Source organism: Paenibacillus sp. HB172176 (assembly GCF_011947265.1).
In the GTDB taxonomy this organism is placed as follows: Bacteria; Bacillota; Bacilli; order Paenibacillales; family Paenibacillaceae; genus Pristimantibacillus.
Window position 1 is genome coordinate 57,672 of record NZ_JAATHD010000001.1, and the last position, 57,671, is coordinate 115,342.

Sequence of the window (57,671 nt, forward strand, 5' to 3'; positions counted from 1 at the left end):
TAGGTAGATAGTTGGGGGGGTGTAAATCGTCTTACTAAAAGCTAGAAAGTGAAGTTTGATCTATTGCTTTTGACATGAATAGAAAGGAGTTTTTAGATTGAAGTCTCAAGCGAACAAAGGCATCGCAAGCATGCAATTAATTTCACAGGATCAGATAACTCAACTGCTTAGGCATAATAGAATTCAATTTTTGTTAATAATCATTGCAGGTATCATTATTTGCTTGCTTCCTGGATTTTATCTTTCGGAACAATTTGCGATTGAAGGGTTTAATGATTTGAATCTAGATAACCAATTAGGTGAAGCATTAGGCGAGGGTGGTATGATTCTTTTACTTTGGGGCGTGTATTATCTATTTTTCATTATTTTAGGGCTCTCAATTACCATCTTGTTGTACAACATAATTACATTTTTAATGAAAATTAATTCGCCAAACCTTAAATTTCCTGGCTCCCTTACAGAAGAGCGGTTATATCAATATTTAAGTAATAACTTTTCTCATCCGGATATAAAGGTAACTAGAAAGAAAATACTTGGAACAGCGCATATTGCACTGATATTCAAGAAGACTACTGTCCACTCACTTCTTATTGATGAAAATAATCGTACGTACACGGTAACATCGAAACTACTTGGAGGTTTTGGAATATCGAAGCGTTATGGATTTGGTTCAGTATTGGATTACACTTACACGTGTGTTATGGAAATAAATATAAAGAATTTGATTCAACGAGCCGGAGAATTTTATCAGCCTGAGAGTAAAAGCACTGTTATACGTCAAAATCCATTAAAACATATATGATGGATGCTTCTTTGAATCAATTATTGACACTAGATAAGGGGCGATGAGAATGGATAATAAACCGATTGAAATTGCAGGGAAAACAGCAATAACAGGTGGGTCATCACTAATAGGAGGTGGAGTTGGAGCGGCTATAGGCACGTTACTGCTTCCGGGAATTGGGACAGCAGTTGGATATCTGTTAGGTGTTGGAACTGGCGCTGCTAGTGGATATCAAGCGTCAAAGAAATGGTTTGAATAAGGAGGAGACCATGAGCGAGAAATGGGAAGATATGAAAGACGCTGCAATAGATGCGATTAGTAAAACTCTCGAGAACAGCTTTGACGTTGTGAAAACAGCACAAGAATTAAACGAGAAATATAGTAATGACAATAAAACTGGTGACAAATAACCTCAAGTTAAATTCATGAGATTGTAAAGTCAACTCAAAGCTTTATAATCTCATGGATTCAGAATATGATTTGCTTTATGAAATAATAATTAAAACAACGAAAAAGGAAGGTGTACTAATTTTGAAGAATTTAATGATTGCTGCAATTATTTTCTTAACCATGCTTATCGGAAGTGGGACGGTACTTGCTGAAGGTGAAACAGAATTATCAGTTTTTAATTCCTTCCATAGCTATGGAATCAATGATATGTATGTGAGCCCAAACGGGAAAACAATTGTTACAGGCGGCCAAGATGCAACAGCGAATATTTGGAATGTTCAGACGGGTGCTAAGAAAGAACTTGAAGATATTTCGTATAAGTTTATTCATGCCCTAGCTTTCAGTCCTGATGGTCAGTATTTCGCTATTGCTGCTGGTGATAACTATGGTATGTATAACTCCTTGATTTCTATTTATGACAGTCAATCAGGTGAACTCTCTGAAACATTGAATATCGAAATAGGCTCTTGGGTTAGTGCACTTAGTTTTTCAAACGATGGAAAGAGCCTTATTATTGGCTACAGCAGTAGTGTTGTTGTTTTTGATATGAATTCCAAAAAAATTGGGGGCGAGTATTCTACAAACGGACATGCGGAAAACATAAAATATCGTCCTAATCGACACGAGTTTGCGGTTTCCGTTGCTTCAGATTTCAGTGGTAATGCTCAGAGAATACTGCAAATTCGAAGCAGCCAAACGGGAGAAATCCTGAAATCCATTGATAATGCTATTCCCAACCAAGCTAAAGATTCTAATGACATTCAATATTCACCTGATGGCAAGTATTTAATTGTTTCTTATAATCAATATGATAAATCTGGCTCGAAAGTGTATGATGCAGAAAATAATTATGATTTAATTACTGATTTAGATGCCTATGGCGACATATCCTTTAATCAAGATTCGTCATTGGTTGTCATAGGGCAATATGTTTATTCAGTTAGTGATAATTTCAAGACATCGTATAAAATTAAAACGAACGTCAACAATGGTACACTTTCACCTTTTTCTACGATTTTGTCCCTTGACGGAAAATACCTAATTTCACAGAACGGCGATGAGATATTTGTATTAGATGCTAAGAATCTATCTATTCAGTTAATAGATATACAGATTGATCCAGAGGAAGTGACTGTGGGCGTTAATGAAAAAACAGTCCTGAAACTTCAAGGAATTTATTCAGACGGCTCAAAAAAAGCTTTGCAAATGGAGTCTGTAAAATGGACAATAAAAGATTTTTATGTAGCAGAAATGAAAGATAATACTCTTTATGGTACGAATAAAGGGGAAACGACATTATCGGTAAGCTATAACGGACTTACAGACTCTATTGATGTGAATGTTACAGATACATCGGATGCTGCGGTTAAGGATTCTTCTTCACAGGAATCATTGGATGATGTTGACGTGGACTCTTCTTTATATAAACAAATTATTTTGCAAGTTAATAATACCAGCATGCTGGTAAACGGGCTTTCATTGCCGTTGGATGAGAATGACGAGATTAAGCCGGTTATTCGAGAAGGAAGAACATTATTACCAATAGCATCAATAATCAGGGAATTCGGTGGTACTGTTGATTGGGACGGTGCTGAAAGAAAAGTTTCAATTAATTTGGGAAACAACAAGGTCGCTCTTTGGATAGACCAGAAGAATGCAATAGTTAATGGAGAAGCAATGGAATTAGAGGTGGCCCCTGCGATATTGAAAGGGAAAACAATGGTGCCTCTTCGGTTTGTAAGTGAAAATACTGGAATTAAGTTAATGTGGCATGGTAGTAATCAAATCATTTCATTATATTATCATCCTGATAAAAATCAATCGACTTGGTTCGAAGGTGATCATGTAGAGCATATATCGGATACCCAAGGCGAGTATTTCGATGGCGGTGCGATGTACTCTATTCAATATCCGCTAGGTTGGGGTGATCCCTATGTGATAAATAATATTTACAGTGCTAATAATATTGAAGCTGTATACGATTACGAGACAGTATTCTACGATTCCAATGGCACTCAAATTACAGGTGACGCAGTTGCTCTAAATGTAGATGAATCGGGACAGTTTGAAACTGCAGAAGCGTTTATGATGAGAACAGGCAGGGAAGAAGACACAATTGCATACGAAAAATATTATCAAGTGAAAAGTATCGAACAGAGGGAGCATCCAGCATCGAATCAAACCTATTTTTTCTTTACAGCCGACGTACCTATAAGTGAAGAAGGATTAGTTCCATTCAAAGGTGAATTCCTATTTTTCAAGGGAGCTTATGTAGTTATTATAAAATTTAGTGCTTCAGTTGATTCAGAGATTCTTATAGAAGGTGATTCATCACTAGTTCCCCAATTAGATGAATTTAATGAAGCTATCGATTCATTAGAATTTTTAGATGGAGCTGGTGCTGCGGGGTAATGTATTATATGTTTGATTTGTAGATCTGATGGAAGAAGGATTATGTATCTTCATCCTTGGTTTTGAGTGGAAGACGTGTAAGTAATAAAGACTTTAAAACAAACTATACAAGTAATAATATTGGCAATTTGAAGGGGCGATTCGTATCGTTAAAGATGCGCTTCAGATTTCCTATAATAATTCTACGATTGAAGACATCCCTCTGTCATAGGAGTGATGTCTTTTTTGTTTTACTAGAGCTGAAAGCCCATGAAATAAAACTTAATGAATGCTTGTACGATATAATAGTAGTATAATGACTGATAAATTCAATTGTGAATTTATACTGGAACACTTCGGGAGGCATGATTTGTGCAGAGTGAACAAACAAAAATTGATTTTTTATGTGACAGGTTTAAAATCAAATGTGAAATTAATGATGACGGATCTCTAGATGTTAAAATGGGGAATATATTTTTTGATATTTGCAGACTGTTGCAATGGGATTCCGACAAGATAAAAATATTGGTTATAGACTATGTTAATAGGAAAATACTGAGAGATTCTAGTAGGCTTTCAGAAAGAGAAATTAAGCTAATTAATTTGTATGAAATTCGACCCATAATGGAAGATACAGATAATGTGTTGGACTTAAACTATTATTCTATAGACGTTAAAAAAATTGAAGATATTAATGAAGAAGACGTTAAAAAAATATGGGAGGTTATTAATTTTGATTTTAATAATTTAGAAAAATACTTTACGGAAAAAGGACCTGAGCACCTAAGAAATGTATCCATAAAACACTTAATCACATTTATTAAGAATAAAGGTTTTGAAGCAGATGGAATTGTATATGTGCAGAAGTTTGATTTTGTGCCTTTATTTTTCCTGTATCTTTGTAGGCAATTTAATATTCCTTTAAATAAGAGACCTAATGAGGCTAAAAAAGTATCAGTGGAAAGTGAGTTTACAAAAAAACCAGCTAACTATTTTGTTGAATATGCTAAAACAACTAAAGTTTTTTTTGAATTGATGGCCGAATCAGAAGATGATTATTTCGATAAATTAAATATATTAGATGAGAAATACAATTACATTTTTTTGTTTAACACATATTATAAATTATACATTAATAATAAAAACAGTTCTCCAAATGAAGAATTATTAGATTTCTTAACATCTCTGAGTTTTATTGAAGATGTTAGATTGAAACTATTTATTTCTTCATATTATATAAATAAGAGTTCGCAATTTTTTAATATTACAAATAACAAGAGAAAACTTGATGAAGCAATGGGTCTGATAGTTTTCTTTGTTAAAGCGTATATTCCGCTTTTAGAGCATTCGATAAGAAAAGCTACGCAAAATCATTTGGTGAAAAGTCATGAAACCCACTTTGAGGCTGATAAAAATATCAGTATAGCTACAGATGAATATACAGAGTTTGAAACACTTATATTAAAAATGAATTTAATCATTTTTTTAAGAAATGAAACTATAAAAATAAATGAAGCAATTACTTGGTTAGCAGTTGACAAAGTAGAACTTTATGATCCTAAGATACTTGATTCGTTGAATAATAGAATATTGAAAGCCAAACAAAAAGACTGGACGGAAAGGTTTTTCCAATTCAATAACTGGAAGGACTACATTTTTTATTTAGAAGAAAGAACAGAAGAAGATGGGACTGAACCATATTCATTTGATATTAATGGTATTTTAGCATCCGTCCTAATTGAATAAACTGACGGTTGCGAAAGTAAATATACTGTTTGATCTAGAAGGTTTAAATAAATTAGGCAAGTCGCTTTTCTACACTGAAAAGCGACTTGCCTTTTTTGGTGCATAATTTGCTGTGCATTTTTGAAATTTCATTCTGCACAGCAATAAGGGCAATGCTATGATTTCGTTGAATTCAAAACGAAAGGATGATTTAAATGCTATTTAAGGATTTTGAAACCCGTAGTGAGAATGAAAATTTGAATGAAGTGGAAAGTGTGAAAGAAGCAGAGGGTGAATTTCTAAGCAGTACTTCCGAAAAGTTAGCGAGTAAGATGGCAAAGCTTTTTGAACAAGGTAGGAAAGGAGACAGCGACGTTACTGCTGTTGTTTCAGATTCAAGGGATACACATTTGATACTTAATGGAGCGCATATCGATACGGAAAAAGACGTTCTCATAGCTATCTTGGCTGATGACATTAGGGTTTGTGGGGGGATTATTGGAAAAAAACCGATATTTATAAGTTCTAGTCCACAGATTAACGGCTTACAATTAATCATTGATGATCATAGAAACCGATTCGATCGTTATTTTCTAGCAGTTGCTGGGAAGATTGTTAAGGTAGCAGTTGGTGAAAAGCAATTTCTGTTCAAAAGAATCCGCATAGCATTATATGTCCGGTACTCTAATGGGGCCAGTTTTCGATTATTTGATTCGCTAATGAACCCATTTGAACAAAGTGAGTTTTGTAGTGGACCAAATTACGAGGACATGTCGGTGAGGACTTTGGCACTCTCATACCTAACAGAGCTATTTCCTGAATTAATTTCATCTTCAAAGAGCGCCAAATCCAATGAACTTCTTAAGAATGAGGACAATTTGGATGAATAAGAAGAGAAGGGATATTGGTATTTATAACAAAATATCACACCGTCAGCGACGAAAACAGCTTACCAAGCAAACCAAGGAATTTATATTAGATCATCCTGTATCAGATGAAAGTACTTTTTTAAATGATATTAAAACCTTTGAGATTTTACAAAACGTAAGGGATAAAAGAAAGGATAATAATAGGTCGTCAATTGAAAAAATACAAACTGGTCAGAAATCTCAAGTGGAAAATAGTCAAGACACAGGGGATGATGTTCAGCGTAATTTGGCTTATCGCGTGCTTAAATATTTTCAGGATCAACATCAAATTATTTGTGTTGAGGGCAGATTTTTTTTATACGTTGATAGATTAGGATGTTTCGAAGAGATGGATGAGCGTCAGTTAGCGATTCGCATCAGAGCAAGCATCCCTCAAAACATGGATCGTAGGCTGGATAAGATGAAGATGAAGGATCTAATGTACCGATTAGAAACTGATCCGGAAATTCAAATTGAGCACCAAGCACTCGATAATTTCAGCAATTTAATCAATTTGAAAAATGGTGTATTCGACATTCAAAATGGTGAATTAAAGAGGCATAGTCCAAAGTATCTGATGACTAGCTACATTGATGCAAACTACTACCCGGATAATCCGCTTTGGGATAAATTTGAAGGAAGTTGTTTTTCTAGATTTTTATATCAATGTACGGGTGGAAACATTAACAAGATAGCGTCTCTTCAAGAGCTCACAGGCTACTTGTTGAGCAATGAATATCGTGCTAAAAAGTTCTTTGTTCTTATTGGACCTCCTCATACTGGGAAGAGTGTATGGTTGACTCTATGGAAGAGCTTTATTGGGAGCAAGCATACTACAGGTATATCATTAGCTCAGCTTTGCAAGAATCGTTTTATGCTTGCAGAACTATCCAGATCTAAGCTGAATTTGAGCGCAGAAATGAACGAAAATGGCAACTTGAAGGGTATTGAACAGATTAAAATCATCACTGGGAACGATTTGTTGACTGGTGAGAGAAAAGGGCGCGATCCCTTTCAATTTTATGCTAGGACAAAATTAGTTGCTGCTGGGAATCATATGCCGTTACCTGAGGGGCTTGATTCATCTGATGCATTCATTGATCGTATATTATTTCTTGTTTTTGAAGATCAAGTTCCTGAGAAGCAAAGAAATAAGCATCTAATAGAAGAGCTCTTAAATGAAATGGACCTTATTCTATATTGGGCTCTGGAGGGATTGAGGCGATTACAGGACAATAAATTCATATTCACTGAAAGCGATGCTGCAATGGCTTTTAAGCAGACATATTACGAAGAAAAGAACACAGTTTCTTCATTTGTTCAGGATATGTGTGTAATAACTTCTGGTGAATGTGAAGATCGTGAACATCGAAAAGTTCTTATCAATGCTTACAGAGAATATTGTTTGCTCAATGGATTGCGTATTGTAAATGATACTAGTTTTGCAAACGAGTTAAAACATCGGGGTTTCAAACAGAAGAAATTCAGAAAGGGTGGAACGGATCCTTTACTGGGATTTTTGGGGGTTCGTTTAAAGACAAAGGATGAGTTGCTAGAAGAACATCCAGAATTAGTGAGTGTTTACAGGCCTCGTAATTAACGGCTACGACGGCTACATATTGGTTCAATCCTTTAATTGAGGCTATCTTTATTGCTAAATATCGTAGCCGTCGTTATTTTTTCACGAGACAGACATCTACGCGTGTATTAGTAGTTTTTGAATCTATATTATTAATAGGAGTGATTGGAATGAGAGAAGGTATGAAGCAGTGGTACACCATTACTGATTTATGCGAGATCTTTCCTATAGGTAGAAATGCAATTTATCGTCTTGTTAATGAGGAGGGATTCCCTAAAATTCGTGTTGGAAGAAGAATTATTATCCCAGTTGAAATGTATGAAGAATGGATTAAGAACAGAGTAGAAAAATAGTTTGGTCGGTCTAAGGCAATTCTTTTTAATAGTAGAAGGAGTTGCCTAGAACGATAGTGACTATATCGCAGAATTGAGAAGGTATTATGTGAAAATTAATGGCAACTCGAAGGAGGATTTTTATGAAGGCATTCGGTTTACAACTGAAAGCATTATATTTCAAGGATGATGCGCATCGACAAAACTATATGAAGCTTTTTAAGAGATTTCCTTATTGTAATGCGGAATATGCTTCGGCTTCCTATATTGCGGCAATTCCAGAGATATTCAAATGCTTTTCATTGAGGTTTCAAAAGGATGGACCGTTTGATTGGTATTTAGAGAGATTGAATCAGTTTGAGGATTGTTCTCAACCTATAGATGCAAAAGTAGAAGCTTTGACTGGACAAACTGAAGCCATGGTCCACCTAGCAATTAATCTTTGGAATAAGTCAGATGGGCTAAATCTAACTTATGGGCTTTCTATATGGGATGACAAACTATATCATGCAGCTCTTCAGGCGATACAGATTAGAAGAGAGTTTATGTCACTCAATAACTTATATACGGCTATTCAATACAATGAATGAGTTGGATTGTTATATTGACATCTGGATTTTTATTTAAGAAAGGTTGGAGGATATGGCTGGAAGTATCTGTAAGATCGGAAAAAAATTTCGAGTAACAAAAGAGCTCGGTAGGGATGCCAATGGGAAAAGAAAGAGAGAGTATGTAATTGCAAAAACAGAAGCCGAAGCGAAAAAAATTCTTGCAGAATTTGAATATAACAATCAAAGAAATATGCATGTTGAAGTAACGAAGATGACTGTCTCAGAATTCTTTAATCACTGGATGGACAACTATGTAAAATACAATTGTGAAGAGACAACGATATATGGATATAGGAATATAATAAAGAAAATTGATTCGTTTCTGGGTAGTATTGAAGTTCAGAAGTTGCAACCATCCCACATTCAGCAATACTATAAGCATCTGCAAGACGAAAAAAATCTGTCTTCTAATACCGTACGAAAGCATCATGCCAATATTCGAAAGGCATTAGATTATGCTTTGAAGCAGCAGATTGTTTACAGAAATGTCGCAGACGCAGTTGCTCTACCTCGTAAGAAAGAGTTCGAAGGAAAGGCCCTAACTAAGGATCAGCTTAATTTGCTGTTAACATTGGTAAAAGATACGAAGCTTGAACTTCCAGTATATCTATCCGCATATTTGGGACTTAGACGCTCCGAAATTGCAGGACTTCTTTGGGATAACGTGAATCTTAATGATCGTATTTTGCATATTAAGTGGGTCCGTACTAGTGCAGGGGAAAATGTCGTAGTTAAAAAGCCGAAGACAGTAAAGAGTCAAAGGTCGCTATATATCACTGATGAGTTGATGGTATTACTGGCGAATACACATGCTAAGCAAGAGGAGTATAAGAGGTTATTCGGTAAGGATTATACGGATGAAGGGTATGTTTTTACGAGAGAAGATGGAAAACCGTACAGGGTGAATACGGTGACTGAACAGTTCACCATGTTTCTTAAGAAACATGGTTTTCCAAAAATAAGATTGCATGATTTGAGACATACTTTTGCAAGCATTCTTCACGATGAAGGAGTTGATTTAAAATCAATTTCAGAGACGCTAGGACATTCCGACATTGGCACAACAAACAAAATTTACACACATATATTTGATAAAACTCATAAGAGCACTGTCAGTGCTATGAGTCGAGCTTTGAAAGGAAGCGACCGATCCGATTCTCATGATTAATTATCGTCAAAACACATTAATTTATATCGGACTTTGCTGTGACTCCTGTCCGAATGTTGTAGACAAGCAGTAGACAAACGCTCTGATACACAGCTAAGACAGCTAATACCAACAGGTACGTTATAACAAGAAAAAGCTGCCGAGGCCTTATAGGATAAGGCCTCGGAGGATTGGAAAAGATATCAAAGCACATGGAGGTAAGTGTGGGACAGGGGTTCAAATCCCCTCGCCTCCACCAATACTATCAGAGGAGACACCTTGTTAGGTGTCTTTTTTGCTTTCTAGGTATACATGGCGGTTAGAAATCGCGTGGCTACTGGGCTTGTGGCGTTCATGAGTATGAAACCTAAGAATTTCGGATAATGTACGTTGCAGTGGGGCAATGGATAGCGAGGAAATACCGTGGATGGTTGCTCGAAAACGTGCCGGAAAAAGCAAAACACCCAGCTCTGCCAACGAGGCTGAGATGGGTTTTTAAATGAGTATAGTCAGCTCTGCTGACGAAGCTGAGAAAGCTATACTCAAACGTAGTATTTCTGTATAATCACAGTAATATGTATATGGTCCAAGGTCAAGTAAGGATTAATGTTGCTATTATAAAGACTATGCATAATCAATGAAGAATTTAGTTCAGCTTCATCAAGACACTATTCCACCCGCTATGTAAAGCTTCAAATAGAAGAGCAAGTTGGCCATATTGAATGAGAAGGAGAGAGAAATATGTTCCATCCTGAACAAGTAAAAAGTTTTATCCTGCATTCGGAGGGTGTTGTAAGCAATACTGCGCTTCGATATTTTGCGGACAGCTTCTTGTACGAAAATGATACTACATTAATGCCGCTTTTGTTAGAAAGGCTGAAGCAAGCTAATCAGGCCAGAGCCATTCACTTGTTTCATGGATACAGGTTCCCGCAAACGGAAGAGACGATTCGTGAGTTGCTGGCCTTGTGTCAGTCACCGTCAATGGATCATAATACGAAATTTCACTTGGGGACTATGTTATGTAATAGCGATCCCCGGTTGTTGATTCCCTATGAGGCGTACATTGGACAAGAACCGCTTTGGAAAAAGCGGGTGCATCAAAAGCGCAATCTTGCGAATATGGATGATCGAGAACTAGTAAGTGCCTTCCAGTTATTTATTGAACAAAGCACCGGCAAATATGTGAATGAGTTTGATACGACGTACGGAGATGACGTCGTGAATGAGCTGTCTCGTCGGAAGTGTATCGATCCCGATGCTGTGCTTCAGAAGCTCGACAATTATAATCCCGACGACCTAAGCTATGAAACCCCCTACTTCGCTCAGTTGGCCGGTGTAATGAAGCTTGAATCCGCCATTCCTGTTCTGTGCGGCTTTTTGGGAGCGGAGGATGATTGGCTTCCAGAGAGGGCTAAAGAGGCGCTTGTTCATATCGGGACACCCCTGGTTGTAACGACTCTTGCCGACCAGTATTTTGCTGCTAAAGAGGAATATTATCGGTTGTACGCCTCCGATGTTTTCGGTAAAATCAAGCTTCCCGCCTCGGAAGATGCGCTACTTACGTTGCTGCCGGAAGAGCAGGATCTTACCTACGCGACCAATCTCGCGGACGGGTTATGCGAGCTAGGGTCAAGCAAAGGCTTACCGTTAGTTCAAGCGGTGGTGGAAGGAACGTATGACGAGGGGCTTATGAATCTTACGGAGTCGATTTATGCTTATTGCGTAATCTCAAACACGCCGCATCCTTCTCTATCTCAGTGGAAGGAGGAACTTGAAGAGGAAGAAGCGAGGCTGACCAGGCGTGAGAAGGAATTGAATCGGATGGCTGCTGGCTCCGTCTTTCATAGTGGCATAAACAAACCTCATACAAATACGAATAAAGTAGGCCGCAACGATCCTTGTCCTTGCGGAAGCGGGAAGAAATACAAGAAATGCTGCGGTGCATAGGCTCGGCAAACGTTTCTTTAAGACGTTCATGCTGCAGAATCACTGGGTCCTCACCGCCTTAGTTACGAGCGGATGCATTTCGTCAGCAACCGGAGTGGCTTGCTGGATACCTTCTATGGAGTCTGGCAGTTAGGCAACATTGTATATAACACAGAGCCTATGGATCGTCACGTTCCATCCGAATCAAGAACGACGTTAAAGGGCACAGGAACCTTTCCCCACCGCTGCTAGCGGTGGTTTTTTTGTGACGTATGGCGCGTCGTAAGCTATAATGGAGCGACAAGCATAATCGCGGGAGGAACGAACTTATTATGGCTATTTTAAAGAACGATTGGGCGCCGCAATTGGAACAGGAATTCGAGCAGCCGTATTACCGGGAGCTTCGAGCTTTCCTGATTGACGAGTACGGCAGCGGGACGATCTATCCGGATCAATATGATATCTTCAATGCGCTGCATTATACTTCGCTGGTCGACACGAAGGTGGTCATCCTGGGGCAGGATCCTTATCATGGGCCGGGACAAGCCCATGGCCTCAGCTTCTCGGTGATGGAGGGCGTGAGGACGCCGCCGTCGCTGCAGAACATGTACAAGGAGCTGCAGGACGATCTGGGCTGCTATATTCCGAACAACGGCCATTTGCTGAAGTGGGCGAGGCAGGGCGTGCTGCTGCTCAACACGGTGCTGACGGTTCGCGCGCATGAGGCGAACTCCCACAAGAGCCGGGGCTGGGAGCTATTTACGGACAAGGTCATCGAGACAGTCAATCGGAAGGAGGAGCCGGTCGTGTTCATGCTGTGGGGCAGCCACGCCCAGAGGAAGTCGGAGCTGATTACGAACCGTAATCACCTGCAGATTCGTTCGCCGCATCCGAGCCCTCTGTCCGCGCACAGAGGCTTTCTGGGGAGCCGTCCTTTCTCTCGGGCCAACGCTTTCTTGAAGGAGCACGGGCGCGGAGAGATTGATTGGCAGATCGAGAACAAGTAACTAACTCTGGAACAATTAATGAAGGAGCAGTCTCCTGCTCGCATCCAGGCTTTTGCTACCCCAGGAGCTTGTTTTGCTGAATATGATATTGCTCCAGCTTCCATAAGGTTGCATAGTAGGCGCCAGAGGCTAATAATTGCTGATGCGTTCCTCGCTCTACGATGAGGCCATTACGCATCACAATAATTTCATCCATCTCGGTTATATCGGCAAGCTGATGGGTGATCCACAGCATTGCGCGATGACCGGGCAGGCTTAGCAAATTGTTCAAAAACGCCTTTTGCGTCAATACATCGAGGCCAGTCGAGGGCTCATCAAGCAGCAGGGCCGCACTTGGCTTCAATAACGCTCGTGCCAGGGCGAGTCTTTGTCTCTGTCCGCCCGACAGTTTGGCGCCGAACTCCCCGATCATCGTATGATAGCCCTGGGGCAAGGCTTCGATGAAGGTATCGATTTCCGCCAGCTTGGCAGCGGTCTTAACCTCTTCGAAGGAGGCTTCCTTGTTACCAAGCCGTATATTGTCCAGCACGCTTGTATTGAATAGCTGCACTTGCTGCGTTACGACTGAAAATTGGCTGCGAATAGCTTCGGCGGTATAGGCAGAGGCCTCTGCCTCGTTAATTCGGTAGCTGCCAGCTTCGATCGGGCGCAATTGAAGAAGAGCCTGTAGTACGGTGCTTTTACCGCCGCCGCTCTCTCCGACAATAGCTACTCGTTTTCCTTGCTCCAGCTTTAAGGAGAAATCCTTCAACGCGTAGAGAGAAGCCTCTTCATATTTGAAGTAAACCCGGTTTAATTCACAGCTCCACGGTGTATCGGCATCTGTATTTCTCATGGCAGCAGAGAGCGGGGCTTGCTCCATTCGGCGGCGAGAAATCTTCGTTCTTGCAGCCCGCGAGCTTTCTTGTTGCTCATCCTCTCCTTGAGCTGCTCTTCTCTGTATTCCCTCTGCCGAACCTGACTCGCCAAGCTCCACCAAGCGCTCTGCTGAAGCCATAATGGCTGGTGCTATGCGGAACGCCTGCGGCAGCGGCGCCGCCGCCTCGAAGCAAGCAAGAGCGACGAGAATAATCGCCGGCAGCATATAAGCGGGGATGAGCTCTGCCGAGATGAAAGGAATCGCAAGGAGGAGCATGGTCCACATCGTTATTCCTGCAAGTCCTGTTGACAATCCGGCGAACAGGGCATTGGACCGATGCTCTTTCAACTGCAATCGATTTAATTTCTCCTGCTCGGCCGCAAAGCGTTGTTGATAATGCTGGAACAGACCGTATTGCTGCAGAGTCTGCAGTCCTTTCAGCGTATCATGCGTCAACTCGTATAAGCGACTTCTTGCCGAGATGACAGCGGCTCCTGTTTTGTTGCCGCTCCTCGCGCTTAGCAGCGGCAACAGGATACCGCAGCAGCCATAGAGCAGGACGAAGGCGATCATCAAACGGCGCTCCTGCATGGCGAAGAATAGCGATCCGCCGATCAGGGTAAGCAGGAATACGACAGGCGGAGAAACGAGCCGCAGGTAGAAATGCTGCAATTGCTCAATATCGCTGACGATGCGGCCGAGTATATCGCCGCTTCGTTTGCTTTGGAGAAGCGTAATGCCAACAGGTTCGATTTTCTCGTACAGCCATATCCGCATACGATGCAAGACTTTGAAGGTCATATTGTGCGAGGCCAGTCGCTCTGCATAGCGAAGCATCCCGCGAGCAATGCCGAAGAATCGCACCCCCACTATGGGCACGTAGATCATAAGCACATTCTCGGGCCGCAGGGCCGCCTTCGCAATCAGATACCCCGAGGTGCCCATTAACCCGATATTGGCGGCGACTGTTGCGAAGGAAAGCAAGATGGCAAAGCAGGCGTAGCCTTTGTACGGCGCTATGAACAGCAGAAGCTTCATAAAGAGCGCTTTCCATGTATGGGCCGACCGGAGCGGCAAATGTTGCTGTACATCGGTCTGCTTCAGCAGCTCCGTTGTGGAAGCGGGCTGGATCGGAATCACCGCTGCGGGACTCGCGTGAGCGCCCGGCTCTGCCGAATAGGAGCTTGCCAAAGCGGTATAGACTCCGTTCATGCGATGCAACTGCCGGGGCGTGCCTTGCTCGACAATTCGGCCTTGCTTGAATACGAGAACATAATCCGCCTGCTCGGCAACATGAAGCTGATGGGTGACGATTATGCTGCTCTTTCCTTCCAGGAAGGCGTCAAGCGCTGTGCCGACCTGCTCCTGATGCAGCCAGTCAAGTCCCCTGGTCGCCTCGTCCAGCAAGACGAGCGAGGCTTGCTTTCTCAGAAGCATTCTGGCAATCGCCAAGCGCTGAATCTGCCCTCCCGATAAAGCAATCGCATCGCCAATCGGCGTTTCGAGGCCTGACGGACAACTCGCCACGAACTCGCTGGCGCCGGCTTGCCGAACGATTTCCTCTATCTGTTCATCGGTCGTCTGCTCTAAGCCTGCTTCTATATTCTCTCTAATCGTGCCATTGAACAGATGGGCGGACTGGGACAATACCGCAAATTGCCGGCGCAAGTAAGCGATCGACCATTGCTGAAGCGCAATGCCGTCGACGTAGATCGTTCCCCCGCTTGGTTGCAGGAAGCCCTGCAGCAGGTCCAGCAGGGTGCTCTTGCCCGAGCCGGTTGCGCCAACCAGAGCGAGTCTGCTTCCCGGCGCAAGCGTAAAGCTTACATGAGACAGTGCGGCATGCTCTGCTCCATCATAACGCAGCGTTACGTCTTCAAATGCAATTTCATAGCCGCGCGGATCTCGTGGAGGCTGAGCGACGCCCTCCCTCTGTTCCATTAGCGCTGAGGATTCGGTATCCAATATTCGGAAGAGGCGGGTGGCCGCCGACGCCCCGTTCATCCCGGCGTGGAATTGTGTGCCTAATGCGCGAATAGGCGCATAGAATTCGGGAGCCAGCAGCAGCACCAGAAAGGCGTCGTAGAATGGAATGTCGCCGGAGATCAGCCGCAGCCCCAGGAATACGGCAACAATGGCAGTGCTTAAGGTGGCGAACAGCTCCATGACAAAAGCGGACAGGAAGGCAAGCTTTAAGGCGGCCATCGTGCTTTTTCGATGCTGTTCGCTGATGGCGGCAAGAATAGGCTTCTGACCTTCGGAGCGATTAAATATTTTCAGCGTCTCGATGCCCTGCAGCACCTCCTGGAAATGACCGCCAAGCCTGCCGAGCAGCTTATATTGCCGATCGGTGCGCAGCTTCGTATATTTGCCGATCAGAATCATGAACAAGACAAGCAAAGGCAAGGTAACGGCAAAGACGAGGGCGGAAAACCAATCTAATCCGGCTACAATGACAAATACGGCAAAAGGCACGAACATGGACAATGCGATCTGTGGCACGTACTTGGCCAAATAGCTTTCCAACTGCTCGACGCCCTCGTATACCGTGGACATTAATTCTCCGCTTTGCTCCTTTTTCAAATATTGCGGGCCAAGCTGATCAAGCTTTTGAAACAAGGCTGTTCGCAGCGTTGCTTTTATCTTCTGGGCGACCTTGCTTGCGGTATATTCACTAATGATTTGCAGGAGCGCGCGTCCGACAATAACGGCAAGCAAGATGAGCAGCCAAACTCGCACATCGTACAGCACGGCCTCCTCCATGAATACAAGATTGACAATATTCGCAAGGATATACGCCTCTGCAATAAGAATCAGTCCGCCCAGGCAGCCGAACCCCGCGCTTATTCCGAGCAGCTTGCGACTGTCCTTGATTTGGGAAAGCAACCGTTTCATCATGTGTATCAACCTCTTTTATCATTCTCAATCATTGGAAGGAGCGAGCTTAATAATCCAAATGATCGCTTGCCGTCACGCGCTTGCGGAATATCCAATAATTCCATATCTGATAGCCAATCACGATTGGGACCATCGTCAGCGCAACAATGGTCATGACCTTCAAGGTGTAGGCATTGGATGCCGTATTGTAGATGGTCAGGTTCCACTCGGGATTAAGCGATGAGATCATCACATTCGGGAATAGACAGATGAAGACGGTAATGGTCGACAGGACAATGGTCGCCCCGGTCATGATGAATGCCCAGCCGTTCCATCCGGCCTTCAGGAAGAAGTGGACGGATAGCAGCGCAAAGCCAGCCAGAATGGGCACGGAGCCCGGATTAATGCCCTGACCGGTGAACATGTCTGTCTCGAAATAGCTAAGAACGACAAACAGCAACAATACGCCGCTGGTCCATTTGCCAATGCGAAGTCCGAATTGCTCGGCGCGCGCTTTAATGTCTCCAGTTGTTTTCAGACTGAGGAACAAAGCTCCGTGCAAGAGGAACAGAAGCACGATCGCTGCGCCTGCCGCCAAGGAATAGAGGGAGATGAGATCCCAGAACGATCCCACATAGTTTTGGTTCGCGTCAATGGGAACGCCCCGCATCAAATTGGCTAGCGCCACTCCCCAGAGCAGCGGCGGAAGCAAGCTGCCTGCGAAGATGATCCAGTCCCACGTGTTCCGCCATGCCGCGCTTTGCAGCTTGCTTCTGAATTCAAAGGCGACGCCGCGTCCGATCAAGGCGAGCAGCATGAGAAACAAGGCCATGTAGAAGCCGCTGAACAAGGAGGCATACCAGTTCGGGAATGCCGCGAACATGGCGCCGCCGGCCGTAATCAGCCAAACCTCATTGCCGTCCCAGAACGGTCCGATCGTATTAATCATGACACGTCGTTCCACATCGTTTTTACCAATAAGTCGCGCCAGCATGCCAACTCCGAAATCAAATCCTTCCAGGAAGAAAAAACCAACGAACAGCGTTGCAATCAAGCCAAACCATAATGGCTCAAGCATACGAGAAACCCCCTCACAAAAACGATTTTTTGCAGCCTTCTGCGATATTCGCCTGCCTGTCTAAATAGCCGGAATAGAATCAGCCTCTTCATAAGGCTTGTTGTGACTATCATGACCATCCTCTTCTTGAACTCCTTTTTTCGTGAAATGCACGACAAGGTATACGAATGCAACGGCCAGGATGCCATATACGACGGTGAACCCGATCAAGCTTGTCGCGACCATGCCGGAGCTAACGAGCGGCGAAACGCCGTCTTCCGTTTTTTGCAAGCCGAACACAATCCATGGCTGTCTTCCAACCTCCGTCATAATCCAGCCGGCAGAATTCGCGATATACGGCAAGAACATGGCTGGAATCATGCACTTCAGCAACAGGGGCACCTTCTCCAGCTTGTGCTTCAGCATAAACCAGGTGCCGAGCAGCCCGAGCAAAATCATCAGCATGCCGGCTCCCACCATAATGCGGAAGCTCCAGTAGGTCGTCTTGACGGGCGGAATATAATTTCCTTCCCCGTACTCGGCGACATACTTCTCTTGCAGCTCCAGAATACCGGGAACGCTGCCCTTCAAGCTGTTATAGGAGAGAACGCTAAGCAGATGTGGAATTTCAAGATTAAAGCTATTCTCCTTATTGTCGGTATCGATCTTGGCAACGACAGACCATGGCGCGCTTTCTCCCGTCGATTCCCACAGCGCTTCCGCCGCGGCCATCTTCATCGGCTGGGAGCTCATCAAGTGCTGCGATTGAGTATGACCGGCAGTAGCGGTCAGAATACTGGAGATGAGCGCGATGACGATGCCGATGGCAAAGGAGGTTTTGAACAGCTCCACCTGCTGCTTGTGCAGCAGCTTGTAGCCGGAAATGCCGGCAATGAAAAAGGCCCCTGTTGCAAGCGCGCCATAAATGACATGAGGGAAAGCTACCCATAGCTGAGGATTGCCGAGCAAGGCGAAGAAGTCGCTCATCTCTGCGCGTCCGTTGACCAGCTCAAAGCCTGCGGGCTCCTGCATGAAGGCATTCGCGCTCAAAATCCATAGCGCCGACAAGGTGGCTGCAAAGGCCACTAACCAGATGCATAATAAATGCAGCTTTTTCGGCAGTCGGTCCCAACCGAAAATCCAGATGCCGAGGAATGTCGATTCAAGAAAGAAGGATACGAGCGCCTCGACTGCCAGAGGTCCGCCGAAGACTGCGCCAACAAATCGGGAATAATCGGCCCAGTTCATTCCGAACTGAAATTCCTGCATAATGCCGGTTACAACGCCGACTGCAAAATTAAGCAAAAACATTTTGCCCCAAAACTTGGTTAAGCGTTTATACTTGACATCCTTCTTGATTACGTACAGCGTCTGCATAAAGGCCATCACATAAGCCAGACCTACAGACAATGGAACGAATAAAAAATGGTAAACGGTCGTGACGGCAAATTGCCATCTTGACAAATCTAATGCTTCCACATGAATCTCCCCCTTCATCGAATCCAAGTATAAGGGGGAATGAAAATTTTTTATGTGATATTATTCACACTTGCAAAAATTTTCGATAAGGAATAAATTCTCCTTCAAGCATGAACGCAGCAACCGAAGAAAGGAGGCTTATGCTATAATTTTCCTAATGAAGTCTGCTGCAGGTTGCGGGCGAGGGAGGGTAGAGGGATGAGGAAGCTTCTAAACGGTTTTTCCCTTATTCAAGTCATGATTGGGCTGATGCTTGCCGCAATCGGTTGCACGGGTCTATCGACCCCGCTGGCGTCTCCAAGCGAGCAAGATCCCGATGAAGGATCGCGGATGAAGTTGTCCATTATGCATCTCGTATATAAGGAAAGCCCGGTCGAAGGGTCTGTATGGGATTATATAGAAAACCAATTTCATATTGCGTACACACCGATTGTGTATCCTTCCAACAGCTATAGCAAGAAAATGCGCGTGGCCGTGACCTCAGGGAAAGCTCCCGACGCGGTGTTATGGACGGGCTCGCAATCGGAGCTATATAATTTGGCGCGAGCGGGAATGTTCTATGATCTTACAGAATATATCAATCACTCCGAGCATCTTGGCCAAATTCCGAAGACTATATGGGATAACGCTGCGGTGGATGGACGCTTGTATGGCATTCCTCGTCCGAGAGCGTCCGTTTCCTATGCGGTTATGCTGCGAAAGGATTGGCTGAAGGCGTTGAAGCTGCCATTGCCTGAAACAATCGACGATTATTACAAGGTTGCCGTCGCGTTCGGACAGCAGGATCCCGATCAGAACGGGAAGCAAGATACATACGGATTTGCGGCGGGGGAAGGCTTAACCTTTCTGCAGGAGCTGTTCTTGGCATTCGGAGCAGGGAACACCTGGAAGATCACGGAGGATCATTCGCTGCTGCCGAGCAAGATTGTGCCGGAGAGAGAGACGGCATTGCGCTGGATGCGCGATCTCTATCAGGAGAGAGGGATAGACAGCCGGTTTGCGATTCTCCAGTCCAGTCAGGTGTGGGATCGGTTTGTCGCAGGGAACACCGGCATCATTATTGCCCCGATAAGCGACTTCTATCAGTATGGACAGCTGCTGCGGGCGAACAACCCGGAGGCGGAGCTGATTATGCTGGGCCCTCCGATTGGTCCGACAGGCATCTCGGGATTCTCTGCGGGACCCGGTTATTATGGGCAAGTGGTCATACCCAGCTCTGTGCCGGAGGATAAGGTGGAGAAGATCATCGCCCTAATGGATTGGGAAAGCAGTGAAGAAGGATACGCCGTTCGCAATCAAGGCTTAGAGGGCGTTCACCATAAAATCCGCTCTGACGGCACAATGGAGATTGATTATGAAGCATTATCCGCCGAAGCGCTTGGTTCCTTATTCGTCATGAACCCGTATGATCCGTATTTATATGTTGTGAAATTTGCTCCCGAGGATATCCAGAAGCAGCAACGGGAGATGCTTGATTTTGTTCGAGATAGAGGAATTCCCAATCCCGCACAAACTTATGTATCTGAGGTCGGGACAACAATCGGCACGATCTATGTGAATGAAATTAATAACTTCGAGAGGGAATATGTACAGGGGAAGCGTCCTGTGGATGATTTCGCAGTTTTCCGTAATGAATGGTTGGAACGCGGCGGAGCGCAGTATATTGAAGAAGTGAATGAATGGTATCGCAATCGGAGCAATAATCCTCAATAATGATTATTCACCCCCCTTTTATCGCATGGTATCATGAGCCCAGCTTGTAGGAGCTTCTATAAGATAAGCTCGGATGAATGAAAGGGGAATGGATGATTTGCGAGGATTTAGACGGTTTCGATTCCTAATCGTTTTTTTACTTTTAACGTTGGTGGCGCAAACAGGATTTCCGGGATTTTTGATTTGGAATCAACAAACAGCTGAAGCGAGCGAGGCATGGGATGCTACGCCTTATTTTGTTGCCCTGCCGAACAATCAGGTTCGGGTGAGTTGGTCTGAGCCGGAATATGGCATGTCGGGCAAGCAGTATGATTATGAGGTAGCCTTCTATGCGCTGCCGGGAAGAGAAAGGTTGACTGCTTCCGGATCGTATTTGCCTGATTCATCGACGGAGTGGGTGCAGACAGGACTCGACCCTTCTATTACATACGAAGTTTGGGTTACCGCAACCGAGAGTGGGGCAACGCAGCCCTTTGACACCTTGATTAGCGAGGTGCGATTGCTTGATTATGACAGGTATCATATGGACCCGCGTGTTGCTTTCTCGAATGACAATACGAGCATGACGATGGAATGGAATGGCAGCAAACGGGAAGGCATGTTCAATGCCAGCATCTATTCCTACGATGTAGCGGTATGGCAGGTCGGGCCTGATGATGAGCTGATCCCGGAATCGATGATGACGAGCGAACGCTATTATCGTACGCAGGGTTCGACCTATAGCAGTACATTGGACGGGTTCGAGCCGGGACAACGCTACTTGATTGCGCTTCAATTATATAATTTGCTCGACTTCTTTGACTCTTCTATCGAGCAATTCGTGATCGTTCCCGGACCGGATGTGGATCCCGAAGACCCCGAGGATCCCGAAGACCCAGAGGTTGCTCCTGAATGGCCTGCGAATGCCGATTTGCTTGTCAGTGGATTGTCGGCATGGGAGGGCTTCAGGCTGGAATGGCCTCAGGCTGAGGGAGAAATTGATCATTATGAGCTGAGCTGGAGCCGTAATAACGGTCAGGCTGCAACAGCACAATTTCCCGCAGGGCAGTTAAACGCTCTTCTGAACGGAGCGCCGGATCTCTATGAACCGGGTGATGTGATTTCCTATTCTGTGCGAGCAGTTGGCAAGTTGTCGGGAAATCAGCAAACGGCTCTGAAGAGCGAGCCCCTCGCCGGCTCACAGCTGATTCCACGCTTGGAGCTGGCTTATGAGACAGTCGGGGCTTACAGCTATCGCGCATTAAAGGCGGGGCTGCCAATCGGTATTGCTTTGGAGGCAAATCCAGGCTATACGGCGACGGCTGTTGTGCTGTTCGAAAGCTGGAACAATGAAGCGGGGGAACCCCAAGCCGCTCCCGTGCAGCGAGAGCTGGAGATTTCGCTGACGGAGCAGCAAGGAGAGACGGGAAGCTACATAGGAGAATGGACGGCAGACGAATCGGACCGCATTACGCTCGTTTCATCCTTGTATGTGAGGCTGAGCAAAAGCGGTATGGCGGTATCCGCTGCAGACACCATTACTGACGCCGAAGGCGATTTCTGGAATTTGCCTTTTACGGGCAAGCTTCTTGTTGATGTAGCTGGAGAGGTGGAAGGAGCCTCGTTATTTATTGCATCCGATTATGGGACGATGCCGCCGATTGGCCAAATTCTCGACGGGCCAGGTCAGCATGTGTTTCCTTACTGGTATCCAGGCAAAGTGACCGCCGAGGTGAAGTGGAATAACGAGACCTTCCTTGTTCCGCCGACGGATGCAACGGTGAAGAGCTTTGAGACGACAACGCTTGTACTGCAAGCAGGTCTGCAAGAGCCCGAATTGCCGCCAGAGCTTGCGGTCAAGGTGCGTGGCGATTCAGATCAAGGAATGGAAGGCGTTACGGTTCAAGCTTTCGTGAACGGAGGATGGCGTACAGGCAGAACAGATGCCGCTGGCGAAATTATCTTCCGCAACAAGCTTGTACCTGGAACGAGCATCCCCGTCCGAGTGATGGATGTGCCGCTTGCGTACCTGCTGCCTAATCCCATAACGCATGTTATGCTGGCAGGACATAATGAGCTTGAAGTCGATTTGGAAGAGAGGCCTATGATCGAGGTAAGCGGTCAGGTTAAGCTGGATTTCGCGCCGGCAGTTGGAAGACCAATTGAATTTTTGCAAACTCCGCTGCCTGGAAGCGGGTTTAACACTTCTTATAAGACACAGGTTGCAACGGATAGCGAAGGGCACTATGAAGCGCAGCTCTATAAGGGCTTGAACGCAGCGGTGAATTTCGGCGACTATAACGCCTATTACGATCAATTGAATACGGCTCTTCCAATAAGCGAAGCGGGGAGCAGCTACTCCTTCGATCTGTATACCCGCTCCGATGTGGTCATAGAGGGGACAATCCGCAAGCATCTGCGCGGTGTATTGCGTGAAACCTTGGCCTGGGAAGAGCTGGGTTATGTTGAATTCAGGCAACGGGTCGTTACCGTTCAGAAGGTTCCGGGAGGAACAAAGCAATACTTCTTGGTAAATCCGGTATCTGTGAAGGGAAAGCCCGGCGACCAGTTCAATGTATGCATGAAGGATGCGCAGTTTATTTATACATGCGACCTGGTTACGATTGACAATGCATTCACAGGTCATGCGTTCCTTGATTTCTATGAGCTGGGCAGCGAGCTCAAGCTTTCCTTCGATGAGGAGCTGGCGCAATCCGGGGCCATGTATCGTATAACGGGGCTTGCCAATGGTTTTACTGCTGACTATTCGGTTCCATCGCCGAGTGAGACCGAGCAGATTGCACTTCCTTCAGCAGGTGAGTATACACTCACTCTGCTCACTTGGGAGCAAGGGAGAATGCAACAGCAAGTGGCGCGCCAATTCAGCATCAGAGAAGGGGAAGTACTGGATCTGGGACGTATACATCGCTCTCAAGCAGACCAGCTTAGCGGCTATATGACACTGGAGCATACGACCTATTATCCGGGAGAGGAGCTTCGCTTGAGACTCGGATTGAACGGGGGAAGCCTTCAGGATAAACCAAGCACAGGCGATTTGAAAATAAAGCTGCCTGCGGGAATGACCCTTTATCAAACGATGACATTTGTTGATGGCAGGCTGTCGGCCTATGACACGCAGCAGCCTTCCAATGATGTGCTGACCATCCCGCTGTCCCTCCTGCAGCAATTGGGATTCGGCAATGGGGATTGGTTATCTATCGTTGGGCGCGTAGGGGCCGATTACGGAGAGGATGCTTTAGCTTTCCATTCATGGCTCGAATACAGGGAAGACGGAGTAGATGTGAATGAGGCGATAAGCGCGGTGCAGGCGGAGGTTCAGCCTGTTTCGTTCGAGTTGCCAGAGCGCATTTCTTCCCTGGACCTGCAATTGCACGGCAAAGCGATTCCGGGAAGCCGAATTTATGTGTATCAGGGTCAAACGCTTCTCGGTCAGGCCTATGCGACCGGAACGGAGCAAATCGGTATGCTCACTCAGCCATCCGGCGAATGGTCGTTGCAGATTCGCTTGCCTGATCCGTCTGCGAATGCGGAGGCGTACAGCTACGAGCTCTATGCGGCAGCGAATACAGACGGGCAGATGCTGGAGTCGCAGCATAGAACGACGCGCTACAGTGCGGACGGTCTGCCTCAAATCAAGGAAGTAAGTCTGACTACTCGCGGCTTCTATCAAACGCAGCATAAGACGTTCAACCCGGCAAGAGGGATAGCCAGCTTCCCGTATATTCTGGAGCCGGGCGTTACAGAGATTGCCGTTGCCTTCAATGATCCAACGGCAGTCTCCAACGTGATCGTGCATATCTCGCCATTCACGCTTCCGGCAGTCCGGGGAGAGGACGGGGTGTATAAAGCGTATCTTCACTATTCGGAGGCAGGGGAAATCAATGAGCTGAGCGGCGGCGTCTATGTGTCCTATGATCCTGTGCCGACTGTAGAGGATGATGCTGCATTTGATAGTCTGGAGCAATTGCGCGACGCATTGCCTTGGTGGCTCAAGGATGCTGAGGCTCCAGCGAATGGTCAGGTAGAGGTTATTGAACAAAGCGAGCATCGCGAGAAATACAGAGTGATTCAGGCTTTGCCGCCGCGACTAGGCGCGTCGGCAACGGCAGAAACCTCCTTCTATGTGGAAAATCCGGTGAATTATTCGATTGCGAATAAGCCGAGATTGAAGGTTCTGGATCAAACGGTATACGGCGCTCGTGGTTCAGCTTCCTTCGCGGCTGGATCGCGTTCTCCCTTCCCGGGTGCGCCAACCGGATATCGCGACTCGGCCGCGATGGTTGCCTCCTTCATCCGCAGCGCTGACAGCCGGAATATGACGGTAGAGGCTGATTTCTCCGGTTATCTGCAGTATGAAGACTCCGGCAATGGAGGGGAGGTCCGAATATTGTCCGCGCAAACGCAGATAGCCAAGACAGGAGCGGAAATTGTTGTCGAAGGCATTGATATCGGAATATCGCTTGAGGGGAGCGGCGGATTCGAATCGACAATGGACAGTATTCAGGATCGCATCAGGAAGGTGTACGCCGGCTGCCAATTACAACGCGCGCAGAGATACCACGGCGCCTATGAAGATATAATGGAAGACATGATGGCGGCTGAATCGGCCAAGTGGGCGGCTAGCCTGGGATTGTTCGTCATTGGCGCAGGAGCTCCAGGACCAGGGACATTGATTGCCGGCATGACCGCGGTCGCCGGTCAAGGACTCGAGAAGGTGATCGATCATGAAATGGCTAACAAGCTTGCTGAAATTGATAGAGCGGTCATGAGAGATATTCAATGTGAAGACGATACCTTGGATCCGAAGGACAAAAACCCTGTGGAACGAAAGCAAAAAGTGAATGACAAGAAGAATTTGGTAGCAACTCCGGCCTGGATCTATGATCCGAGCGGATTCGCTTACGAAACTGTTGAAGAGAATCGTCTGGAGGGCGTTACAGCGACAGTTCTCTATAAGGATGAGTCCGCTGATGAGTGGGTGGAATGGGATGCGGAATGGTTCGAGCAGCAGAATCCACAACAAACGGGAGGCGACGGGCGTTATCAATGGGATGTGCCGCCGGGTCTGTGGAAGATTCGATTGGAGAAGGAAGGGTACGCTACGGCGTATAGCGAGGAATTGCGCGTATTGCCGCCGCATTTTGACGTTAATTTGGCCATGAAAGCCGTCATTTCTCCTGAAGTCGATCGTATACGGGGGGAAGATAACGGCGAGACGCTAATCATTGACTTCTCGAAATATATGCGCGCTGAAGAAGATGGCGGGCTGGTTAACGGCAGCATCACCGTTATGCGTGGAGATGAACCCATTGCCGGAACTCTCGTTGGGGTAGATGTCGTAGAAGTCGACCATAGCAAGCTGGCGAAGCGATGGGTATACGAGATAGCTGAGGAGCATCATGTTGAGGCGGGAGACTTGCTCGACGTAATTGTCCATGCAGGCGCCGTGGGTTACAATGACCTCGCGCTAGCTTATGATCAAGCGTTTGCGGTGACGGTGAAGGCATCCGATAATAGTGCGCCTGCCGCCGTTTCAGCTTCAGAATTACTGGCAGGGGATGGAAGCTTGTTTGTGACCTGGCGCGATCCGTCCGATGACGATCTCGACAAGATCAAGGTCGAATGGAAGCGGGAATGGGATTCGAATTATAGCGAAAAGGTCATTAGCGCGGGGAGCGGTTACACCGAGATAGAACAACTGCAAGACGGAGAGCTCTATCAGGTACGAATTACCGCCATGGATTTTGCGGGAAATTCATCTCCCTATGTTGCTTTGGCGGGCAAGGTTAAAGCCGCGCAGTCTGCCGTTGATCGTATTGCTCCGTTCCAGGTAAGCGGCGCAATGGCGCAAACTGTCGGTCAGACCATAAAGGTAAGCTGGAAAGATTCGATTAGTACGGATCTGGAAGGTGTTCTGATCAGATGGAGGGAAGCAGGAGCAGATGAGGATGCTGGATCTGTAATGATCGATCGCGGCGAACAAATATATGTGGTGTCGGAAGGTCTGGAGCGGGGACGAACGTATGAGCTTTCGTTAGTGGCCGAGGATTCCGCAGGGAATCAAGCGAGCGCTGTTATGCTGTATGCATCGATTGCAGCTGCTGCTAATGGCGAGCACGGTTCGGGCTCCGGAACAGGTTCGGGAGCAAATGCGGGTTCGGGCTCCGGAGATGTTACGCAGCCTGAAGAATATGAGCTTGTCAGGCTGAATTGGACGAAGCTCGCTCCGAGTACAGGCGAATCGGCGGGAGCCATTCTATGGGATGGACAATTACGTATTCAGCTTGACGACTGGCAGCCTTCCGGGAACGAACGGGGAGGACTTGCAATCGCACAGATTTCGGATGCGCCAACGCCTCAGGATGACCGATATAAGCTGCTTCAGCCAGCTTTGGGATTGAGCGTGTTTGAAGCAGACGAGATGACAAGTACCAGGTCAGAAGCGTCATCGCCGTCATCATCAAGCGGTGCGGCAGCCTCTGCTTCGAGAGCGCTTCGTCTCTTCCTTACGCTGGAGGAGAAGCAGCTCATCCCCATAGATCCTGAGAAATTGGGCGTTTATCGCGCAGTGCCCGGGCATCCGGGGGAATGGACGTATGTTGGCGGCAAATGGCAAGCGGAGCTTCGTCAGATGGAGGTTAGAGTGGAAGCATCCAGCGGGAATTACGGCATGCTGGCCGTTATGGAATACAGGCCGCATTTCAGCGATTTGACAGGCCATTGGTCGAAGAAGGCGATTGAGCTGCTGGCGTCCCGTCACCTTGCAACGGGAATGGGAGATTCTACGTTCGCGCCGCAACGGGGAGTAACAAGAGCGGAATTTGCGACTTTTATGATCAGAATGCTTGATTATGCAGGGGGCAAAGCCGTGACAGGCAACGGTTTTGGCGCGATCGTGGAGGAGGATGCATTGTCTCTCCATACATTCGTGGATGCGAGCGAGGAAGCTTGGTACGCGGAAATGCTTAAACGGGCTCTCTCCTACGGTTTGATACAAGGAGAAGGCACAGCGCTGCGTCCGGGAGATACCGCTACGCGAGAGGAATCGGCAGTGTTCATCAAGCGTCTGCTGGACCGGTTGCTGCTATTGGGCGTAATTCATAAAGAGGATTTGGAGGGAGATACTCCTCGTCCGAATCCATTCATTGATGCCAGAGAAATATCGGGTTGGTCCAGAGCAGCAGTGGAACAATTGCAGACATGGGGGATTATGAATGGGCAATCGGATGGACGGTTTGCTCCCAAACAGATCACGACAAGAGCGGAAATGGCGCAGATGCTGGCCAATTTATTAACGAAATTGAAGTTGCTCTGATTCTGATGAATAGCAGCGCCCAACAGCTCATGGAACTGTTGGGCGCTGTTGCATTATAATACGAAGGAATGGATTTCCAGATCGGAGGCAGATCATGTTGTTGCCCTATTTAAAACCATTATCCGGCAAAGTTGTCACTCGTTATCGATGGATCGCTGCAGCAGCCTTGCTCGCAATTATTCCGGTCGTGATCCTGTCTCTGGCTATGTATGCTGCAGCGCACAATAGTCTGCTTAACGAGATCGAAATGGCCAATCGTCTGTTGATGAAGCAAGTGCAAGAACGAACGGATCAGATTCTGGTTACCGTGGATCGATCAGTGTCGCAGCATGTTACGAATGATCAATTATCTATCTTGCTGCATGAAGGCAGCCTGGAAGATAATGAACGGGAGCTTGCTCATGTAATGGCAACCTTGGCGGCAATGGAAATCCTGATCGAGCATGTGGATGCCGTTTATTTGTATATGGTTGATGCAGATAAGCTGGTGACGGTTGACGGCGTTGTCGATCATCCTGAGGCAGAGCTGGGCGCGAGCTTCTATTCTGCGCTCTTGCATAATCGTGAGCTCGCCTTCTGGTATGATCATATCCAAAAAAACAATAGCGGGATCGCCAATGCGGATGGTTGGCAAATGATTGACGGTTTATGGTATGCTCGCAAGCTCCCATCCGGTTTGTCGGAGCCGCTTGGCTATTATGTCGTCCGATTGCAGAAGGAAGCCTTGTATGAAGTGTTTCAGAATACAGTATTGGATGAACCTGTTGGGATGTTTAGAGGAGGCTTGCTCGCCGTAAGTCCCGATGGGAATATATACGCCGACAGCCCCCTCAGAGAATTTATCGAAATCGAAGGCATACCGGGCGAGGTTGCTGACTGGATGAATAATAAAGTGATTCCCTCAAAGGTGCCGCTGTCCGTGCGAATGAAAATCGCGGGAGATACGATGCTGCTTCATGCCTGGCCGTCGACAGATTCGGGGTGGATCTACATATCTGTTATTCCTTATGAGCAATTGATTGCGAGTATAAAGCATGTGCGGCGGATTGCTGTAGGAGCAAGCTTGATTGTCGCGTTTGCGGCGTTGCTGACATCCCTGCTATTCTCCAATCGGATTTATGGACGCATTCGCACTGTAATTGAGCGATTGCAGATGGAGAACGAAGTATTGGGGGAGGAAGTAAGAGAGAGCGCGCCGGAGAGACAAATGTACTTTGTGAACAAATGGCTCAGGCAGTCGCTCGATCAGGAAGAATTCGATCGCATGAAACAGTTGGGTTTCCCTATGAGCGGTTATGTCTATACGGCCTTCTGTATAGAAAAAAATTATGTAGGACAAGGAGAGCGAGGCACTCCTGCATGGGGGCGTACAGCGCTTGAAATCCTGCAAAGAGAGAGCTTGGGCAGCATGCCGGCCTCTGTACAGGGTGTGTTCTTCTCTCGCATAGGCGAGGACTTGATCGGCGGAGTCGTTGTACAATCCCATGAGCAGTCGGAGCTGCTTCGCTCCCATCTGCAATTGCTCGGCGAGCAGCTTCTTCAATGGTTGGACGGAAGGCTGGCGTTGCATTCGACCCTCATTATGGGATTTGGCAGCCAGGATAAATCGGCGGCAAAGCTTTATCAATCTTTCGAGCAGGCGCAGCATTGCCTGAAGCAGATTCTGCTTAGGCCCGACATGCGTATATTTGTCTATGATTCAGGAAGCATGGAAACTCAGCCGCCGACCTATCCATTCGAGCATGAGCGAATGATCATTATGCATCTGCGATTGGGGGAGCAAGAGCTTGCTGCTGCAGAATTGCATAGGTTCGCCGAAAGCTTGCTTATGCATCGGGTCTTGATCGAATCGCAAGTGCGTACTTCTTTCTTGCTGTTGCTGACCTCCATCATGCGGTTGGTTCCGGAGGATCATCGTCTTGCAACCGATATTTTGCAGCCGCTCGAATGGTATGAGAAGCTTCAGTCGTTTCGCCTGTTGCCCGAATTGCTGAATTGGCTGCATACCGATGTGTTTGTTAAGCTGATTGAACAGAATCGGAGGACGAACAGGCAGGAGGAGGAACAAAAAGGCCGTCCCTCCGATGGGATTACGGAAAAAATTCTCGATTATGTTCGTCATCATTATGATGAGGATATTTCCCTTACAGTGCTCTCAGACCTGTTCGGCTTGCCGGAAGCGCAGATTAGTCAGTTATTCCGCAAGCAGGCCGGCATTACATTCACGGAATATGTGACCTCGATACGAATAAGCAGAGCGAAGGAGCTGCTGCTCGCTACGGATATGAAGGTAGCGGATATTGCGTGTCGGATGAGATACAATAACGCCCAGAATTTCATCCGGGTGTTCAAACGCGTGACGGGCGTTACGCCGGGAGAATTCCGTAAGCGCGAATCCCAATAACCTATTTGTTATTATCATTAAGCTGTGCTATAATTACTTTATTAGAATTTTGACCTTAGTTCACATATCACAGAGGGTTATCATTTTGATTACTTCTTTGTGCATCATGTGAATTTTTTGTTTATTCCTAATGAAAAAAGAATAGTGGAGGTTTTTTTACATGCAAACAGGTACAGTGAAATGGTTTAACGCGGAAAAAGGTTTTGGTTTTATCGAAGTTGAAGGCGGCGAAGACGTATTCGTGCATTTCAGCGCAATCGTAGGCGACGGTTTCAAATCGCTTGATGAAGGCCAACAAGTTGAATTTAACATCGTTCAAGGCAACCGCGGTCAGCAAGCTGAGAATGTTGTAAAACTGTAATTCAAGAAACAATCCCCAAACTTTTGGTTTGGGGATTGTTTCTCCACGTTCCTATGTAAAAGCCACAACTGCACGCGGTTGTGGCTTTTTTTTTGCATGTACGTCGATTTTGGCAGGGGGTTCCTATGAGCTTGGATGAGCATCGACCGATTCGCGAAGCTCCCTGATATCGAGCATTGGCGGACGTCCGTACATGCGGGCGTATTCCCGGCTGAATTGGGACGGACTTTCATAGCCGACGCGGAACGCCGCTTCGGAAGCGGGCAAGGTTTCCTTCAGCATGAGCAGACGAGCCTCCTGCAGCCGCACCGTCTTCTGATATTGCAGCGGACTCATCGCCGTCACCCGTTTGAAATGCTTGTGAAAAGCAGAGGCGCTCAGATTAACGTCATTCGCCAGTTGTTCAATTACGAGCGGCTGATTGTATTGCTTATTAATATGCCGAATCGCCTGCGCGATGCTGTGCGCATGGCTGCCGACAATCGCGAACGGATGCAGAAGAGCCCCTTGGTCGCCTTCAAGCACGCGGTATAGGATTTCGCGGATGACCAGCGGCGCTAGAACGGGAATATCCTCGGGCGTACTTAACAATCGCATGAGCCGCAGAATGGCATCAAGCAGAGCGGGAGATGTTCGGTTCACGGTTATGCCGCGTCCGGCTTTCGAGCTGACGGCGACGGGGCGATTGGATTCTTTCACTATCTCAAGAATGGCGTCGTTATCGAAGCTGAGCTTCAGACTTAAGAAGGGAACTTCGGGCGAAGCCTGTATAATTCTACTGTTAATCGGCAATTCGACGGAAATGATCAAGAATGACGATGGATCGTAGCGGTAGCTTTCTCCTGCCAGCGTGGCCATCTTGGCTCCTTGCGCAACGACGCAGATGGAAGGCTTGTACACGGATTCGAGCGGTTCGGACAATTCCTCCGCGTGCATCAAGCTTAGGGAAGGAACGGCTGTTTGATGCGTTCCGCTCCTCGGTGCATGACGAAGGATCATTTGGGCTAATTGCTGCAAGGCATGCTCTTTGCTTTGTTTCTCATTCACGGATGAAGGCTCCTTTCCGGCAAGGTGATGATTTATCATCCATCATAACGATGAGAAGAGAATTAGGCAAGAATCGAACAGGTATGATCTAACGGCTTCATGCCCATATTTCATATAATGGATTCACAAGGCCGAGCATGGCGGTAGAGCTGCAGTATCGGTCGATAGACATTAAATGGAGGGATTGGATATGAGCTTGAAAGGCAAAGTGGCTATTGTTACGGGAGCGTCGCGGGGAATCGGGAGACAGATCGCGATTCAATTGGCGGAAGCCGGGGCGAAGGTTGTTGTTAACTATGCGTCGAGCCGGGAGAAAGCGGACGAGGTTGTGAAGACGATTGGGCAAGCCGGCGGCGAAGCCGCCGCCATTCGCGCCGATGTGGCCAAGACTAGCGAGGTTGAAGCGTTGTTCGCAGAAACGCTGAAGCGATTCGAACGCGTCGACATTCTGATTAACAATGCCGGCATGATGGAATGCCAGGCGATCGAGAATGTTACGGAGGAGATGTTCGACCGTCATTTCGCCATTAATGTGAAAGGAACCTATTTCGCCTGTCAGCAGGCGATGAAGCATATGGAGCGGGGAGGGACGATCATTAATTTCTCGACCTCGGTGTCGGGCGCAATGCTTCCAACCTACAGCGTATACGCCGCTACGAAAGGCGCTGTCGAGCAGCTGACCCGGCAGCTTGCCAAGGAATTCAGCAAGAAGGATATCATTATCAATTGCCTGGCTCCGGGACAAGTGGCTACCGATCTGTTCTTGAGCGGCAAATCCGAGGAATTGGTCGAATCGTTCAAACGTATGAACGCGTTCGGCCGGCTGGGCGAGCCGGAGGATATCGCGAATGCGATCGAACTGCTTGTCAGCGGCAAAGCGCGCTGGATAACGGGCCAGACGATTCGCGCGAACGGCGGTTTCAATTAATTGGCAGTTGAACAAGCCCTAAGCTTCGTTCGGCCAATGATTAGGCACCCGCAAGGGTGTCTTCTTGTTTTTTGCAAATAGAAATCGGTTGCTATTGTTTCGTGGCTATTGATATAATCGAGTAAATGAGTCGGAGTGGGAGAGATCGCAATGAGTAATATTCGTTTGTTGCAGGCGGGAGAAGTGGAGGAGGCTATTCGACTTGCGGATAGTGTCTTTCGTGATGATGAACAGGTTTCAATGAGAGAAGCGTTCCCGTCTGTGTTTTCAAAAAGTCTTAAACAATCATACGGCGCTTTCGAAGAGGGGAAGCTTGTGTCCTTCATGGGGTTTGTCCCTTCAATTGTTCAGATTGAAAGCGCTCGCCTGCATATTTATTCTATCGGCGCAGTATGTACGCATCCTGATGCCAGGGGCAAAGGATACGCAAGCCAGCTCATGACCGCGGTGCTGTCGCACGCGAATGAAGCGGGCGCAGCGCTTATTCTCGTATCGGGCAATCGGTCGCTGTACACTCGTTCTGCCTGCTACCCTTTCGGCAGTGTGAAGAGGTATTCCCTGGATGAGAATCATAGGGAACTCCCTCTTAACGATCAACAAATTACGGTGAGAGAATGGCGTCCTGCCGACTTGTTCAAACTAACGGAGCTCGCTCGAATACGGACCGCTTATTATGAGCAAAGTGTCACTGATTTGGCAGGACTTATTCATGCTTCGGCCTATGCAAGCAATTTGAAAATGGAGCATACTGTGTTAGTGGCTGAGAAGCTGGGGGAGTGTGCGGCTTTTGCAGTCATTGCCGTTCCGGGGGATAAGTCGGCGCATCGTACACCGTTTGTAGTGGAGCGGGCAGGCGATGCGACGGCGACAGCAACGCTTCTTGCCCAAGCATTGAAATTCAATACTCAATCGAAGCTGGATATAGCCATTAATTGGTACGAATCCGAATTGAATGAGGCCTTCCAGTTCATCCCTAACAAGCCGGAACAAAATTCGGGCACGATACATGTTGTTAATGTTAACCATCTGAATGCGCAATTGCGTCCTTATTTGGAGGCAAGAAGCAGGAATATCAGCGGGGTTGACGAATCCTCTATACCTCAAATTATGCAGATGGAAAACTCGGAAGGCATGTACAAAATGTTATTTCCGAACCAGCCGGCCGTTTTCTTGGATGGTGCGGGCCTTGTTGCTTGCTTATTTGATCCTCCTGCCAACAATAACGACTATTCCCCGTACTTTCCGGTTCCTTTTCCCTATACGGTTGGATTAAATTACATTTAACAATAAGTTTCTGCAAGGAGTGATAAAGTAAATGAAGCCAGTGACTATTCATGATATAGCTCGAATTGCGAATGTTTCATCAGCTACTGTCTCAAGGGTGCTGAGCAATAGTGACTATCCGGTAAGCAAGAAAATGAAAGAGAAAGTTCAGAGAATCGCTAAGGAATTGGACTATATACCGAATTTGTTAGGCAAGCAGCTGAAAGAAAACAAAAGCATGACAATCGGGGTCATTATCCCCACTATTGTTAACCCGTTCTATTCCTCTGTTATATTCGGCATTGAAGAGATTGCGAGGCAGAACGACTTCACGGTTATTGCCTGCAATTCGCTTCACGATCCGACGCTGGAGGAAGAATATATCCGAACCATCGTGGAGAAGCAAGTCAAAGGACTGATCATTTCCTCCATTTCCACAGACAAGACCCTGTTGAAAAATTTAATGAAAACAGGATTAAGTGTAATTGCGATTGATCAGAAAATCGAAGGGGAAGGTATTTCCCAGATTGAATTCGACTACCATAGAGGCGGTTTAATAGCGACTAAGCATTTACAGTCCAACGGTCATCGTCGCATTGGTTACGTAACGTCCAAACTCGACAGGCCTAGTCGCCGAAGTATCTATCAAGGCTACCTGGATGCGATGAAATCAGCTGATCTTGAACCGTTGGTTGAAGAGTCGAATTCGAAGGATGTATACAATGCTGTGTCTGAATTCGATACAGGAAAAAAACTGACTCAGAAGATGTTATCCGCAACTAATCCGCCAACGGCTATTTTTGCCTGCAATGATATGATGGCATTTGGTGTTATTAATGAGCTGTGGCAACAGGGCATCCGTGTACCCGAGGATGTATCCGTTATGGGATTCGATGGAATAGATTTCGGTCAAATGATAAATCCCCAACTGACAACGATCAAACAACCTGATTACGAAATGGGGAAAATGGCATGCAAGATGCTGCTGGATTTAATGCAGGGAGAAGATAAACCGATGTTTGATGTGATGCTTCAGCCCAAATTAATTGAACGCGGGTCAGTTGTTGGAGTTCCTATTGTTACCCAAGCTTAACCTTTTTAAGGTTAAGTTATAAAGTACTCGATTTCTATATAAACAAGTGAATTTCACTGGTTTTACGATAGAAAAAGACGATTTCTGCTGATTTATTAATGTTTTACAAGAAATAAACTGTTACTTGTCAATATAAAGACCTCCATGTTATACTTCATTACAGAAATCGATTTCTATCTTAGTGAGCATGTGTATGTGAGAAAGTGGAAATTATTTTAGAGTGGGCATTCTAACTTTATAAAAAAGGGAGTTGTTAAAGTGAAGAAGAAGTTTAGTTTACTTGCGATGTTGCTGGCTGTTGTTCTGGTATTTACGGGGTGTTCGTCGAATAACGGTAATTCGAACGGGACAGAAGGTCAAGCGAATAATGGTTCAGAAACAAAGGATGATTCGAACAAAGTAGTTAATCTTAAGATTGGCTTGCCCGGCAGCTATGAGGTAACAAGCAAAGAAATTATCGATGGCTTTATCGCATCGCATCCAAATATTAAAGTGGAAATTCAAGAAGCGCCATGGGGGGATTTTACTTCTAAGATTGCAACACAGATCGCCGGAAACACAATGCCGGATGTGTGGTTCCAAGAGAATGCGACTATTCTTGGCTATGGGAAACGCGGAGTGGCGGAAGATCTTGCATCCTACATTGAGAGTGACTTAAATGCTGATGATTATATCGATGGCTTGTTCTCGGCCGAAACGCCTGAGGGCCAGGTATGGGGCGTTCCTCATGGCATTAACCCCGTTGCTCTTGCTTATAACAAGGATGCTTTCGATGCAGCCAATGTGCCTTATCCGACGGAAGACTGGACCTTTGCGGATCTGATCGACGCATCGAAGAAGCTCACGATTAAAGAAGGAGAAAATACGAAGCAGTTCGGATTTATCGGCTCCTACGCGATTACAAACGGTTGGTTTCCATGGATCAAGCAAGCGGGGGGTTCAGCGCTGGACAGCACGAAGACAAAGTCGATGTTCGATGATCCTAAGACCATCGAAGGCTTGAAGCAATTGCGTCAAGGCATTGAGGAAGGCTACTTCACGAACAACGATTTCGTAAAGGCAAACGGCGGAGAGCTGGAAGTGTTCGCAGGTGGCAAGGCGGCAATGTACATTATGCAATACAGTTTGCAAGTGAATATGAACTCTAACTTCCCTGACGCGAACTGGGATGTTGTGAAATTGCCTAAAGCAGTAGATGGCAATCGTTATGTACCAATGGTTGCAAACTCATGGCTAATCTCCTCAAGAGCATCCGACGATGCGAAGGGTGCGGCATGGGAATTCCTGAAATATTATCTGAGCGATGAAGCGCAAAATATTGTGGCAGCAAGCGGCTCGACACTTCCAGTCAAAAAAACCGCTTATGATCTTATTGAGAAAAGCGAAACGAAGCCTTTGAACAAAAAGGGTTTCACGGACGGTATCGCGGAAGGCGGCACAACGCTTGATGAGAACGCTTCGTGGGGCGAATGGAGAATTCTTGTACAACAAGAAGTAAATGAAGCCATTGTGAATGGAACGAAGTCGGTTGAAGATGCGGCGAAGGCTATTCATAAGAAGGTTCAGGAAGTGCTCGACGCTGATAAATAAATGTGGGTAACCCTTATACATTGAGAACCCCCTTAAAGCGAATAAGGCTGGAATGAGACAGGGGTTCTCAATAGAAAGGCAGGTCATTATGCACAAACAAGGATATTGGGGATATCTATTTACGCTTCCTTTTGTCATTAATATACTCGTATTTCTGTTATTCCCGATCGCTTTCTCTGCCTATATTTCATTTACAGAATATGACTTGTTTAATGCGCCTAAATGGGTGGGTCTCGACAACTGGACCAGAATGTTCCATAAAGATGAGTTTTGGATATCCATGCGCAACGTATTTGCTTTTGCCGCGATCTTTGTTCCCATTCAGACCGTTGTTGCTTTTCTCATTGCCTTCTTTTTAAATCAGGCCATTCGCGGCAAAGCGTTATTTCGTTTATTTTATTTTTTGCCTGTCGTCACGCCCTGGCTTGCAGGCGGTGTTGTATGGTCCTGGATGTTCAACTACCAATTTGGCGTCATCAACTGGTTTCTGGATGAAATCAATATTGACCCTGTACGGTGGATTGACAGCAGGCATTGGGGCGTCGTCATTACAAGTATTGCCTTAGTCAGTGTATGGAAGGGTCTCGGGCAATCGATGATTATTTTATTGGCGGGTATGCAGAATGTTCCGAAGGAAGTATTGGAATCCGCGCAGATCGATGGGGCATCCGGCTGGAAGCAGTTAACGCATATTGTGTTTCCAATTGTTACGCCGATGGTTTATCTGGTTATGATTTTATCAACGATTTCGGCCTTCCATGCCTTTGATGTATTCCTGGGTTTGTTCGGCGGAATACAGACAGGGATTCCCGAACAGAATATGGTGCCCAACCTGTTGGTTTATCGCGATTCGTTCCTGCTCTTCAAGATGGGCCCTGCATCTGCAACGGCTTGGCTGCTCTTCTTCGTTATCGTAGCCATCACGCTGTTCCAACGATACTTTGAGAAGAAGTGGGTGCATTATGACTAAGAATACGCCATTCTTCATAAAGCTGCTGCTCTATGTTCTGCTCATGGCCGGTGCGGTCATCATGGTGTTTCCTTTCATCTGGATGATCTCTACTTCGTTGAAAACCGTTGGCGCTATTGCTCAGATGCCGCCGAAGCTCATTCCGGATCCTGCAGATTTCAGCAATTATACAACGGTTTGGACGAAGGTCAACTTTGGAAGATATACGTTAAACAGCTTTTTCATTGTTGTCTTTGATATGATCGGCTCTCTGTTATCCTGTGCGTTTGTCGCTTTTGGATTAGCGATGTTCAACTTCAAGCTGCGTGGACCCATCTTCCTTACGATGCTTGCGACACTTATGGTGCCTGGACAAGTAACGATGATTCCAACGTACTTTATCTGGAAGAAATTCCATGGGCTTGATACGTATTATCCTCTAATCATCCCGAGTTTCTTGGCGGGCGCCTTCGGAGTATTCTTGCTGCATCAATATATAAAGGCATTGCCTAAGGAATTGTATGAATCGGCGACGATCGACGGCTGCAGCCCGCCGGGTATTTTCTTCAGAATTTATTTGCCGCTCTGTAAGCCTGCGCTAGCGGCTCTAGGCGTATTTACTTTCATGGGGGCCTGGAACAATACGCTGGGACCATTGATTTATTTGCAAACCAAGGATTTATATACGCTGCCACTTGGTTTGTTATATCTGAAATCAGAAAATGTGAATCAAGCTCTGCTTATGGCAGGTGCGGTCATTACGACTTTACCGGTCGTTATCGTCTATTTGTTCGCGCAGAAGCAATTTGTACAAGGAATCGCTTCTACAGGTCTAAAAGGTTAAGATCGGGAGATGAAAAAACCGTATGAAAAAATATGTGCTCGTAGGAGCTGGTTCTAGAGCTCTATACATGTTTGCCAAACCGATGTCAACAGAATGGAAGGACCATGTTGATTTCCGCGGGGTATATGACAGCAACGCTGTGCGGGCAAAGCTATTGAGCGAGGAATGTGGTCAAGTGCCGGTATTTTCCGATTTTCCCGAGATGCTGGCAGCCGTTAAACCTGATGTGGTTGTCGTAGCAAGCACGGATTACACGCATCATGAGTATATCATTGGCGCTTTAACGGCAGGTTGCGATGTTATTTCGGAGAAGCCGATGACCATCGATGAGGAGAAATGCCGTGCGATTCTTGAAGCTGAACGAATGAGCGGGAAGAAGGTTACCGTAACCTTCAATCTTCGGTTTGCTCCATATTTTGCGAAGGTGAAAGAGCTGTTGATGAATGATGTGATTGGTGATGTCTATCATGTGCAACTGGAATGGTTTCTGGATCGAGACCACGGAGCGGAGTACTTCAGAAGATGGCATTCGGAGCTGAATAACAGCGGGGGATTGCTTGTCCACAAATCTTCTCATCACTTCGATATTGTGAATTGGTGGGTGGATAGTCATCCCAAGCAATTGCAGGCGTTCGGAAGCCGGAGAGTCTATGGGGATCATGGACAGCCGAAGGGTGAGCGCTGTATGACTTGCGATTATAAGGACACCTGTGAGTTTTATAAAGATATTACGAAGGATCCCTTTATGAAGAAGTACTACGTAGAGGCAGAGCAAGAGGATGGATATGTGCGGGACCGATGCTTATTCGATGAACACATTGATATTTACGATACGATGGGCGTCAATCTGGCCTACGAGAATGGCGCGATTCTTAACTACTCCTTGGTCGCTTACAGCCCGTATGAAGGCTGGAAGGCAACGATCAACGGCAGCAAGGGAAGATTGGAGTTAGGCAATATCTACCGCAGTGCGGATATGAGCGAAGCAGAGCAATTTACGATCAAACAATATAAGCTGGACGGTTCAACGGAGCTTATACCTGTATCGGCTTCGATTGGCGGTCATGGCGGAGGAGATGCGAAGCTTCGGAAAGCGATCTTCGAAGGCGGCGTAGCAGATCCGCTTGGTCAGCAGGCGGATAGCGCGGCTGGAGCAGCTTCCTTGCTGATTGGCGCTATAGCGAATCGCTCTATTGCGGAAGGCAAGCTGTTGTCAGTGCCGCACTTATGGTCATAGCGTTCAATAGCTGTGTGTGATCTGGGATAGGGGGATCAAGGATGAACTCGCGGATACAGGAGCTTGAGCAATATATATGTACTTTATATGACACAAGAGATCAACTGAAGAGGCATATCTTCAACCGGGCGGATCAGGCGTTCGCCAAAGGAGATCATGAACGTGATCTCGTGACGAATCTCGATCAGCTTAAAGCGCGCCAGGCCGAGATGAAGCGGGCTTTCCTTACGTCCATTGGCGGGCTGCCGCTATCCGATACGCCGTTGCATGCAAGGAAAACGGGGGGATCCAAGAGACCCGGATACAGTGTGGAGAATATCATCTTCGAATCCAGACCCGGTCATTATGTAACATCCAATTTGTATTTGCCGGAAGGGCGCGATGAACAGTGCGCAGCTGTGCTGTTTGTCTGTGGTCATGAATATGAGGGTAAGTCCAGCCTCTATTATGAACAAGTTTGTCTAAAGCTTGTCCAGTCCGGTCTGATTGTGATGGCAATCGATCCGATTGGGCAGGGCGAGCGTCTTGGCTTTCACGAGTCGGCCGCTATTGCCAATGCTTCTAATGCTACTGAGGTCATCTGGGGAACGCGGGAGCATCAGTTCATCGGCGCACAGTGTTATGCGCTTGGCGATAGCGTGGCGCGCTACTTCATTCACGATGCGATGCGGGCCATCGATTACTTGTGCGAACGAGAGGAGGTGGACCCGAATCGCATTGGCATAACGGGCAATTCCGGTGGCGGCACGCAAACTGCGATGATGATGGTGTGTGACGAGCGAATTGCGGCGGCTGCGCCGGCAACCTTCATTATGAATCGCCAGCAATACATGCACGCAGGCGGTGTTCAGGATGCCGAGCAGGTATGGCCGGGATTAACGGCAGCGGGCTTCGACCATGAGGATCTGCTGCTGTTATTCGCGCCCAAGCCGTTGCTGGTGCTTTCTGTCCAATATGATTTCTTCCCCATCGAGGCGACAAGACGTACCTTGGAGCGCACTAGGCGATTCTGGGAGATGCACGGCAAGCAGAAAAATCTGTTGATGGCGGAGGACAAGTCATTGCACCGCTATACAGATCTGCTCGCGCAAGCCGCCGCTGATTTCTTCCGGGAGTTTCTATTGGGTGAGGCGCCGCTAATCGATCAGGAGCCGTTGCAGCCGATCCCCGCGGACGAACTGCTATGTACGCCAACGGGACAGGTGTTGCGTGATTTGCCTGATGCCAGAACCATTCGCGATGACAATGCGAAGCGATGCGGGGAGTTGGAGCGGGCGCGCGATTCGGCGCCAGTGGAGCAGAGGCAGGAGCGAATGGCGGAATGGCTGAGGGCAACCGTGTTCAAGCATCGTAATCCTTGTGAGCTGAATGCTCGCCGGGTAAATATGGGTCTGGTGGAAGGGCTTCAGGTAGAATATCTTCTATGGTGGTCGCAGTCCGATATGATGAATAGCGGTTATCTCATTCGGAGCGCGGATGCTACGGCGGCGGGCATGAAGCAATCGATCATGATCGGAGTGTGGCTCGGAGGAACAACTCGCTTGGCCGAGCATTGGACCTGGATACGGGAGACATGCCGCGAGGGCCGTTCTGTGCTTGTATTCAACAGCTCAGGCAGCGGGCCGCATGAGCCGTATCCCATCTACAATAAACCTGTGCACCGCTTCTTTGGCGTCATTCACAAGCTGACAGATGAATTGTTGTGGCTGGGGGACAGTCTGGCAGCCATGCGGACCTATGACATTACTCGTTGCCTGGACGTTATCTCACAATTAGATGAAGGATATAGCGGGGAAATTGATTTTTATACAGCAGGCAATCAGGGATTGTATGTGCGGCTTGCCGCTGTGCTGGATCAACGGGTTGGACGTATCGATTCCGAGCAATCTCTGGGCAGTTACTCGCAATGGGCAAGCTCCTCTTCCTATCATGAGGAGGATGTTATGAGTATTGTAATGCCGGAATTATTGAAGTATATGGATCCTTCCTGTGAGAAAGGATGGTTTGAAATCGGATGAAAAAACCATTGACAATCACGTTAATTGGCGCGGGCTTGCGGGGTGTAAGGTACAGTGAATATACGCTTCAGCGGCCGGAGGAAATGAAGATCGTAGCTGTTGCCGAACCGAATGAGGTGCGGAGGAAACGGTATCAGGAGAAATATCATTTGGCGGATGAGCAATGTTTTGCAAGCTGGGATGAGCTGTTTGCGCAGCCGCGTCAATCGGATGCCGTGTTTATTTGCACACGCGACCGTGACCATTATGATCCGACGATGAAGGCGCTGGGGGCGGGTTATCATGTGTTGCTCGAAAAACCGATGTCGCCGGAGTGGCAGGAATGTGTGGACATGGTGAAGCAAGCCGAGAAGTATAACCGGATGTTAACGATTTGCCATGTGCTGCGGTATTCCCCCTTCTTCCAGGAAATTAAACGCTTGCTGGATGCAGGCCGAATCGGTCAGTTGATGTCCATTCAGCATAATGAGAACGTAGGTTATTGGCATCAGGCGCATAGTTATGTTCGGGGTTATTTCAACAAAGCGGAATCATCGAGCCCGATGATCCTGGCCAAGTCCTGTCATGACCTGGATATTATTTCATGGTTAGCTGGAAGCGAGTGTTTAAGTGTGGCCTCCTATGGTCATCTCTCTTATTTTCGCCCGGAATTCGCTCCTCCCGGCGCGCCAAAACGTTGTATCGACGGCTGCCCGGTGGAGGATACCTGTGTTTATTATGCGCCGAATACGTATTTGATTGAAAATGGCGGTTGGAAGGCTGAGGCAGCAAGCAATGATCCCAGCTATGAAGCGCGTCTGCAGGCGATGAAGGAAGGACCGTTCGGAAGATGTGTTTATCATTCTGACAATGATGTGGTCGATCATCAGGTTGTCAGCATGGAATATGGTAATGAAGTAACGGCAGTGTTCACCATGAGCGCATTCACAGAGAAAACGAATCGAACCCTCAAGCTGATGGGAACGGAAGGCGAGATCCGGGCAACGATGGAAACCAATGAAATTGAAATACGCCGATTTGGCAGCGGTACGCATGAAACGATCAAACTGACAGATCCGGAAGGGCATATCGGTCACGGCGGCGGGGATAGCAGGCTGGTTTACGATTTTGTGAAGAGCGTACAATCTCCAGGAGAACACAGCAGCTCGACTTCAGCGAAAGCATCGTTGCAAAGCCATCTAATGGCGTTTGCCTCAGAACGCTCAAGACTGGACAACCGTATGGTCAGGCTGGAAGAATTTTATTCACATTAAACTTTATTCTCATTAAACTTTCGTCATAGCGGATTACAACAAGGAGGAATTACGTAATATGCAAATTCATATTTTGGAAACAGCTGATTTGATAGGGCTGGAGGCGGCGCAGGCTTGTGAACAAATCATTCGGGATACGATCGCAGATAAAGGGTCCGCAAGAATTGTGCTGTCCACAGGCGCTTCACAGTTTGAGTTTCTCCAGCACTTTATTACCATGAATATTGAATGGGACAAAGTGGAAATGTTCCATTTGGATGAATATATCGGTTTGCCCGAAGCCCACCCCGCCAGCTTTCGCAAATATTTGAAGGAACGATTCCTGCAGCATGTGAATGTTCGACAAGCCTATCTTGTGGATGGAGAAGGAGATCCGAACGAAGTATTGAAGCAGCTTAATGAGGAAATCTCGAAGGCTCCCGTTGATTTGGCTCTGATTGGTATTGGAGAGAACACCCATATTGCCTTTAATGATCCTCCGGCTGATTTTGACGAGGAGCAGCCTTACAAAATTGCCAATCTGAGCGATACTTGCAAGGCGCAACAGGTTGGTGAAGGCTGGTTTTCCAGCAATGACGATGTTCCGAAACAGGCGATTACGATGACGGTCAGACAGATTCTTAAAAGTCGTCATATTGTCTCCGTTGTCCCTAATCAAACAAAAGCGAATGCCATTGGGAATACGATTAAACGAGAAGTGGATAATCATTATCCCGCTACCATATTAAAGACTCACGCAAACTGGAAGCTGTTCCTGGATAAAAAATCGTCTTCGCAATTTTATGTGTGGAGTTAATTGTTTCGGAGAATTCTAAGCTCTGATAAGCTGCAAAACTTATAAATTCTTAGAATTTGAAATAAGATGGGGAGCCTCGTTGGAGGCTCCTTATTCCCTTACTCCTTCACAGCCCCCAGCATAATGCCGGACACGAAGTATTTCTGCAGGAACGGATATACGATTAACATGGGCACCATGGCGATGAACACCTTGGCGGCATTGAGCGTTCGATTGGACAGCTCCGACAGCTTCTTGTATTGCTCCGGAGTCAGGTTGGTGCCGACAGGGATGTTCACGACGAGCTGCTGAATATAGGTCTGGAGCGGATAGTGGTCGGAGGTGTTCATCAGCACCAGCCCGTTGAAGAACTCGTTCCAGTGATACACGCTCAGGAACAGCGCCACCGCGGCAAGCACGGGGAAGGAACACGGGATATACACACGGAACAGGATGGACCATGGGCCGGCGCCGTCGACGACGGCCGCTTCGTTCAGCTCCTTCGGCAGATTGCGGAAGAAGTTCATGATGAGGATGACGTCGAATACGGGCACGCCTCCGCCCAGCACCAGCGCCCAGATTGAATCAATTAAGTGATAGTTTTGAATCGTAAGATACCACGGAATCAACCCCCCGTTGAACAGCATGCAGAACACCAGAATCCACATGAATACATTGCGCGCTTTGAAATCTCGCTTAGGTCTTGCCAGCGGGTAAGCCATTAGCACGGTCATCAGCAAGGCAAATCCCGTGCCGAGCACGGTGCGCTGGATGGAGATCCAGAACGCGTTGAAGAACAGGCTGTCGCTGATGATTTCCTTGTACGGCGTCAAGGAGAAGCCGATGGGGTAGATCGTCACCAAGCCCGCATTGGCGGCGGATTTCTCGGATATCGATACACAGAAGGTGTACCAAAGCGGATAGATGCAGCTAACAAGCAGAAGGCCGAGAATGATAATATTGGTAATTTCAAATGTCCGCGAGCCTAATGTTGTGTTTCTGACCACAGCGGCGACCTCCTTTTAGAATACGGTGTAATCGGCATAGCGGTAAGCCAGACGGTAGGATATGAATATCAGGACAAAGCTGATGACGGACTTGAATAAGCCGGCCGCCGTCGCGAGCGAGAATTGCAGATTCTGCAGGCCAAGACGGTACACCCATGTGTCCAAAATATCTCCGGTCGAATACACAAGCGGATTGTACAGGTTATACACTTGATCGAATCCGGCGTTCAACACGCTGCCGAGGCTCAAGACGCCGAGCAGAACTACGGTGGTCGACAGCGCGGGCAAAGTGACATGCCGGATCATCTGCCAGCGATTGGCTCCGTCAATGGCGGCCGCCTCGTACAGATTGAGATTAATGCCGGCTAAAGCCGCGAGATAAATAATTGCGTTAAAGCCGAACTCCTTCCATACATCCGTGCCGATAATGAGCTGTCGGAAGATTCCCGCATCCGCCATAAAGAGCTTCGGATCGAAGCCGAACATGCCAAGAACCGTATTCACGACGCCATAATAGCCGAAGATTCCGATAACGATTGTCGACATGATGACCCAAGACAGGAAATGCGGCAGATAAACGACGGTTTGTACCAGCTTCTTGTAGCGCAAGCTGCGAAGCTCGTTCAGCAGAATGGCGAAGATGAGCGGAATAAGCAGGTTGAGCACGATTTTGCCTATCGCGATGATGAAGGTGTTCGCAATGACCGTCTTGCTGTCGTTGAGCTGAAACATATACTTGAAGTTTTCGAGCCCGACCCACTCGGACTTGAACAATCCGGCTCCCGGATTGTAGTTCTGAAACGCCATGATAATGCCTGCCATAGGCACGATGCTGAACATGACAAGCCAGACCATGCCGGGCAGCAGCATGAGATAGTAGTGCTTCTGATGGCCCAGTTTTCGCATGATGGTAAGCCTCCGTTCCCTAATCGGATAGCTCGAGGCGGGCTGGACGCTTCATTCCTGCGATTGCCCGCCCGCCGCAAGCTTCTGCGCGGCTAATTCTTCAAGAGCTCGGCGACCTCGGCCGTAATCTCGTCTCCTCCTTGAGACTTCCAATCCTTCACGAATTTATCGAAGGAGTCGATGGAGGCTTGGCCCAGGATGATCTTCATCACGGTCTCATCCTCCATCTTCTTCAGGTTGGCCCACTTCGTTTCCATCGTCGGGGTCTGGTTATAGGTGACGCTGAACACCTTCTTGTCGATCGGAACCGTCGTGAACGGGCGATCGCCGATCATGATGGAGTAGAGGCGCTGGAAGTCGCCGAAGTTCTCCGTGCTGAAGTTGCCGACATTCAAATCATCATACGGAGGCTGGATGACGTTTTTGACCTTCTTCGCATCCGCATACATCAGCTTATACAAGCTATTGGGCTTGTTGTAATCCTCCGGATTCGTCTCGCCCTTCAGCACTTTCAGAAGCTCCCCGTATTCATATTCGGTTTCATTGGCAGCAGCCATAACATTGCGAAGCGGGTACCAGCCAATGGCAACCGACAAATCAAAGGTTGCTTCGTCGCGAACAAGGGCGTTATTCATGATCATGATGGCTTTCACGACATCCGGCTTGGCGTTTTTGCTAATAATCGTGTAGGTGCTGCCCGTCGTCTTCATATGCACGTTCCACTTGTTGTCGTCGGAATAGACCGGATACGCCTGCCAGTTGGCAGTGGGATCATTCTTGAAGGAGTCCCCGTTGCCATAGCCGCCGTTCCACCATGGACCGAAGAAAATCCCCGTCTGATTGGCATTGATCGGATCCCCAACGTTGTCGCGAGTACCCACCTCGGGATCGATAAGTCCTTTCTTGTACCAGTCGGCAAGCAGGGCCAACGTTTCTTTTGTCTTCTCCGTCGTCGTGCCATAGGTGACCGATCCGTCTCCGTTGTCCAGCCAGTAGCCCGGATAGGCGTCCATAGCGCCGAAGATCGGGTCAAAGCCTCCCATATTATTGGAGGAGAGAAGGAAGGTGGAGTAAGGATACGTATTCTTGGAGGGACCGGCAATGCCAATAGTCTTGTCCCCGCCAAGCTTGTTGTCAATGAACGCCTTCGCCGTCTTCTCGATATCCGATAGCGTCTTCGGCACGGGCAGATTCAGCTTGTCGAGCCAATCCTTGCGGATCCACAAGACGTGAACGCCGTCGGTATCCACCGTAATGTTGGGAAGCGCGACCATCTTGCCCTTGTAGCTGGCGTTCTCCATGGCGCGGCCATCGGTGCTGGCCATAATGTCCTTCACTTGCGAGGACTGATACTGCTGGAAGATATCGGTGATGTCATACAGCAGTCCCGAGCTGGCTGCTTTGGTCATGAAGGAGCGGTCGTCGACAACCATGCCGTCGGGCAGCTTGCCCGATGCGATTGTCAAGCTCACCTTCTGCTTGAAGTCGTTGCCGGTGGCGGCGGTCCAATCCACAATGACGTTGATATTGTACTTTTCCTTGAGGTAGCGCGTGTATTGGTTGTTGCTTACGCTGTCGCCTTCCGGCAGCGTCTTGTCTGTCGGATCGACCACCATGCCGATGTGCACGTCAACGGGATTCGGAAACTTGGAGAAGGCGAGGTCGTCTCCCGACAGCCCCGGGGTTGCAGAGCTTGAATTTGGAGTTGAAGACGCTTTCACATTATTCGATGAATCATTGGAAGAACTACATGCTGTCAAGGTAAGACCAAGTAATACGACAGAAAGCAGCATTGCGATATTCCGTTTCATCCAATCCCCTCCTGGTAAGAAATATTCGAAGCAGCTCTTGATTTGTAAGCGCTTGCTTCGTTTCCTGCCTTCTCATTGTACAATGGAAGCGGAGAAAAAGAGGCGGAGAGATGTGCCGCGTTTTGCATCGGATATTGGCTAACAGGGGGGATATGTTCGATAAGCTGCAATCATTCATCCCCCTTGTGGAATTGAGCCCGAAATTCGGACGGCAACAGATGCGTCTGTTCATAGAAGAGATGGGAGAAATACTTCGAGTCGTTGTAGCCCACGGCGTTAGCAACCCAGGAGATCGACTGATTGGTCTCGCAAAGCAGCCGCTCCGCGGCCCGTATGCGCTCTTGCCGCACATATTCGTTGAACGTCGAGCCCGTAAGCTTCTTGAAGCATTGGCTGAAATAGCTTCGGCTCATGTGCACATGCTCCGCGGCGTTCTCGGCATGCAGCGTATTCGCGGCTTGCTCTCGAATGAATAGGACAGCCTTCAGGATGGAGGTTGTCGTATTGGAGAAATCGGAGGATGCCGCGACCCTCGCGTATACCTGTTTCTTATAATCGCGCAGCCATGCCACCGCGGACTCGGCGTCATAGGCGCCGGACAGGAGCTCGCCCTCCCATGCGATAACGCTCTCCATCTGTGACAATACGCGCATGAACAGCCCTTCCAGACGTCGAAAAGAAACCTTGGCTTCGATCGTTCGTTTGCATAAGCGCTGGAAGACCGACTCATTATAAAGCCAGTAGTTCGAGCGCCACTCCCGTTCAAGCTTGCCCCACGCCTCCTCTTCCTGTGAGCTGATGCCCGGCTTCGTGGAAGGGGAGGAAGGGGTTAATGCAGGAGAACCCGCTGAAGCATGCGGCTGCCCTCCTGTTATTTGCTGCTGAATACGTGTCAATATTTGCTCGTCGTCCTCGGATTCGAGCCGTACCTTGGAGATGTAATCCAACACGCCCATGCGGTACGCCGTTTGCACATTCTCGAACTCCTCGTGAAAGGATAAAATAACGGAATGCAATCCCGGAAATCTTTGCCTTGCGACTTGAAGCAGCTCCATGCCCGACATGACGGGCATGGAGAGATCAACGAACATCAGATCAACCTCATGTCTCTCCATGAATTCTAGCGCCTTGGCGCCGTTCGCCGCTTCGCCTACAACAACCATATCGTGATTGGACCAGGGCATAATCGAGATCAAGCCTTTGCGGGCAAGCTTATCGTCGTCGACAATCAATACGCGTATCAAATCGCAGTCTCCTTTCTATGCTGGCGGATAGGCAAGGTTAACGTCACAGTCGTACCTTGATTCGGAGTGCTTTCTATATTCATACCGGCTTTGTAGCCATAAAAGGATTCAAGCATGGACCTGACATAACGAAGTCCGATGCCCCAGCCCGTCTGCTGTTGATCCGGCGTATCGCGCTGCAGCATGGCAAGCGTCTCATGACTCAGACCTTTGCCGTCATCGCTAATCATGATACGTACCATCTGCGTCGTTTCTTCGAGCGAAATGGATATTTCGAGCTTGCCGTTATCGTCAAGGCCATGGCAGACGGCGTTCTCTACGATGGGCTGCAGGATGAATCTTGCGACGGGATAATCGAGATAGGGCCCGTCCGCAATATCCAGGCTCACCGTGAAATCATGCCGCATCTGCTGCAGCTCCAGATAGGTTCGCATGACCGCTATTTCTGATCGGAAGGTCGACGTCTCCTCTGATTTCCCCAAGTTGTAGCTAAGCAGAAAAATCATCGAGGAGACGAACTTCTCGATATCCGGCTGCTTATGCATAGCCGCCAGCCATCGTACCGAATTGAGCGTATTCATCAGAAAATGCGGGTTGATCTGGTAAGCCAGCTTCTCGATTTCAAGCTGATGACGTCGCTTCTCCTTCTTCTCCACATCGATAATCAGCTGTTGGATTTGCCTCTTCATCACATTAAATTGATCGAATATCCGATCGAATTCATCGATTCCCGTATGATAGTGACTGGAGCTCATGTTTCCCTTGCCGAATGTGCGCATTTCCTTCTCGATCAAGCGGAATGGTCGGTTAATGAGCCTCCGCAGCAACAGCGTGAACAGGAACATCATCAGGAGGGCGACGGCGAGTATCCAATACATATGATTCTTCCAGGTGTAGAGCTCGTGATTGTAGTAGGAGACGGGAAGAAGCAGCGAGATGCCGTAGCCGTAATCGCCCGTCATCCGGTTCCAGATGTATCCTTCCATCTCGCCGGATTGTCCGCTCATAACGAGATGCTGGCCGTCAGCAATAGCATCCCGATTGCTGCTATAGGTGATGAAGCCCTTTGTGTCGGTGAAAGCAAGCGTATAGGGCATCATCACATTGTCTGAGGGTGTATTCATTGTGATGGCGCTGTCCGACTTGGCTTCCACATAAACGATCAGCTGTGTTCCGTCCGAGAATTCAACCTCCCGCGTCACCGATATCACCAGATCATCGCTGAAGCGGCATAAGGATCGGTGCGGCGATTGATAGCTCAGTTCTCCGGTGTCGGCAACGCTCGGCAAGTCATGCAGCTCGAAGTCGCCGCGCAGCGGCAAATTCGAATAGGGCGTCTCCCCGCTTGCGGGATCGTAATACATGACCAGCTCCATTGCCGGATTCGAGAACGTAATCAGCCCGATATTGTAGGCGATATCGCGCGAGAGAATACGCTGACTGTACGTATCCTTGGTTAAAATATACGCATCCATGAGATTGCCCACCGTGCCTTCCGGCGTCATCTGCTGCGTAACTTGAAGCAGATTGGTGTACATCTGGTTTAATTTTGACGTTTGCTGATCGAGGTCAAACGCCATAGAGGTTTTGATCTTATCGCGTTGCATCGTGTAAATCGCATTGTAGGAGACAGACGCCATCAAGACAGCGCTTCCAACAAAGCCGATGGTCAAATATACCATGATTCGTTTGCGAAGAGAGGAGAAAACAAAAGGATTGCGCAACATGGACATGAAGCTCCTCTTCCTTTCTGCGGATTGTGCGAATTTCAACCAGCGCATGCCGTACATCTTCACCACCTCACATAGAAGTCTGTATCCCTATTCGCTGTTCAGTAGATTTATCCTCCTCTTTATTTTTCACATGGCTTCTCGTTTTTTTCGTATACTATGATTATAATCGATCCAATTCTTTTATTGGTCTTATATTAATTGTGATTTAATGGAATTAAGGGGGAGTGGCGGTTGTCCGCGTTGAAAGGTACAGAACGAAATCGAGAAAGCACTATCGGGTTATTGTCAGCCATTTCGATTGGCATAGGAGGAATGGTTGGGGGAGGCATATTTGCGGTTTTGGGATTATCTGTGCAATATGCCAAAGGCGGAACGCCGTTAGCCTTTTTGTTTGGCGGCATTATTGCCTTGATAACGTCCTATTCCTATGCAAAGTTGTCGGTTCGCTATCCATCGGAGGGCGGGACTGTCGAATTTCTCAATCAGGCATTCGGGAAAGGATTGTTTAGCGGGGCGCTGAATATCTTGTTATGGCTTAGCTATATCGTCATGCTATCGTTGTATGCGAGCGCCTTTAGCAGCTACGGAGCTGTATTTCTTCCCGAAGATGGGACGAATATGTGGAAGCATATACTGGTTACCGCGGTGGTGCTGCTTTTTACCGTTCTCAACATCAGCAGCTCCAAGCTTGTAGGGAAGTCGGAGGAATGGATCGTCCTTTTTAAAGTTATTATTCTATTCGTATTCATCGGAGCGGGATTTTGGACGATTGATTGGCACAGTATGGAGCCTGCGGAGTGGTCGAATCCCTTCCGCATGATAGCGGGGGCGATGATTATCTTCCTTGCCTACGAAGGCTTCGAGCTGATTGCCAATACTGCCGGGGATGTGAAGAATGCGGCTCGCAATTTGCCCCGCGCCTATTATGCTGCGGTCGGATTCGTGATTTTGCTCTACATAGCTATTTCAATGGTTACCGTAGGAAATCTTTCATTCGCGGCTATAGCGGAAGCTGAGGATTACGCGCTGGCAATGGCGGCGAAGCCGTTTCTGGGCGCGTTCGGCTTCACGTTAATCGCGATCGCAGCCGTATTATCTACGGCCTCGGCTATTAACGCGACATTGTACGGGGCGGCAAGAGTAAGCTATGTGATCGCGAAAGACGGGGAATTGCCGGCTTTTCTCGAACGGAACGTGTGGAGGCGTCCCATACAAGGACTTCTCATTACGACCGGTCTAACGATCGTGTTCGCTAATAGCTTTGATCTATCCAGTATATCCACAATGGGCAGCGCCGGATTTCTCATTCTATTCGCCGCCGTGAATGGCGCAAACCTCAAGCTTCGACTTCAAACGAAAAGTCAATATTGGATTCCGCTGACGGGAATCTTGCTCTGCTGCATCGCATTAGTCGTTCTTCTGCTGCATGCATGGCTGGAGGCGCCGGAGCAATTGTGGATTGTAGCGGTCATGGTCGGGTTGTCGTTCTTGATCGAGTGGATGTTTCGAAAGCAGCGGCAACCATGAATTTCGGTTTGGCCATCTATGCTATAATAGTGTCTAATGTTGTGAAGAGAGGGGATGAGAAGATGGATTGGACGAATCATATCGTTCCGATCGTGGAGAAGATTGCGCTTGCGATTGTCGTTCTCCTTGTCGGTTGGAGCGTTATCAAATGGACATCGAGCTGGGTAGGCGCGAAGATTGAAAGATCCAAAATGGATGATAATCTTAAACCGTTTCTTACGACCATGATCAGCGCATGCCTCAAGGTGCTGCTGGTATTGTCGGTTATTCGAATTGTGGGTATCGACACGACGTCGTTTGTTGCCGTCATCGCGGCTGCGGGCTTTGCGATCGGACTAGCCTTTCAAGGCTCGTTGTCAAACTTCGCGGGAGGGGTGCTGCTTCTAACCTTGCGTCCGTTCAAGAACGGCGATTATATCGAAGCGGCCGGATACAGCGGCACGGTCAAGGCGATTCAGATTCTGTACACGGAGTTGAATACGCCGGATAACAAGGTGATCTTCATACCGAACGGAAGCTTGTCCAATGAGGGAATTACGAATTATTCGGTAAGGGACACTAGACGCGTCGATTTCAAGTTCGGCATTGGCTATGAGCAGGATTTCCGAAGAGCGATTCGCCTGCTGGATGAGATCGTTCGCCAGCATGAGCTGGTCCTGCAGGATCCGGAGCCGTTCGTGCGGATGTCGGAGCAGGCGGACAGCGCGATTATCATTACGGTTCGGGCGTGGACGCAATCGGCGGACTATTGGACGGTCTATCACGACATCATGGAGATCGTGAAGGAGCGTTTCGACGAGGAGAATATCTCGATTCCGTTCCCGCAAATGGATCTTCATGTGCATCAAAGCTCGCAGAAGCAGTCCTCGTAGTGGGACAACACATTTGCATGCGAAAAACGGAAGACAGACTCGGCATGCCTTGTGTCAGGTCTGTCTTCTTTTTGAAGCATGGATGCAGGAGGTTTACTGCTTCAAGCAAGCATACACGATATTTTTCAACCGCGGATGCACGTACGGCTCCTGGTTGTTCAGCAAATGCTGCGCATACATAATCGTGAGCTGCGATTCGGGATCGATGACGGCGAGGCAGCCAGCGGCGCCGCCCCAGCCGAATTCGCCGAGCGGACTGAGCATGCCGCTTCTTGCCTTCGAGACATGCGTTCTGACGCCGAGCCCATAGCCGTACCCCGCCATATGCTCCCAATTGAAATCGCTTCGCATTGGCTCTGTCAGATGATCCGTCCGCATCAGATCCACCGTAGCAGGCGAGAGGATGCAAACGCCCTCAGGGCTGGTTCCCCGATTGGTCAAAGCGTTCAGAAACTTAACATAATCGCTGACGGTGGACATAAGACCCGCACCGCCGCTCTCGAACTTCACTCCGATGCCGTAACCGTTCCCGTCCCGGCGCACGGCTTTGCCCGTCGCGTCGTCGAATGCGTATTGCGGAACAAATCGGGCCTGCTGTTCTTCGGTGAGACGGAATCCTGTGTCGTTCATGCCAAGCGGTCCGGTAATCTCCTCGCGAACATATTCTCCGAAGGATTTGCCGTCGACGGCCTCAATCAGCGCCCCCAGAATATCATGGCATAAGCTGTAGTTCCAATGCGTTCCCGGTTCGAACAGGAGCGGAACCTTCGCCATTGCCTTCGCGAAATCGCGGGTAGGCACATCTCCATTCGATGATTGAATTAATTCTTGAATGGCCGGTGCGTTCAGATCGTAGGAGAAGCCGGCTGTCATGGTGAACAGGTCGCGCACGGTAATCGGGCGCTGAGCTTTCTCCAGTACGGTACCGCCGTTCGGAAGCGTTCTGCGCAAGGACATCTCGGCGAATTCCGGCATGTAATTCGACAAGGGCTCGCCAAGCACCAGCTTTCCTTTCTCCACGAGTTGCAGCGCTGCTGTGCAGGTCAAGATTTTGGTCATGGAATAAAGATTAAAGATAGCGCCGTCCTCGATAGGCAGCTTGTCCTCCAGATTGGCGTACCCATTCCGATATTGAAATACGGTCTCGTTGCGGTGCATAATACGCACCTCCGCCCAAGGAATGCGCCAAGCGGTAATGTGGTCGATGAATAGGGACAGCGGCTTGAAGTTCATGATTGGTCTTGGTCTCCTTTGTGTCAAGATATCTCTTCCTCATTATAAATTTCATGCTAAAGGTTGACAATCGGAGAAACTTCGCCTATTATCGATAATGATAATCGTTATCATATATAGGATAGTGAAATTTAAAAATCATTGGGGGAAGAGAAACATGCTTAATCAGTCTAAGCTGCAAAAGTTCTACATACGTACCGGAATGGTGATGCTAACGGCCGTATTCATGCTGATCCTGGCCGCATGCGGGCAGTCGAACGAGACGAACGAAGGGGAACGGAATACGGAGCAAGCAACCTCCGAAACAGCAGGGGCAGGAAGTGAAGAAAGCGATCAAAATCTTGTTCTTGAGGGCTCGTTTGAAGATGTGACATTGCCTGCTCCGGCCAAACGCGTCGTTGCGCTGGAGTGGAAGTATGCGGAGGAATTAATTACGCTTGGGCTGCAGCCGGTCGGGGTTGCCGACATTGAAGGCTATAACAAATGGATGACTGTCGAGTCCCAATTAGGCTCGGAGGTCGTGGATGTGGGAACGCGCCAGGAACCGAGTCTGGAGGAAATTGCGGCGCTCGAGCCGGACCTGATCATTGCGCCCCAAACTCGCCATGAAGCGATTATTAAGGAATTGCAAGCGATAGCGCCAACCGTACTGTTCAATCCTTATCAGGATGAGAATGGGCCGGATCAGTACAGCGAAATGGAACAAACCTTCCGGACAATCGCGAAAGCGGTTGGCAAGACGGAAGAGGGGGAGGAAGCTCTGGATCATCTGCAGCAGAAATATGACGCTGCGGCTAAAATCATCGAGGAATCCGATCTGAAGAGCCGCGAATTCGTTCTGGCATCGGCGTACAGCTCGCAGAATACGCCCACTCTTCGAATCTTTACGGATAACGGAATGGCAACTCAGATTTTGGAGAAAATAGGGCTTGAAAATAAATATCATTCCGATGCGTTCGAAATTTACGGGTATACGCAAACAACAGTGGAGGCATTGCCGGAATTGGAGGAGGCAAATTTCCTCTATATTGTTCAGGATGACGATAACGTGTTCGAAAATCAGTTGAAAGATAATCCGGTATGGACGAACCTCGCATTTGTCAAGGAAGATCGGACCTATTCTCTTGGCGCCGACACCTGGATGTACGGGGGGCCGCTCTCTGCGGAAGTGCTCGTGGACAAGGTACTGAAAACCATGGTGAACAAGTAACATGAAAGTAAGAAAGAACATAAGGGAAAGTCAACGAAGCGGAGACGGCTTGGTGCAAACCGGGCCGTTCCGCTTTGTCCAGGCATGGAGGGGAACGCTCTTCTGCTTCGTCATGCTGCTGCTTCTGGCGACAATCGCTTTGCTGCAGCTGACGCAGGGCAGGGCGGCGTCTGTCGGCTTCTTCACCGTGTTCGAGGCTTGGACTACGCCAGCGGCGGAGCGGGAATTGGCTCATCATATCGTGCTTGGCATACGGCTGCCGCGAGCAGTGCTTGGCATGTTGACTGGCGGAGCGCTGGCCGTTTCCGGCGTTCTCCTGCAGACGTTAACGCGCAATCCAATTGCATCCGGGGGGACGCTTGGCATTAATGCCGGAGCCCATATGGCCGTTATAGCGGGCACGATATTTTTTCCTGCCGCGACCGCTGGCTATTCGCTGCCGCTGGCGGCTGCGGGAGGTCTTGGAGCGGCGCTTTTCGTCTATGCCGCAGCAGGCGGGATGAAGGCGACTCCGGTGCGGATGGCGCTGGCCGGCATGGCTACGGCTCTGGCAATGGGGGCCGTGACAGGAGCCTTGCAGCTTCTGTATGAAAACGAGACAACAGGACTTTTTCTATGGGGCTCGGGCACTTTGATTCAGATTGATTGGAGCGGGGTGCGCTTTGTATGGCCATGGATTGCGGCAGGCACGATGGCAGCGTTCCTCATGGCGCGTCCTCTGGATTTGCTGCTGCTCGGAGAAGAGACCGGGCGCTCGCTTGGTCAACGAATCGGCATTACGCGTCTGCTGGTCTTGCTCACCGCAATAGGTCTTGCCGCAGCTTCAGTCAGCGTCGTTGGTCCAATTGGCTTCGTCGGGCTGATCGCGCCGCATTTGATACGATTAATCGGCGTGCGGCGCCATCGCTCGCTGCTCTTGTTATCCTTCTTGGCGGGGGCCGTTATTCTGTCCGGCTCAGATCTTGTTGTGCTTGTGCTGGAAAGCCGTTTCGGACTTGTTCCCGTTGGAGCCATTACTGCCTTGATAGGCGGGCCTTTGCTCATTTGGCTTATTCTGCGAATGGGACGCAGCCGCACAATGGGCGGGGAGAACGGAGGCACTGTGTATCGCGGAGCCGGTCAACGCCTATCGCTGCCTGTTGCAAGCTCCGTGATTGCTGTGCTGCTCATTGCGGCTATGGGAGCCGGACTGGCCCTGGGAAGTCTGCGCTTTCCATTGGACGAATTGTTCGCTGTGTTGACGGGAGACGGAAGCAAGCTGGCGAGGACCATCATCTTGGAGCAACGTCTTCCGCGCACGCTCGTCGCGGCGCTCGCCGGGGCGGCTTTGGCGGTAAGCGGTCTGCTTCTGCAAGGGATCGTGCGCAACCCGCTCGCGGATCCTTCCATTGTCGGCATTACATCCGGCGCAGGAATGGGCGCTCTGCTGCTATTAATCGCTTGGCCGCAGCTGCCGGTCGGCTGGATTCCCGCAGCAGCCTTCGCAGGAGGCCTGTTGGCGGCGGCCATTGTCTATTTGTTCGCGCTGCGAAATAAGCTGCAGCCCATTACGCTTGCCTTGATCGGGATCGCCGTCTCTGCATGCGGATCGGCCTTTATTCAAATGCTGGTCGTGAAGGCTCAGCTGCGTGTCGCGGCAGCTCTGGCATGGCTTGCCGGTAGTACCTATGCCCGAGGCTGGAGCGAAGTCGCGTTGCTCGCCGCTTGGCCGATCATTCTCATTCCGCTCGGCTGGCTGTTGGCGCGTCGACTTGATTTGCTCGCGCTCGGAGATATCTCCTCTGTGGGGCTTGGCCTCCGTATAACCCGCACGCGCTTGCAGGTTATGATGATTGCGGTTGCTCTTGCATCGGCTGCCGTTGCCATAGTCGGTACGGTCGGCTTCGTCGGATTAATGGCGCCGCACGCAGCCAGACTTATTGCCGGCAACCGACATCGAAGCTTGTTCCCGCTGGCTGCAATGCTCGGGGCGCTCTTGCTTGTGTCCGCCGATTGGTTCGGACGCATCGCGCTTGCTCCGAAGGAGATTCCTTCCGGTCTTGTCGTTGCCTTGCTGGGCGCTCCGTATTTGCTCTGGCTCATGCGAGAACGTCGAAGCAAGGGATAGCCGCTATTTTGTTTATGCCCAAAGGCCGATTGCCTCAGACGGAGCAGTCAGGGAGCAATCGGCTGAACGGCGTGCGCGATTTGCTGTTTTATTTTG

41 protein-coding genes (1 of these 41 only partly in view) are annotated in these 57,671 nt (G+C 48.2%); 30 read left to right on the plus strand and 11 right to left on the minus strand.

Going from position 1 to position 57,671, the window contains the following annotated elements:
• Positions 1–97 precede the first annotated feature (97 nt).
• The 12 genes from HFP08_RS00305 to HFP08_RS00360 all read left to right on the plus strand — a co-directional run bounded on the left by HFP08_RS00305 (position 98) and on the right by HFP08_RS00360 (position 12,863).
• On the plus strand, positions 98–802 hold the full coding sequence (locus HFP08_RS00305; RefSeq protein WP_168118522.1) for a hypothetical protein: 705 nt from the start codon (positions 98–100) through the stop codon (positions 800–802).
• A gap of 49 nt (positions 803–851) precedes the next feature.
• Entirely contained in the window at positions 852–1,043 is a 192-nt protein-coding gene (locus HFP08_RS00310) for a hypothetical protein (RefSeq protein ID WP_168118523.1), read from the plus strand.
• A 10-nt stretch (positions 1,044–1,053) separates the two neighbouring features.
• Positions 1,054–1,194, plus strand: a complete 141-nt coding sequence (locus HFP08_RS00315) for a hypothetical protein (RefSeq protein ID WP_168118524.1) — start codon at positions 1,054–1,056, stop codon at positions 1,192–1,194.
• Between the two features lie 121 nt (positions 1,195–1,315).
• Positions 1,316–3,646, plus strand: a complete 2,331-nt coding sequence (locus tag HFP08_RS00320; protein ID WP_168118525.1) for a stalk domain-containing protein — start codon at positions 1,316–1,318, stop codon at positions 3,644–3,646.
• A 351-nt stretch (positions 3,647–3,997) separates the two neighbouring features.
• Positions 3,998–5,371, plus strand: coding sequence for a hypothetical protein (locus tag HFP08_RS00325; RefSeq protein WP_168118526.1), 1,374 nt, complete (start codon positions 3,998–4,000; stop codon positions 5,369–5,371).
• A 194-nt stretch (positions 5,372–5,565) separates the two neighbouring features.
• A complete protein-coding gene (locus HFP08_RS00330) occupies positions 5,566–6,240 on the plus strand; it encodes a hypothetical protein (RefSeq protein WP_168118527.1) in 675 nt (224 codons plus the stop codon).
• Positions 6,233–7,858 (plus strand): DNA primase family protein, encoded by a 1,626-nt coding sequence (locus HFP08_RS00335; protein WP_168118528.1) that lies wholly within the window; start codon positions 6,233–6,235, stop codon positions 7,856–7,858. The genes HFP08_RS00330 and HFP08_RS00335 overlap by 8 nt, the downstream gene beginning before the upstream one ends.
• 149 nt (positions 7,859–8,007) lie before the next feature.
• On the plus strand, positions 8,008–8,190 hold the full coding sequence (locus tag HFP08_RS00340) for a helix-turn-helix domain-containing protein (protein WP_168118529.1): 183 nt from the start codon (positions 8,008–8,010) through the stop codon (positions 8,188–8,190).
• Positions 8,191–8,312: 122 nt separating this feature from the next.
• The gene (locus HFP08_RS00345; protein ID WP_168118530.1) at positions 8,313–8,759 is read left to right on the plus strand and encodes a DUF2538 family protein; all 447 of its coding nucleotides are present in this window, start codon (positions 8,313–8,315) and stop codon (positions 8,757–8,759) included.
• A 52-nt stretch (positions 8,760–8,811) separates the two neighbouring features.
• Positions 8,812–9,948 carry a site-specific integrase gene (locus tag HFP08_RS00350; protein ID WP_168118531.1) on the plus strand — a complete coding sequence of 379 codons (1,137 nt, stop codon included), beginning with the start codon at positions 8,812–8,814 and terminating at the stop codon, positions 9,946–9,948.
• A 720-nt stretch (positions 9,949–10,668) separates the two neighbouring features.
• Positions 10,669–11,877 (plus strand): HEAT repeat domain-containing protein, encoded by a 1,209-nt coding sequence (locus HFP08_RS00355; protein WP_168118532.1) that lies wholly within the window; start codon positions 10,669–10,671, stop codon positions 11,875–11,877.
• 311 nt (positions 11,878–12,188) lie between these two features.
• Positions 12,189–12,863 (plus strand): uracil-DNA glycosylase, encoded by a 675-nt coding sequence (locus HFP08_RS00360; protein WP_168118533.1) that lies wholly within the window; start codon positions 12,189–12,191, stop codon positions 12,861–12,863.
• 55 nt (positions 12,864–12,918) lie between these two features.
• Here HFP08_RS00360 and cydD read toward each other — a convergent pair whose 3' ends face one another.
• Genes cydD through HFP08_RS00375 form a run of 3 tightly spaced genes read right to left on the minus strand, consistent with a single transcriptional unit; the run spans position 12,919 to position 19,135 of the window.
• On the minus strand, positions 12,919–16,620 hold the full coding sequence (gene cydD / locus HFP08_RS00365) for a thiol reductant ABC exporter subunit CydD (protein ID WP_168118534.1): 3,702 nt from the start codon (positions 16,618–16,620) through the stop codon (positions 12,919–12,921).
• Positions 16,621–16,666: 46 nt separating this feature from the next.
• Positions 16,667–17,677, minus strand: coding sequence for a cytochrome d ubiquinol oxidase subunit II (gene cydB / locus HFP08_RS00370; RefSeq protein WP_168118535.1), 1,011 nt, complete (start codon positions 17,675–17,677; stop codon positions 16,667–16,669).
• 60 nt (positions 17,678–17,737) lie between these two features.
• Complete coding sequence (locus HFP08_RS00375; RefSeq protein ID WP_168118536.1) at positions 17,738–19,135, minus strand: cytochrome ubiquinol oxidase subunit I; 1,398 nt, start codon at positions 19,133–19,135, stop codon at positions 17,738–17,740.
• A gap of 198 nt (positions 19,136–19,333) precedes the next feature.
• Between HFP08_RS00375 and HFP08_RS00380 the strand changes: the two genes are divergently transcribed.
• From HFP08_RS00380 to HFP08_RS00395, 4 genes are all read left to right on the plus strand, one after another.
• A complete protein-coding gene (locus HFP08_RS00380) occupies positions 19,334–20,848 on the plus strand; it encodes an extracellular solute-binding protein (RefSeq protein WP_168118537.1) in 1,515 nt (504 codons plus the stop codon).
• Between the two features lie 178 nt (positions 20,849–21,026).
• A complete protein-coding gene (locus HFP08_RS00385) occupies positions 21,027–28,163 on the plus strand; it encodes an S-layer homology domain-containing protein (protein WP_168118538.1) in 7,137 nt (2,378 codons plus the stop codon).
• 94 nt (positions 28,164–28,257) lie between these two features.
• Positions 28,258–30,567 (plus strand): helix-turn-helix transcriptional regulator, encoded by a 2,310-nt coding sequence (locus HFP08_RS00390; RefSeq protein ID WP_168118539.1) that lies wholly within the window; start codon positions 28,258–28,260, stop codon positions 30,565–30,567.
• A 160-nt stretch (positions 30,568–30,727) separates the two neighbouring features.
• Positions 30,728–30,928, plus strand: coding sequence for a cold-shock protein (locus HFP08_RS00395; RefSeq protein WP_168118540.1), 201 nt, complete (start codon positions 30,728–30,730; stop codon positions 30,926–30,928).
• A 123-nt stretch (positions 30,929–31,051) separates the two neighbouring features.
• Here HFP08_RS00395 and HFP08_RS00400 read toward each other — a convergent pair whose 3' ends face one another.
• The gene (locus HFP08_RS00400; RefSeq protein ID WP_240940974.1) at positions 31,052–31,975 is read right to left on the minus strand and encodes an AraC family transcriptional regulator; all 924 of its coding nucleotides are present in this window, start codon (positions 31,973–31,975) and stop codon (positions 31,052–31,054) included.
• Positions 31,976–32,165: 190 nt separating this feature from the next.
• Between HFP08_RS00400 and HFP08_RS00405 the strand changes: the two genes are divergently transcribed.
• From HFP08_RS00405 to HFP08_RS00450, 10 genes are all read left to right on the plus strand, one after another.
• A complete protein-coding gene (locus HFP08_RS00405; RefSeq protein WP_168118542.1) occupies positions 32,166–32,903 on the plus strand; it encodes an SDR family oxidoreductase in 738 nt (245 codons plus the stop codon).
• Between the two features lie 150 nt (positions 32,904–33,053).
• Positions 33,054–34,187 (plus strand): GNAT family N-acetyltransferase, encoded by a 1,134-nt coding sequence (locus HFP08_RS00410; RefSeq protein ID WP_168118543.1) that lies wholly within the window; start codon positions 33,054–33,056, stop codon positions 34,185–34,187.
• Positions 34,188–34,218: 31 nt separating this feature from the next.
• A complete protein-coding gene (locus HFP08_RS00415) occupies positions 34,219–35,259 on the plus strand; it encodes a LacI family DNA-binding transcriptional regulator (protein ID WP_168118544.1) in 1,041 nt (346 codons plus the stop codon).
• A gap of 258 nt (positions 35,260–35,517) precedes the next feature.
• Complete coding sequence (locus tag HFP08_RS00420) at positions 35,518–36,849, plus strand: ABC transporter substrate-binding protein (protein ID WP_168118545.1); 1,332 nt, start codon at positions 35,518–35,520, stop codon at positions 36,847–36,849.
• An 88-nt stretch (positions 36,850–36,937) separates the two neighbouring features.
• Positions 36,938–37,819, plus strand: coding sequence for a carbohydrate ABC transporter permease (locus HFP08_RS00425; RefSeq protein WP_168118546.1), 882 nt, complete (start codon positions 36,938–36,940; stop codon positions 37,817–37,819).
• A complete protein-coding gene (locus tag HFP08_RS00430) occupies positions 37,812–38,642 on the plus strand; it encodes a carbohydrate ABC transporter permease (RefSeq protein WP_168118547.1) in 831 nt (276 codons plus the stop codon). Before HFP08_RS00425 ends, HFP08_RS00430 begins: the two co-directional genes overlap by 8 nt.
• Positions 38,643–38,664: 22 nt before the next feature.
• Positions 38,665–39,879: a Gfo/Idh/MocA family protein gene (locus tag HFP08_RS00435; protein WP_168118548.1), complete on the plus strand. Its 1,215-nt coding sequence runs from the start codon at positions 38,665–38,667 to the stop codon at positions 39,877–39,879.
• 41 nt (positions 39,880–39,920) lie between these two features.
• Positions 39,921–41,897: an alpha/beta hydrolase family protein gene (locus HFP08_RS00440; protein WP_168118549.1), complete on the plus strand. Its 1,977-nt coding sequence runs from the start codon at positions 39,921–39,923 to the stop codon at positions 41,895–41,897.
• The gene (locus tag HFP08_RS00445) at positions 41,894–43,150 is read left to right on the plus strand and encodes a Gfo/Idh/MocA family protein (protein ID WP_168118550.1); all 1,257 of its coding nucleotides are present in this window, start codon (positions 41,894–41,896) and stop codon (positions 43,148–43,150) included. The genes HFP08_RS00440 and HFP08_RS00445 overlap by 4 nt, the downstream gene beginning before the upstream one ends.
• A gap of 58 nt (positions 43,151–43,208) precedes the next feature.
• The gene (locus tag HFP08_RS00450; RefSeq protein ID WP_168118551.1) at positions 43,209–43,946 is read left to right on the plus strand and encodes a glucosamine-6-phosphate deaminase; all 738 of its coding nucleotides are present in this window, start codon (positions 43,209–43,211) and stop codon (positions 43,944–43,946) included.
• A 98-nt stretch (positions 43,947–44,044) separates the two neighbouring features.
• Here HFP08_RS00450 and HFP08_RS00455 read toward each other — a convergent pair whose 3' ends face one another.
• From HFP08_RS00455 to HFP08_RS00475, 5 genes are all read right to left on the minus strand, one after another.
• Positions 44,045–44,932 carry a carbohydrate ABC transporter permease gene (locus HFP08_RS00455; RefSeq protein ID WP_168118552.1) on the minus strand — a complete coding sequence of 296 codons (888 nt, stop codon included), beginning with the start codon at positions 44,930–44,932 and terminating at the stop codon, positions 44,045–44,047.
• A gap of 15 nt (positions 44,933–44,947) precedes the next feature.
• The gene (locus HFP08_RS00460; RefSeq protein WP_168118553.1) at positions 44,948–45,838 is read right to left on the minus strand and encodes an ABC transporter permease; all 891 of its coding nucleotides are present in this window, start codon (positions 45,836–45,838) and stop codon (positions 44,948–44,950) included.
• Positions 45,839–45,930: 92 nt separating this feature from the next.
• Positions 45,931–47,649, minus strand: a complete 1,719-nt coding sequence (locus tag HFP08_RS00465; protein WP_168118554.1) for an extracellular solute-binding protein — start codon at positions 47,647–47,649, stop codon at positions 45,931–45,933.
• Positions 47,650–47,819: 170 nt separating this feature from the next.
• Complete coding sequence (locus HFP08_RS00470; RefSeq protein ID WP_168118555.1) at positions 47,820–48,893, minus strand: response regulator transcription factor; 1,074 nt, start codon at positions 48,891–48,893, stop codon at positions 47,820–47,822.
• Complete coding sequence (locus HFP08_RS00475) at positions 48,890–50,626, minus strand: sensor histidine kinase (protein ID WP_168118556.1); 1,737 nt, start codon at positions 50,624–50,626, stop codon at positions 48,890–48,892. The genes HFP08_RS00470 and HFP08_RS00475 overlap by 4 nt, the downstream gene beginning before the upstream one ends.
• A gap of 282 nt (positions 50,627–50,908) precedes the next feature.
• Here HFP08_RS00475 and HFP08_RS00480 point away from each other — a divergent pair, with 282 nt between their 5' ends.
• Positions 50,909–52,153: an APC family permease gene (locus HFP08_RS00480; RefSeq protein WP_277345815.1), complete on the plus strand. Its 1,245-nt coding sequence runs from the start codon at positions 50,909–50,911 to the stop codon at positions 52,151–52,153.
• Complete coding sequence (locus HFP08_RS00485; protein ID WP_240940977.1) at positions 52,150–53,025, plus strand: mechanosensitive ion channel family protein; 876 nt, start codon at positions 52,150–52,152, stop codon at positions 53,023–53,025. The genes HFP08_RS00480 and HFP08_RS00485 overlap by 4 nt, the downstream gene beginning before the upstream one ends.
• 93 nt (positions 53,026–53,118) lie before the next feature.
• Here HFP08_RS00485 and HFP08_RS00490 read toward each other — a convergent pair whose 3' ends face one another.
• On the minus strand, positions 53,119–54,258 hold the full coding sequence (locus HFP08_RS00490) for a serine hydrolase domain-containing protein (RefSeq protein WP_168118558.1): 1,140 nt from the start codon (positions 54,256–54,258) through the stop codon (positions 53,119–53,121).
• 157 nt (positions 54,259–54,415) lie between these two features.
• Between HFP08_RS00490 and HFP08_RS00495 the strand changes: the two genes are divergently transcribed.
• A complete protein-coding gene (locus tag HFP08_RS00495) occupies positions 54,416–55,468 on the plus strand; it encodes an ABC transporter substrate-binding protein (RefSeq protein ID WP_240940978.1) in 1,053 nt (350 codons plus the stop codon).
• 1 nt (position 55,469) lies between these two features.
• On the plus strand, positions 55,470–57,575 hold the full coding sequence (locus HFP08_RS00500; protein ID WP_240940979.1) for an iron ABC transporter permease: 2,106 nt from the start codon (positions 55,470–55,472) through the stop codon (positions 57,573–57,575).
• 88 nt (positions 57,576–57,663) lie between these two features.
• On the opposite strand, the gene HFP08_RS00505 is transcribed toward HFP08_RS00500, so the two are convergent.
• Positions 57,664–57,671, minus strand: the end of a protein-coding gene (locus tag HFP08_RS00505; protein WP_168118885.1) for a TetR/AcrR family transcriptional regulator. Its footprint extends 571 nt past the window's final position; the window shows 8 of its 579 coding nt (coding positions 572–579); its start codon lies off the right edge, out of view — the gene reads right to left on this strand; the stop codon is at positions 57,664–57,666.

What these genes read in the sequence shown, in the direction of transcription:
- HFP08_RS00490 (WP_168118558.1), bottom strand. Translation starts at nt 54,258, where the DNA reads ATGAACTTCAAGCCGCTGTCCCTATTCATCGACCACATTACCGCTTGG.
- HFP08_RS00355 (WP_168118532.1), top strand. Translation starts at nt 10,669, where the DNA reads ATGTTCCATCCTGAACAAGTAAAAAGTTTTATCCTGCATTCGGAGGGT.
- HFP08_RS00350 (WP_168118531.1), top strand. Translation starts at nt 8,812, where the DNA reads ATGGCTGGAAGTATCTGTAAGATCGGAAAAAAATTTCGAGTAACAAAA.
- HFP08_RS00495 (WP_240940978.1), top strand. Translation starts at nt 54,416, where the DNA reads ATGCTTAATCAGTCTAAGCTGCAAAAGTTCTACATACGTACCGGAATG.
- HFP08_RS00345 (WP_168118530.1), top strand. Translation starts at nt 8,313, where the DNA reads ATGAAGGCATTCGGTTTACAACTGAAAGCATTATATTTCAAGGATGAT.
- HFP08_RS00450 (WP_168118551.1), top strand. Translation starts at nt 43,209, where the DNA reads ATGCAAATTCATATTTTGGAAACAGCTGATTTGATAGGGCTGGAGGCG.
- HFP08_RS00360 (WP_168118533.1), top strand. Translation starts at nt 12,189, where the DNA reads ATGGCTATTTTAAAGAACGATTGGGCGCCGCAATTGGAACAGGAATTC.
- HFP08_RS00340 (WP_168118529.1), top strand. Translation starts at nt 8,008, where the DNA reads ATGAGAGAAGGTATGAAGCAGTGGTACACCATTACTGATTTATGCGAG.
- HFP08_RS00380 (WP_168118537.1), top strand. Translation starts at nt 19,334, where the DNA reads ATGAGGAAGCTTCTAAACGGTTTTTCCCTTATTCAAGTCATGATTGGG.
- HFP08_RS00440 (WP_168118549.1), top strand. Translation starts at nt 39,921, where the DNA reads ATGAACTCGCGGATACAGGAGCTTGAGCAATATATATGTACTTTATAT.
- HFP08_RS00460 (WP_168118553.1), bottom strand. Translation starts at nt 45,838, where the DNA reads ATGCGAAAACTGGGCCATCAGAAGCACTACTATCTCATGCTGCTGCCC.
- HFP08_RS00390 (WP_168118539.1), top strand. Translation starts at nt 28,258, where the DNA reads ATGTTGTTGCCCTATTTAAAACCATTATCCGGCAAAGTTGTCACTCGT.
- HFP08_RS00410 (WP_168118543.1), top strand. Translation starts at nt 33,054, where the DNA reads ATGAGTAATATTCGTTTGTTGCAGGCGGGAGAAGTGGAGGAGGCTATT.
- HFP08_RS00485 (WP_240940977.1), top strand. Translation starts at nt 52,150, where the DNA reads ATGAATTTCGGTTTGGCCATCTATGCTATAATAGTGTCTAATGTTGTG.
- HFP08_RS00500 (WP_240940979.1), top strand. Translation starts at nt 55,470, where the DNA reads ATGAAAGTAAGAAAGAACATAAGGGAAAGTCAACGAAGCGGAGACGGC.
- HFP08_RS00435 (WP_168118548.1), top strand. Translation starts at nt 38,665, where the DNA reads ATGAAAAAATATGTGCTCGTAGGAGCTGGTTCTAGAGCTCTATACATG.
- HFP08_RS00310 (WP_168118523.1), top strand. Translation starts at nt 852, where the DNA reads ATGGATAATAAACCGATTGAAATTGCAGGGAAAACAGCAATAACAGGT.
- HFP08_RS00475 (WP_168118556.1), bottom strand. Translation starts at nt 50,626, where the DNA reads ATGTCCATGTTGCGCAATCCTTTTGTTTTCTCCTCTCTTCGCAAACGA.
- cydD (WP_168118534.1), bottom strand. Translation starts at nt 16,620, where the DNA reads ATGATGAAACGGTTGCTTTCCCAAATCAAGGACAGTCGCAAGCTGCTC.
- HFP08_RS00315 (WP_168118524.1), top strand. Translation starts at nt 1,054, where the DNA reads ATGAGCGAGAAATGGGAAGATATGAAAGACGCTGCAATAGATGCGATT.
- HFP08_RS00425 (WP_168118546.1), top strand. Translation starts at nt 36,938, where the DNA reads ATGCACAAACAAGGATATTGGGGATATCTATTTACGCTTCCTTTTGTC.
- HFP08_RS00330 (WP_168118527.1), top strand. Translation starts at nt 5,566, where the DNA reads ATGCTATTTAAGGATTTTGAAACCCGTAGTGAGAATGAAAATTTGAAT.
- HFP08_RS00335 (WP_168118528.1), top strand. Translation starts at nt 6,233, where the DNA reads ATGAATAAGAAGAGAAGGGATATTGGTATTTATAACAAAATATCACAC.
- cydB (WP_168118535.1), bottom strand. Translation starts at nt 17,677, where the DNA reads ATGCTTGAGCCATTATGGTTTGGCTTGATTGCAACGCTGTTCGTTGGT.
- HFP08_RS00465 (WP_168118554.1), bottom strand. Translation starts at nt 47,649, where the DNA reads ATGAAACGGAATATCGCAATGCTGCTTTCTGTCGTATTACTTGGTCTT.
- HFP08_RS00430 (WP_168118547.1), top strand. Translation starts at nt 37,812, where the DNA reads ATGACTAAGAATACGCCATTCTTCATAAAGCTGCTGCTCTATGTTCTG.
- HFP08_RS00445 (WP_168118550.1), top strand. Translation starts at nt 41,894, where the DNA reads ATGAAAAAACCATTGACAATCACGTTAATTGGCGCGGGCTTGCGGGGT.
- HFP08_RS00395 (WP_168118540.1), top strand. Translation starts at nt 30,728, where the DNA reads ATGCAAACAGGTACAGTGAAATGGTTTAACGCGGAAAAAGGTTTTGGT.
- HFP08_RS00415 (WP_168118544.1), top strand. Translation starts at nt 34,219, where the DNA reads ATGAAGCCAGTGACTATTCATGATATAGCTCGAATTGCGAATGTTTCA.
- HFP08_RS00405 (WP_168118542.1), top strand. Translation starts at nt 32,166, where the DNA reads ATGAGCTTGAAAGGCAAAGTGGCTATTGTTACGGGAGCGTCGCGGGGA.